The 54,621-nt window shown below is 68.5% G+C and carries 56 protein-coding genes and 1 tRNA gene (2 of these 57 cut by a window edge); 22 read left to right on the top strand and 35 right to left on the bottom strand.

Annotated features, from left to right (window positions below; all coding sequences use genetic code 11):
• The 5 genes from PQ455_RS16435 to PQ455_RS16455 all read right to left on the bottom strand — a co-directional run.
• A protein-coding gene (locus PQ455_RS16435) for a heparinase II/III family protein (RefSeq protein WP_273687227.1) crosses the window boundary here: on the bottom strand, positions 1-1,061 show its 5' portion. It extends 649 nt beyond the left edge of the window; the window shows 1,061 of its 1,710 coding nt (coding positions 1-1,061); its start codon is at positions 1,059-1,061; the stop codon falls past the left edge of the window.
• Complete coding sequence (gene rpe, locus PQ455_RS16440; RefSeq protein WP_273687229.1) at positions 1,061-1,735, bottom strand: ribulose-phosphate 3-epimerase; 675 nt, start codon at positions 1,733-1,735, stop codon at positions 1,061-1,063. Before rpe ends, PQ455_RS16435 begins: the two co-directional genes overlap by 1 nt.
• Before the next feature lie 43 nt (positions 1,736-1,778).
• Positions 1,779-2,411, bottom strand: coding sequence for a queuosine precursor transporter (locus PQ455_RS16445; protein ID WP_273687230.1), 633 nt, complete (start codon positions 2,409-2,411; stop codon positions 1,779-1,781).
• Between the two features lie 153 nt (positions 2,412-2,564).
• Positions 2,565-3,041: a hypothetical protein gene (locus tag PQ455_RS16450; RefSeq protein WP_273691408.1), complete on the bottom strand. Its 477-nt coding sequence runs from the start codon at positions 3,039-3,041 to the stop codon at positions 2,565-2,567.
• 210 nt (positions 3,042-3,251) lie between these two features.
• A complete protein-coding gene (locus PQ455_RS16455) occupies positions 3,252-3,569 on the bottom strand; it encodes a 2Fe-2S iron-sulfur cluster-binding protein (RefSeq protein WP_273687231.1) in 318 nt (105 codons plus the stop codon).
• An 82-nt stretch (positions 3,570-3,651) separates the two neighbouring features.
• Between PQ455_RS16455 and PQ455_RS16460 the strand changes: the two genes are divergently transcribed.
• Entirely contained in the window at positions 3,652-4,278 is a 627-nt protein-coding gene (locus PQ455_RS16460) for a DNA-3-methyladenine glycosylase family protein (RefSeq protein ID WP_273687233.1), read from the top strand.
• Between the two features lie 10 nt (positions 4,279-4,288).
• On the opposite strand, the gene PQ455_RS16465 is transcribed toward PQ455_RS16460, so the two are convergent.
• From PQ455_RS16465 to PQ455_RS16475, 3 genes are read right to left on the bottom strand one after another with little or no spacing between them, the layout of a single operon-like run.
• Positions 4,289-4,861 (bottom strand): OmpA family protein, encoded by a 573-nt coding sequence (locus PQ455_RS16465; protein ID WP_273687234.1) that lies wholly within the window; start codon positions 4,859-4,861, stop codon positions 4,289-4,291.
• Positions 4,858-5,406, bottom strand: a complete 549-nt coding sequence (locus tag PQ455_RS16470; protein WP_273687235.1) for a hypothetical protein — start codon at positions 5,404-5,406, stop codon at positions 4,858-4,860. The genes PQ455_RS16465 and PQ455_RS16470 overlap by 4 nt, the downstream gene beginning before the upstream one ends.
• 55 nt (positions 5,407-5,461) lie before the next feature.
• On the bottom strand, positions 5,462-6,124 hold the full coding sequence (locus PQ455_RS16475; protein WP_273687237.1) for a YggS family pyridoxal phosphate-dependent enzyme: 663 nt from the start codon (positions 6,122-6,124) through the stop codon (positions 5,462-5,464).
• A gap of 24 nt (positions 6,125-6,148) precedes the next feature.
• On the opposite strand from PQ455_RS16475, the gene PQ455_RS16480 reads away from it, so the two are divergent.
• Positions 6,149-6,685: a thiamine phosphate synthase gene (locus tag PQ455_RS16480; RefSeq protein WP_273687239.1), complete on the top strand. Its 537-nt coding sequence runs from the start codon at positions 6,149-6,151 to the stop codon at positions 6,683-6,685.
• Positions 6,686-6,744: 59 nt separating this feature from the next.
• Here PQ455_RS16480 and PQ455_RS16485 read toward each other — a convergent pair whose 3' ends face one another.
• From PQ455_RS16485 to adh, 4 genes are all read right to left on the bottom strand, one after another.
• Complete coding sequence (locus PQ455_RS16485; RefSeq protein ID WP_273687240.1) at positions 6,745-9,009, bottom strand: hybrid sensor histidine kinase/response regulator; 2,265 nt, start codon at positions 9,007-9,009, stop codon at positions 6,745-6,747.
• The gene (locus tag PQ455_RS16490) at positions 9,009-10,181 is read right to left on the bottom strand and encodes an FIST N-terminal domain-containing protein (protein WP_273687242.1); all 1,173 of its coding nucleotides are present in this window, start codon (positions 10,179-10,181) and stop codon (positions 9,009-9,011) included. Before PQ455_RS16490 ends, PQ455_RS16485 begins: the two co-directional genes overlap by 1 nt.
• Before the next feature lie 32 nt (positions 10,182-10,213).
• Entirely contained in the window at positions 10,214-10,651 is a 438-nt protein-coding gene (locus tag PQ455_RS16495; protein WP_273687244.1) for a DUF779 domain-containing protein, read from the bottom strand.
• Between the two features lie 331 nt (positions 10,652-10,982).
• The gene (gene adh, locus PQ455_RS16500) at positions 10,983-12,503 is read right to left on the bottom strand and encodes an aldehyde dehydrogenase (protein ID WP_273687246.1); all 1,521 of its coding nucleotides are present in this window, start codon (positions 12,501-12,503) and stop codon (positions 10,983-10,985) included.
• Positions 12,504-12,691: 188 nt separating this feature from the next.
• Here adh and PQ455_RS16505 point away from each other — a divergent pair, with 188 nt between their 5' ends.
• Positions 12,692-13,129 (top strand): pseudoazurin, encoded by a 438-nt coding sequence (locus tag PQ455_RS16505; protein WP_273687248.1) that lies wholly within the window; start codon positions 12,692-12,694, stop codon positions 13,127-13,129.
• A gap of 77 nt (positions 13,130-13,206) precedes the next feature.
• Positions 13,207-13,500, top strand: coding sequence for an EthD family reductase (locus tag PQ455_RS16510; protein WP_273687250.1), 294 nt, complete (start codon positions 13,207-13,209; stop codon positions 13,498-13,500).
• A gap of 6 nt (positions 13,501-13,506) precedes the next feature.
• On the opposite strand, the gene PQ455_RS16515 is transcribed toward PQ455_RS16510, so the two are convergent.
• Positions 13,507-14,343, bottom strand: a complete 837-nt coding sequence (locus PQ455_RS16515) for a hypothetical protein (protein ID WP_273687251.1) — start codon at positions 14,341-14,343, stop codon at positions 13,507-13,509.
• Between the two features lie 49 nt (positions 14,344-14,392).
• Positions 14,393-15,466 (bottom strand): anhydro-N-acetylmuramic acid kinase, encoded by a 1,074-nt coding sequence (locus PQ455_RS16520; RefSeq protein ID WP_273691409.1) that lies wholly within the window; start codon positions 15,464-15,466, stop codon positions 14,393-14,395.
• Between the two features lie 103 nt (positions 15,467-15,569).
• Here PQ455_RS16520 and tyrS point away from each other — a divergent pair, with 103 nt between their 5' ends.
• On the top strand, positions 15,570-16,802 hold the full coding sequence (gene tyrS / locus PQ455_RS16525) for a tyrosine--tRNA ligase (protein ID WP_273687252.1): 1,233 nt from the start codon (positions 15,570-15,572) through the stop codon (positions 16,800-16,802).
• Positions 16,803-16,831: 29 nt separating this feature from the next.
• Here tyrS and PQ455_RS16530 read toward each other — a convergent pair whose 3' ends face one another.
• From PQ455_RS16530 to pedF, 4 genes are all read right to left on the bottom strand, one after another.
• Entirely contained in the window at positions 16,832-17,491 is a 660-nt protein-coding gene (locus tag PQ455_RS16530; protein ID WP_273691410.1) for a response regulator, read from the bottom strand.
• A gap of 125 nt (positions 17,492-17,616) precedes the next feature.
• Entirely contained in the window at positions 17,617-19,365 is a 1,749-nt protein-coding gene (locus PQ455_RS16535) for a methanol/ethanol family PQQ-dependent dehydrogenase (protein WP_273687254.1), read from the bottom strand.
• Positions 19,366-19,487: 122 nt separating this feature from the next.
• Positions 19,488-20,333: a substrate-binding periplasmic protein gene (locus tag PQ455_RS16540; RefSeq protein ID WP_273687256.1), complete on the bottom strand. Its 846-nt coding sequence runs from the start codon at positions 20,331-20,333 to the stop codon at positions 19,488-19,490.
• 8 nt (positions 20,334-20,341) lie between these two features.
• Positions 20,342-20,773 carry a cytochrome c-550 PedF gene (gene pedF / locus PQ455_RS16545; RefSeq protein WP_273687258.1) on the bottom strand — a complete coding sequence of 144 codons (432 nt, stop codon included), beginning with the start codon at positions 20,771-20,773 and terminating at the stop codon, positions 20,342-20,344.
• 147 nt (positions 20,774-20,920) lie between these two features.
• Here pedF and PQ455_RS16550 point away from each other — a divergent pair, with 147 nt between their 5' ends.
• From PQ455_RS16550 to acs, 3 genes are all read left to right on the top strand, one after another.
• Positions 20,921-21,880 (top strand): PQQ-dependent catabolism-associated beta-propeller protein, encoded by a 960-nt coding sequence (locus PQ455_RS16550; RefSeq protein ID WP_273691411.1) that lies wholly within the window; start codon positions 20,921-20,923, stop codon positions 21,878-21,880.
• 92 nt (positions 21,881-21,972) lie between these two features.
• Positions 21,973-23,373, top strand: coding sequence for a porin family protein (locus PQ455_RS16555; protein WP_273687260.1), 1,401 nt, complete (start codon positions 21,973-21,975; stop codon positions 23,371-23,373).
• Between the two features lie 74 nt (positions 23,374-23,447).
• The gene (acs, locus tag PQ455_RS16560) at positions 23,448-25,391 is read left to right on the top strand and encodes an acetate--CoA ligase (RefSeq protein ID WP_273687262.1); all 1,944 of its coding nucleotides are present in this window, start codon (positions 23,448-23,450) and stop codon (positions 25,389-25,391) included.
• Between the two features lie 94 nt (positions 25,392-25,485).
• Here acs and PQ455_RS16565 read toward each other — a convergent pair whose 3' ends face one another.
• Together PQ455_RS16565 and PQ455_RS16570 are read right to left on the bottom strand one after the other, a co-directional pair.
• Positions 25,486-26,442: a quinoprotein relay system zinc metallohydrolase 1 gene (locus tag PQ455_RS16565; RefSeq protein ID WP_273687264.1), complete on the bottom strand. Its 957-nt coding sequence runs from the start codon at positions 26,440-26,442 to the stop codon at positions 25,486-25,488.
• Positions 26,439-27,263, bottom strand: coding sequence for a quinoprotein dehydrogenase-associated SoxYZ-like carrier (locus PQ455_RS16570; protein ID WP_273687265.1), 825 nt, complete (start codon positions 27,261-27,263; stop codon positions 26,439-26,441). Before PQ455_RS16570 ends, PQ455_RS16565 begins: the two co-directional genes overlap by 4 nt.
• 64 nt (positions 27,264-27,327) lie before the next feature.
• On the opposite strand from PQ455_RS16570, the gene PQ455_RS16575 reads away from it, so the two are divergent.
• Positions 27,328-27,852 (top strand): rhodanese-like domain-containing protein, encoded by a 525-nt coding sequence (locus tag PQ455_RS16575; protein ID WP_273687266.1) that lies wholly within the window; start codon positions 27,328-27,330, stop codon positions 27,850-27,852.
• A 92-nt stretch (positions 27,853-27,944) separates the two neighbouring features.
• Here the strand turns inward: PQ455_RS16575 and ctrA are convergent, their stop codons facing one another.
• Positions 27,945-28,640, bottom strand: a complete 696-nt coding sequence (gene ctrA, locus PQ455_RS16580; RefSeq protein WP_273687267.1) for a response regulator transcription factor CtrA — start codon at positions 28,638-28,640, stop codon at positions 27,945-27,947.
• A 179-nt stretch (positions 28,641-28,819) separates the two neighbouring features.
• Between ctrA and PQ455_RS16585 the strand changes: the two genes are divergently transcribed.
• From PQ455_RS16585 to PQ455_RS16595, 3 genes are all read left to right on the top strand, one after another.
• Positions 28,820-29,479, top strand: coding sequence for an RluA family pseudouridine synthase (locus PQ455_RS16585; RefSeq protein ID WP_273687269.1), 660 nt, complete (start codon positions 28,820-28,822; stop codon positions 29,477-29,479).
• Positions 29,466-29,879, top strand: a complete 414-nt coding sequence (arfB, locus tag PQ455_RS16590) for an alternative ribosome rescue aminoacyl-tRNA hydrolase ArfB (RefSeq protein ID WP_273687270.1) — start codon at positions 29,466-29,468, stop codon at positions 29,877-29,879. The genes PQ455_RS16585 and arfB overlap by 14 nt, the downstream gene beginning before the upstream one ends.
• 94 nt (positions 29,880-29,973) lie before the next feature.
• Positions 29,974-30,459, top strand: coding sequence for a GAF domain-containing protein (locus PQ455_RS16595; RefSeq protein ID WP_273687272.1), 486 nt, complete (start codon positions 29,974-29,976; stop codon positions 30,457-30,459).
• A gap of 43 nt (positions 30,460-30,502) precedes the next feature.
• On the opposite strand, the gene PQ455_RS16600 is transcribed toward PQ455_RS16595, so the two are convergent.
• From PQ455_RS16600 to hemC, 3 genes are read right to left on the bottom strand one after another with little or no spacing between them, the layout of a single operon-like run.
• Entirely contained in the window at positions 30,503-31,330 is an 828-nt protein-coding gene (locus PQ455_RS16600; RefSeq protein ID WP_273687274.1) for a hypothetical protein, read from the bottom strand.
• A 17-nt stretch (positions 31,331-31,347) separates the two neighbouring features.
• Positions 31,348-32,016, bottom strand: a complete 669-nt coding sequence (locus PQ455_RS16605; RefSeq protein ID WP_273687276.1) for a uroporphyrinogen-III synthase — start codon at positions 32,014-32,016, stop codon at positions 31,348-31,350.
• Entirely contained in the window at positions 32,013-32,933 is a 921-nt protein-coding gene (gene hemC, locus PQ455_RS16610; RefSeq protein WP_273687278.1) for a hydroxymethylbilane synthase, read from the bottom strand. The genes PQ455_RS16605 and hemC overlap by 4 nt, the downstream gene beginning before the upstream one ends.
• Before the next feature lie 44 nt (positions 32,934-32,977).
• On the opposite strand from hemC, the gene tsaD reads away from it, so the two are divergent.
• From tsaD to PQ455_RS16630, 4 genes are all read left to right on the top strand, one after another.
• Positions 32,978-34,012, top strand: a complete 1,035-nt coding sequence (gene tsaD / locus PQ455_RS16615) for a tRNA (adenosine(37)-N6)-threonylcarbamoyltransferase complex transferase subunit TsaD (protein ID WP_273687280.1) — start codon at positions 32,978-32,980, stop codon at positions 34,010-34,012.
• 124 nt (positions 34,013-34,136) lie between these two features.
• Entirely contained in the window at positions 34,137-35,114 is a 978-nt protein-coding gene (locus tag PQ455_RS16620) for an NAD(P)H-dependent glycerol-3-phosphate dehydrogenase (protein ID WP_273687282.1), read from the top strand.
• A gap of 1 nt (position 35,115) precedes the next feature.
• Positions 35,116-35,280, top strand: a complete 165-nt coding sequence (locus PQ455_RS16625) for a hypothetical protein (protein ID WP_273687284.1) — start codon at positions 35,116-35,118, stop codon at positions 35,278-35,280.
• Positions 35,244-35,702 (top strand): hypothetical protein, encoded by a 459-nt coding sequence (locus PQ455_RS16630; protein WP_273687286.1) that lies wholly within the window; start codon positions 35,244-35,246, stop codon positions 35,700-35,702. The genes PQ455_RS16625 and PQ455_RS16630 overlap by 37 nt, the downstream gene beginning before the upstream one ends.
• On the opposite strand, the gene PQ455_RS16635 is transcribed toward PQ455_RS16630, so the two are convergent.
• Complete coding sequence (locus PQ455_RS16635; protein ID WP_273687287.1) at positions 35,694-36,926, bottom strand: SAM-dependent methyltransferase; 1,233 nt, start codon at positions 36,924-36,926, stop codon at positions 35,694-35,696. The two genes, PQ455_RS16630 and PQ455_RS16635, sit on opposite strands and share 9 nt — an antisense overlap.
• Positions 36,927-37,001: 75 nt before the next feature.
• Positions 37,002-37,256 carry a hypothetical protein gene (locus tag PQ455_RS16640; protein WP_273687288.1) on the bottom strand — a complete coding sequence of 85 codons (255 nt, stop codon included), beginning with the start codon at positions 37,254-37,256 and terminating at the stop codon, positions 37,002-37,004.
• 97 nt (positions 37,257-37,353) lie between these two features.
• Here PQ455_RS16640 and PQ455_RS16645 point away from each other — a divergent pair, with 97 nt between their 5' ends.
• On the top strand, positions 37,354-38,517 hold the full coding sequence (locus PQ455_RS16645) for a glycoside hydrolase family 5 protein (RefSeq protein ID WP_273687290.1): 1,164 nt from the start codon (positions 37,354-37,356) through the stop codon (positions 38,515-38,517).
• A gap of 1 nt (position 38,518) precedes the next feature.
• A complete protein-coding gene (locus PQ455_RS16650) occupies positions 38,519-39,988 on the top strand; it encodes an oligosaccharide flippase family protein (RefSeq protein ID WP_273687291.1) in 1,470 nt (489 codons plus the stop codon).
• Between the two features lie 5 nt (positions 39,989-39,993).
• Here the strand turns inward: PQ455_RS16650 and PQ455_RS16655 are convergent, their stop codons facing one another.
• From PQ455_RS16655 to PQ455_RS16680, 6 genes are all read right to left on the bottom strand, one after another.
• Positions 39,994-40,668 carry a phytanoyl-CoA dioxygenase family protein gene (locus tag PQ455_RS16655; RefSeq protein WP_273687292.1) on the bottom strand — a complete coding sequence of 225 codons (675 nt, stop codon included), beginning with the start codon at positions 40,666-40,668 and terminating at the stop codon, positions 39,994-39,996.
• 30 nt (positions 40,669-40,698) lie between these two features.
• Positions 40,699-41,607 carry a cyclic di-GMP-binding domain-containing protein, MshE-related gene (locus PQ455_RS16660; protein WP_273687293.1) on the bottom strand — a complete coding sequence of 303 codons (909 nt, stop codon included), beginning with the start codon at positions 41,605-41,607 and terminating at the stop codon, positions 40,699-40,701.
• Positions 41,604-42,968, bottom strand: coding sequence for a GNVR domain-containing protein (locus tag PQ455_RS16665; RefSeq protein WP_273687295.1), 1,365 nt, complete (start codon positions 42,966-42,968; stop codon positions 41,604-41,606). The genes PQ455_RS16660 and PQ455_RS16665 overlap by 4 nt, the downstream gene beginning before the upstream one ends.
• On the bottom strand, positions 42,968-44,815 hold the full coding sequence (locus PQ455_RS16670) for an ATP-binding protein (protein WP_273687297.1): 1,848 nt from the start codon (positions 44,813-44,815) through the stop codon (positions 42,968-42,970). Before PQ455_RS16670 ends, PQ455_RS16665 begins: the two co-directional genes overlap by 1 nt.
• 88 nt (positions 44,816-44,903) lie before the next feature.
• Complete coding sequence (locus PQ455_RS16675) at positions 44,904-46,268, bottom strand: polysaccharide biosynthesis protein GumE (RefSeq protein ID WP_273687299.1); 1,365 nt, start codon at positions 46,266-46,268, stop codon at positions 44,904-44,906.
• The gene (locus PQ455_RS16680; RefSeq protein WP_273687300.1) at positions 46,265-47,269 is read right to left on the bottom strand and encodes a glycosyltransferase family 2 protein; all 1,005 of its coding nucleotides are present in this window, start codon (positions 47,267-47,269) and stop codon (positions 46,265-46,267) included. Before PQ455_RS16680 ends, PQ455_RS16675 begins: the two co-directional genes overlap by 4 nt.
• A gap of 475 nt (positions 47,270-47,744) precedes the next feature.
• Between PQ455_RS16680 and PQ455_RS16685 the strand changes: the two genes are divergently transcribed.
• Positions 47,745-48,509 (top strand): WecB/TagA/CpsF family glycosyltransferase, encoded by a 765-nt coding sequence (locus tag PQ455_RS16685; protein ID WP_273687302.1) that lies wholly within the window; start codon positions 47,745-47,747, stop codon positions 48,507-48,509.
• A gap of 79 nt (positions 48,510-48,588) precedes the next feature.
• Here the strand turns inward: PQ455_RS16685 and ubiA are convergent, their stop codons facing one another.
• Complete coding sequence (gene ubiA / locus PQ455_RS16690; protein WP_273687304.1) at positions 48,589-49,488, bottom strand: 4-hydroxybenzoate octaprenyltransferase; 900 nt, start codon at positions 49,486-49,488, stop codon at positions 48,589-48,591.
• 164 nt (positions 49,489-49,652) lie between these two features.
• Between ubiA and PQ455_RS16695 the strand changes: the two genes are divergently transcribed.
• Together PQ455_RS16695 and PQ455_RS16700 are read left to right on the top strand one after the other, a co-directional pair.
• Positions 49,653-50,393, top strand: coding sequence for a 16S rRNA (uracil(1498)-N(3))-methyltransferase (locus tag PQ455_RS16695; protein WP_273687306.1), 741 nt, complete (start codon positions 49,653-49,655; stop codon positions 50,391-50,393).
• Between the two features lie 57 nt (positions 50,394-50,450).
• Complete coding sequence (locus PQ455_RS16700; RefSeq protein ID WP_273687307.1) at positions 50,451-51,827, top strand: glutamate--cysteine ligase; 1,377 nt, start codon at positions 50,451-50,453, stop codon at positions 51,825-51,827.
• A gap of 133 nt (positions 51,828-51,960) precedes the next feature.
• Here the strand turns inward: PQ455_RS16700 and PQ455_RS16705 are convergent.
• Positions 51,961-52,034: transfer RNA gene (locus PQ455_RS16705), tRNA-Gly, on the bottom strand.
• Between the two features lie 503 nt (positions 52,035-52,537).
• On the opposite strand from PQ455_RS16705, the gene PQ455_RS16710 reads away from it, so the two are divergent.
• Complete coding sequence (locus tag PQ455_RS16710; protein WP_273687308.1) at positions 52,538-53,647, top strand: acyltransferase family protein; 1,110 nt, start codon at positions 52,538-52,540, stop codon at positions 53,645-53,647.
• A 5-nt stretch (positions 53,648-53,652) separates the two neighbouring features.
• Here the strand turns inward: PQ455_RS16710 and PQ455_RS16715 are convergent, their stop codons facing one another.
• Positions 53,653-54,621: the 3' portion of a glycosyltransferase family 10 fucosyltransferase gene (locus tag PQ455_RS16715; RefSeq protein ID WP_273687309.1), read on the bottom strand. 42 nt of this gene lie beyond the right edge of the window; only the last 969 of its 1,011 coding nucleotides appear in the window; the start codon falls outside the window, past its right edge; it ends in the stop codon at positions 53,653-53,655.

The raw sequence follows: 54,621 nt of genomic DNA on the forward strand, positions 1-54,621 counted from the left end.
CGCGCGATCGGCGGCGGGGCGGCGTCGATCACCAGCCGGGTCTGGCCCTGATGGACATGCTGATAGCCCCAGTCGCGCGCGTGGCGCAGCGGCCGGGTGCGGATGCGGCTGGCGGCGACGGCGGCGACGACGCGGCCCGGCGTCATCGGCGTGCCGCCCTGCCAGCTCGACAGGCCATCGTCGCCGAGCGTGACCGACAGGAGCGCCGGCACGGCGGTGGCGAGCGCGTTGGCCAGCGGCTCGGGCAGCGGCCGGGCGACCGCCTCATACACCGCGCCCAGCTGCGCCAGCACCTCGACCAGTTCGAGCTGCGAGGCGGGCGAGCGGTTGGCGAGGCCGCCGTCGTCGTACATCGACACCGCCATCGCGCGGGCGAGGCCGGCCTCGCCCTGCTGGAGGCGCTTCTCGCCACCGGGGATCAGCAGCCCGGCGGTGACCACGCCCGCCCAGGCGGCGATGCGCGGCACGCCCTGCGGCGCCTTGTCCGCGCAGCGGTCGATATGGCGGGCACCGCGCGCCAGCGTGTTGAGCACGGCGGAGCGATAGGTCTCGTCCTCCGACGACAGGATCAAGGGCGCGTGCGCCGTCCAGGCGAGGATGCGCCGGCCCCATACGTCGGGCCGCCAGGCGGTATCGCTGACATGCTTGCCATGCTTGTCGAGCCAGCCGCGCATCGCCGCCTCGGCGGCGGGGGCGACCTCGCTATAATGGCCGACGGCGGCCAGATCGCGCAGCCAGGCGAAGCTCTGGAGATGCGCCGTCATCGGCTTGGACAGCTGCGTATCGTCGAACAAAGCCGACAGCGGCGCCACCAGCCCGTCGAGCGGCACCTGCCCGTTCAGGATCGAGCGGCCGATGCGGTCGTCGCCCCGGATCGGATCCTCGGGCACGGCGGTGAGCTTCAGGGGGAAACGGCCGCGCAGGCGGAGCGCGTGGAGCGGCGTGCGCCAGGTCAGCTTGTGGAGCCCGCCCGAGAAACGCTCGGAGAGCGACATGCCGCCGCCCAGCCCTTCCAGCCGGATCGGCCCGCCGGCCAGGCCATCCCCCTTGCGCCGCCGCATCAATCGCCTCGCAGCGCCGCGATATTGGCGGCGTAGGCGGATGGGCCACCGCGGAAGGTGGCGGTGCCGGCGACCAGCACGTCGGCGCCGGCGTCGATCGCCTGTCGCGCGGTGGTCGTGTCGATCCCGCCGTCCACCTCCAGCGCGATGGGCTTGCCGGTCTTGTCGATCGCCTTGCGGATCGCCTCGATCTTGCGCAGCTGGCTCGTGATGAAGCTCTGCCCGCCGAAGCCGGGGTTGACGCTCATCACCAGGACGAGGTCGATATCCTCCAGCACGTAATCCAGCATCTTGGCCGGGGTCGCGGGGTTCAAGGAAACGCCCGCCTTCTTGCCCAGCCCCTTGATCCGCTGGACGGTGCGGTGGAGGTGGGGGCCGGCCTCGGGATGGACCGTCAGGATATCGGCGCCCGCCTCGGCGAAGGCGTCCAGATAAGCGTCGATCGGCGAGATCATCAGATGCACGTCGAAAGGCTTGGTCGTGTGCGGGCGCAACGCCTTCACCACCATCGGGCCGATCGTGATGTTGGGCACGAAATGGCCGTCCATCACGTCGACATGGATCCAGTCACACCCCGCCGCGTCGATCGCGCGCACCTCCTCACCCAGATTGGCGAAATCGGCGGACAGGATCGAGGGGGCGATGCGGACGGGCATGATCGGGCGCTCTACCATGCACGGCCCGTGGGGCAAGCGGCGTTAACCCTTTGGCGGCCAATCAGCCCCGCGCGTCGAGCCGGCGACCCAGCCACACGAAGGCCGTGACGAGGAAGGGCACCAGCACGATCGACAGCACCACCTTGGCCAGCATCTGCCCCAGCATCAACTCCATGATCGGCCGCTCGCCGTAGAAGGAGATGCTGATGAACAGCAAGGTATCGATGATCTGGCTGGCGACGCTGGCGATCATCGCCCGCAACCACACCAGCTTGCCGCGCCCGCTGGCCAGCTTCGAGAATATCAGCACGTTGAGCGTCTGCGACGTGCCGTAGGAGATCAGGCCCGCCAGCATCATTCGCCCGCTCTGCCCGGTGACGATCGGGAAGGCTTCCTTCAGCGGCGGATACATGTTCGGGTCGGCCGGCAGCGCCAGCACGAGCTGGATCAGCGCCATCGACACGAGGAGCGGAATGAAGCCGACCCGCACGATCCAGTCGGCGGTCGACCGGCCCCACAATTCGGCGATGGCGCTGCCGATCACCACGAGCAGCAGGAAGCCGAAGATGCCGGCCTCCACCGCCAGCGGCCCCAGCGCGACCTGCTTGGCGCCCAGCACGCCCGAGATGCAGACCAGCCCGCCATAGAGCAGCGAGAAGACGAGAAGCGCGCGGGACTGGGGTGCCTTATCCATCGCCCGACCCTAATGGCTGTCCGAAATCTGTCATCCGATTTCTGGCGGCCGCATTGCCTGTGGGATGGGCATCCCCATCATGTGTGAAAATTCATCCCTCTTGCCGATCAGCCCTCGAATCAGGGCGGCAGCCGAGCGATCGACGGTATTGCGCTACCGCAACCGCGCGCAGGCGAGCGCCGCCGCGTCGATCGCCGTCGCCGCGCCGCGCAACTCATAGGTGTCGGCAAACCGATGGCCGGTGGTGTCGTGGCTCACCACCCTCAGCGCCTCGCCCGATCGCATCGCCGCGATGATCGCAGCGTCACCGCGCGGGTCGGCGGCCCAGGCGTCGGCGGCCCCCGCCACCAGCGGGAATCGGCGCTCGCCGATCGCGGCGGTCACCTCGGCATAGCCGGCGCGCTGGCGGCTGAGGCGGATGTGGAGCTGGCCGCGAATCTTGCGGCGCGGCCAGGTCGAGACCGAGGCAAACGGCCGCCAGCCTTCCACCTTCGCCCGGCGCGGTTCGGCGATGGCGTAGCAGCGCGGCGCAGCGGCATCGCTGAACGCGCCCCATCCGCCATAGACGCCCAGCGCGTCGCGCGCGGCGGCGGGGCCGGCGGCGAGCGCGGTGAGGATGAGAAAGGGCATGAGCAGCCGGCGCACGATCCGCCCGGCATGGCCCGCGCGGGGCGGCCGCGCAACTCCCTGAAGTCGCCACATTTCGTTCATCGGCCCGTCAGGCTTGCGGGGCCATGGAGCGCCCGGCCCCTGTCGGGCCCATGGCGGTGTATGGCCATGCGTAGCGTCGCGTAATGATGTGCGGCCGGCCGATCACGGCCGGCCGCCTTCCTTCCCCGATCAATCCTCGGGGGCGATCGTCACCTTCAGGCCGTCCAGCGCCTCACCGAAGATCAGCTGGCAGGACAGGCGCGAAAATTCGGTGCGATGGTCCGAGCTGTCGAGCAGATCGTCCTCGTCGGCGCTCATCGCCGGCAGCTTGTCGGCGAAATCGGGATCGACCGTGACGTGACAGGTCGCGCAGGAACAGCAGCCGCCGCACAACGCCAGCAGTTCGTCGACGCCGCCATCACGGATCACTTCCATCACCGACAGGCCGTTCTCGCCATCGAGTTCCTTCTCCTCGCCTTCGCGAGTGACGACGATCAGCTTCGGCATTAGGTAACCCCTCCAAATTCCATCCGGTTGGCGCATCGTATGTCGCGGCCCGGTTGGCGAGACAAGGGCGGAGGATGCGGCCATGGGCCTGAGTGCGGCGCAGTTGCGCGAAAGCCTCGATGCGCTGGCGGCGGCCGAGCCGGTGTTCGCCGCCGCGATCGGCCGGATCGGCTACCCCGAGCCGCGCATCCGCGAACGCGGGTTCGAGACGTTGCTGCGCACCATCGTCGGCCAGCAGGTGAGCGTGCATGCCGCCAGCGCGGTCTATCGCCGGATGGAGGAGGCGCTGGGCGCGCCGATCGCCCCCGCCGCGATCCTCGCCGCCAGCGACGAGGGGCTGCGCGCCTGCGGTCTCTCGCGCCAGAAGGCCGGCTATGCCCGCAGCCTCGCCGCGCTGGTGGCGTCGGGCGAGCTGGATCTGATGGCGCTGCCCGAGGATGACGAGGCGGCGATCGCCGAGCTGGTCAGGATCAAGGGCATCGGCCGCTGGTCGGCGGAAATCTATCTGCTGTTCGCCGAGGGCCGCGCCGACATCTGGCCGGCGGGCGATCTGGCGGTGCAGATCGAGGTCGGCCGCCTGCTCGGCCTGCCCGAACGGCCCAGCGAGAAAGCGGTGCGCGCGCTGGCCGAGGCGTGGCGGCCGCATCGCGGGGCGGCGGCGATCTTCACCTGGCACCATTATAACAGCGACATGGGGATGCCGGTCTAAGCCTGAGGGCTCAGCGCGGGATGATGATCTCCACCCGGCGGTTCTTCGCCCGGCCGGCCGGATCGTCGCTGCCGTCCGCTTTGGTGTTGGGCGCCAGGGGGGCGCTCTTGCCCTTGCCGGAGACGAGGAACTGGCGCTGGCGGACGCCGACCTGGCCCTTCATCCATTGCGCCACCGCCTGCGCCCGCCGTTCGGAGAGGGGCTGGTTGTAGCTGTCGCTGCCCTTGCCGTCGGTATGGCCGATGATCGTGACCGGGCCGGGCGCGCCGCGCCGGATCGCATCGGCCGCCTTGCCGAGATTTTCCGCCGCATCCGGGCCCAATTCCGCACTGTCGAAGGCGAACAAGGTATCGGTCGGCAGATCGACGATCGTCGCGGTGTCGGTGATGCGCACGTTCAGCCCGCTGACGTCGGCGGTGAGCGGGCTGACGGCGGCGGTGAGGCCCGCGCCGGAGGGCGGGGCGGGCGGTGGGGCGGCGGGCGTGGCCGCCGGCTCGACCGGGGCTTGCGGGGCCGGCTGGGGCGCCGGGTCCGAACAGCCGGCCAGCGCCGCCAGCGCGGCTGTCGCGGCGAGGCGCCTCACCGGGTCACGGGCACGCCATCGAACGGCGCGGCCTCGGGCAGGTTGAGCGACACCGTCTTGCTGGTGGCGGGCGGCGCGGGGAATTTGAACCACACGATCGTCGGCGTGTCGGTGATGCGGATGGTGAGGCCGTCGCCACCCGTGGCGAGCGGGGCGGCCAGCCATTTGCCGCCATTGTCCTTCAACACGCTGATGCGCTGGGCGGTCGCGTCATCGACCAGGCTCACTTCGTCCAGTTTCATATATTGCGTGTGGAGACCGGACGCGCCCTGATAGGTGAGCTGCACGGTCATCACGTCGCCGGTGACCGCCACCTTGTTGAGCGTGACGGTCGAGCCGTCGGGGCCGGGCTGGGTCTGGATCGCGGCCTGCGCGATGGCGGGCGCGGGCGCCGGGGCGGGCGTCACTTCCTCGCGGGTGACGGTGCCGGTGGGCGCGTCGGCGCTGTTGGCGGGCACCGCATCCTGCGGGGCGGGATTGCAGGCGGCGAGCAGGCCCAGCGCGGCCACGGCCACCAACGGCCTCAGCGATTGCACGTTCGACATCCGTATCTCCCGTCCTCGTTTCGGGGACATACGCCTGCCGCGCCCGTGCGTTCCGTCAGGCGCGCGCGCCGAACAGAGCGGTGCCGATCCGCACATGCGTCGCGCCGATGGTGATGGCGGTCGGGAAATCGGCCGACATGCCCATGCTGAGGCCGGGCAGATCGTGCCGCGCGGCGAGCTTGGCGAGCAGCGCGAAATATGGCGCGGGCTCGATATCGGCGGGCGGCACCGCCATCAGGCCGATCACGGGGAGGCCGGCGGCGCGTGCCGCTTCGATCAGCGAAGGCAGATCGGCGAGGGCGCAGCCGCCCTTCTGGGGCTCCTCGCCGATATTCACCTGCAGGAAGCAATCGGGGCGGCGGCCGCCCTTGGCCATGGCCTTGCCCAGCGCCTCGACCAGCGAAGGGCGATCGACCGAATGGATCACGTCGAACAGCGCCACCGCCTCCTCGGCCTTGTTCGACTGGAGCTGACCGACGCAATGGAGGCGGATGTCGGGATGCGCCGCGACCAGAGCGGGCCATTTGCCCTCGGCCTCCTGCACGCGATTCTCGCCGAAATCGCGCTGGCCGGCGGCGATCAGCGGGGCGATCTCCTCTGCGGTACGCGTCTTGGAAATGGCGATCAGGGTGACGGCGGCGGGATCGCGGCCGGCGATCTTCGCGGCCGCGGCGATCTGGGCGCGGGTCTCGTCGAGCGGGGGATAGGGTGTCGGCATGGCGCGCTGCTATAGGCGAGGCCGATGCCCCGCCGCCACCCCGCGCTGCCCGCCTGCTGGCTGATGACCGACGAACGGCAAGGCGAGGCTTTGTGGGTGGCGCTCCGGCGGCTGCCGAAGGGGAGCGGGGTGGTGTTTCGCCATTACTCCCTGCCCCCGGCCGAGCGGCGGGCGTTGTTCGATCGGGTCAGGCGGATCGCGCGGGCGCGGCGGCTGGTGCTGGTGCTGGCCGGCCCGCCCCGGCTGGCGCGGGGCTGGCGGGCGGATGGGGCGCATGGCCGGTCGCCGCATCGGTCGCCGGGGTTGTTACGGACCGCGCCGGTGCATGATCGGCGGGAGCTGGTGGTGGCTGGCGGGGCCGATCTCCTGTTCGTGTCGCCGGTGTTCGCCACCCGATCGCACCTCGGCGCGCGGGGACTGGGGCGGATCGGATTTCACGCGCTGGCACGGCGGACTCGCCAGCCGGTCGCGGCCCTTGGCGGGATGACGGCGAGGCGCGCCCGGTCGCTCGGTGGCGTCCGCTGGGCCGCGATCGATGCCTGGTCGTCATCGCGAGCGTAGCGTGGCGATCCAGGCTCCGCCGCTGGATTGCTTCGCTTCGATCGCAATGACGAAGAAGCTCAGCCCGCCGCGCTGCTGAGGAGCGCGCGCAATTGCGCGGGTTTGACCGGCTTGGTCAGCACGAAGAAGCCCGCCCGCTCCAGTTCCTCGCGCAATTCGGGGGTGCGGTCGGCGGTGATGATGACGGCGGGGATGTCCTGCCCCAGATCCGCGCGAATCTCGCGCACCACGGCGTCGCCGGTCGCGCCCTCGTCGAGGTGATAGTCGGCCAGCAGCAGCCGGGGGGCGCAGCCGGCGGCGAGCCGCTCGCGCGCTTCCTCCAGCCCGGTCGCGGTGCCGACCTTGCAGTTCCAGCCGGTCAGCATCGCCGTCATGCCGCTCAGGATGCTGTGTTCGTTGTCGACGATCAGGATCGGCAGGCCGTCGAGCTGGCCGCCGCTGTTGGCGGCGGGCAGGCGCGGCGTGCTGGCGGCGGGACGGCCGAGGGGCACGGTGATGCTGAAGGTCGATCCCTCCCCCACCGCCGATTCCAGCCCGATCCGGTGCCCCAGCATCGTGGCGGCGCGCTGGACGATGGCGAGGCCGAGCCCCATGCCGCGCTCGCGCTTGGAGGCGGGGGCCAGGCGGCGGAACTCCTCGAAGATGGTGGCGTGATGCTCGGGCGGGATGCCGGGGCCTGTGTCGCGCACCTCGATCCGCAACTGGTCGCCCACCTCGACGCAGCGGACGGAGACCTCGCCCTCCTCGGTATAGCGCAGCGCATTTGAGATGAAATTCTGGAGGATGCGGCGGACGACCCTTTGGTCGGATCGGATCCATCGATCACTCTCGCGCAATTTGAGGCGGATGCCGCTTTCGCGCGCCATGGGGCCGAATTCGGCGCGCATCGAGGCGAGCAGGCCATCGAGCGGGAAATCGCCGATCTCGGGGGTGACCGCCCCGGCGTCGAGCTTGGAGATTTCGAGCAAAGCCTCCAGCAGATCCTCGACCGAATCGAGCGCCGATCCGGTCTGCCGCACCAGCGCGCGCGTCGCCTGCGCCAGCCGCCGGTCGCCCAAGGCCGACACGAACAGCCGCGCGGCGTTGAGCGGCTGGAGCAGATCGTGGCTGGCGGCCGCCAGGAAGCGCGTCTTGGAGAGATTGGCCTGTTCGGCCGCCGTCATCGCGCCGCGCATCGCATCCTCGGCGGCCAGGCGCTCGGCCACCTCCTGCTGGAGCCGCGTGTTGACCGCCGCGATATCGGCGGTGCGCATCTCGACCCGCCGCTCCAGCGTCTCGTTGGATTCGCGAAGGGACCGCGCGGCGGCGAGGCGTTCGGTGATATCCTCGAAGCTCATCACCATGCCGCCACCCGGCATGGCCGATCGCCGCACCTCGATCACCCTGCCATCGGCATGGCGGCATTTGGCGACGACCGGCTTCATCCCCTCGGGCAGCCACGCCAGACTGCGCCGCGCCGGGGCATCGACCACCTCGACCGCTTTGGCGAGCCCGGCATGATCGACGATCCCGGCGATGCCGTCGATCGGCAGCCCGATGGTGGGCAGCAGCGCGTCGTTCCACGCGATCAGGCGGCGATCCCTGTCGTAGACGCACACCCCCAGCCAGATGGCGTCGAGCGTCGCCTGAAGCACCGCGCTCTTTTCGGCGAGCGAGCGGGCCTGCGCGCGGGCGTCCTCGGCCTTGGCCTCGGTGATGTCTGTATAGACGCCGACGATGCCGCCGTCGGACGTGCGCAATTCGTTGATCTGCACCCAGCGGCCGTCGGCCAGCGCATGGACGTGGCCTCCCTCGGCGACCAGATGCTGCGCCAGCCGCTCGGATACCCAGCGATCGGGGGCGACGAGCTGGCCCAGCATCGATCCCTCGTCGCGCACCATCGCGGCGATCTCGTCGAAGCGCATCCCCGGCACGATGCGGTCGGCGATGTGCGGCCACAGGCCCAGATAGGTCTGGTTGAACAGGATCAGCCGGTCCTCGGCATCGAAGAGGGCGAAACCCTCGTTGATGCTCTCGATCGCGTCGCGCAGCCGGCGTTCGGCCGCATCGGCGCTGTCGCGCGCGTGGACCAGCGCGGCATTGCTCTGCGCCAGCTCGGTCAGCGCCTGTTCAAGATCGCCGGTGCGGTCGCGCACCTTGGCTTCCAGCGTGATCGCCGTCTCGAACAGCGAGAAGGCATTGCCCTGAAGATCGGTCGATCGCTCGACCCGGTCCATCAGCGCGGCATTGATGCGGCGCAATTTCTCATTCTCGCGCGTCAGTTCGGCGAGGCGGGCGGCATCGGCCGAAATCGGGGCCGGAGGCGAGGGCGCCCGTGCCGCCATCAGCGCCCGATCGCCAGCCCGGAGAAGGTCTGGTTCACATGCAGCGCGTGGAATTGTTCGCCATAGGTGGTGAAGCCGACCACCTTGCGATCGGTCAGCAGGCGCGAGACGGGCTGGATCAGCTGGCGTTGCTCCAGATCGATCGTGTTGAGCACGCAGAAGAAGCCCAGCACCCGATCGATCCCACCGACATCGCCGTCGAGCGTGTCGAACAATGTGTCGAGCCCCCTCATCATGTCGTTGCTCTCGCCCAGGGTCAGCACGATCCCCTCGTCGATCGCGCAATAGAAAGTGAGGCTGCCGTCGGGATTGGCCGACTGGATCGAGCGGACATAATATTCGCCCCCGGCGCGCACCATCGGCGGATGGCGAGCGAATACGCCGGGGCCGAGATCGCTTTCCTGCACGCCCGCCAGCCGGGCATATTCGGCGGCGGCCGGCTCGGCGTTGATCTCGGTGACGATCCGCTCCACCGAATCCGCGCCGGTGATGACCATCTTCACCGCCCCCGGCTGATAGGGCTGGTGGCGGAAGACGCGTAAGGGGCGGCGCGACGAGAGGATCGCCACCACCGCCGCGTCGCGATGGAAGCGCCCGCCCTCCAGCACGAACGTCTCCTTGAAGGCGAGGCCGTCGCCCGAGGAGCCGCCGATCAGCGGGATTTCGCCCAGCGCATCCTGCACCGTGACGGTCAGCATCTCCTCGCGATGGGAGAGGCCATCGACGAGGAAGATCGCCGCGCGCGATATCGGCCCGTCGAGCCGGCGCGCTCCCTCGGCGGCCTCGGCGACCAGTTCGCGCACGCGCTGTTGGGCGTGCGCCGTGTCGAAATCGTCGAGCCGGTCGAAGCGGGTGGCCGACAGGGTGAAGTCCTCCGCCGGAAAGCCGATCGCCACGATCTCGCCGTCGCTCAGCCCCTCGGGGCCGATTTCGGACGAGGAGGTGCAGCCGACGATCGTGATGTCCTCGCAGCGCAGGGCGATCGCCTTGGCCAGCGCGTTGAGGTCGTAGCGGCTGGAGCAGAAGAGCAGGATGCCGGCCAGGGTGGGCGCATCGAGCGCGCCGAAGATTTCGCGAATCGCCTGTTCGGGATCGGTCAGCGCGCTGCTGGCGACGCGGATCGGCGATTTTGTGCGGGATGCGGGTGCAGCATCGGGTGCGAAGGTTGCCATGGCCGAAATCATGTCACGCCCCCGCCCGCCCGTCACCTGCGATCGGTGGCGAGGGGTTCGAGCGGGGCCGCGTCACCGCGCGGCGGCGGGCCGGCGGCTTCGAGCGCGTCGGCCTCGGCATCGTCGAACACCCGGCTGCGGATGATGAAGCGCAGCCCCTCCGGCCCCTCGATCGAAAAGCCCGCGCCGCGTCCGGGGACGACGTCGATCGTCACCTGGGTGTGGCGCCAATAATCGAACTGAGCGGCGCCGATCCACACCGCCACGCCGCCGGGGATGGTCTCCTGGGCGATCCGGCCCAGCAGCACATCCTGCCCACCCACCCGGAATTCGCCCGCCGGGTAGCACATCGGCGCGGAGCCGTCGCAGCAGCCGCCCGACTGGTGGAACATCAGCGGGCCATGGATGCCGGCGAGCCGCGCGATCAGCGCGTCGGCGGCGGGAGTGGAGAGGATGCGTGCGGGGATCATCCGATTATCCTTAAGACCGGCCATCACACTCACTCCGTTCGTCCTGAGCGAAGTCGAAGGACGTGGAGAGCCACCGCTTGGGGCACGTCCTTCGACTACGCTCAGGACGAACGGTGCTGGTGGTGGTTCGGTCCCGAAAAAAGGCGGCGGCGGGCTGGCAGTAGCCCGCCGCCTGACCACCCGCAAAGAGGAGGGTTCGCGGGTGGTATTCTTGAGCGGTTCGGCAGCGCCGAATCGGGCGGCACCGGCCCACTCCCCCACCCGACCACCCAGCGGCAGTATCTTGTGGGTGGTCGGGTGGGGGAGTGGGCCGGTGCCGCGCCTCATCCGATCAGAAAAAACCCAGCGCCTTCGGGCTGTAGCTCACCAGCAGATTCTTGGTCTGCTGATAATGATCGAGCATCATCTTGTGATTCTCGCGGCCGATGCCCGACTGCTTGTAGCCACCGAACGCCGCATGGGCGGGGTAGAGATGGTAGCAGTTGGTCCACACGCGGCCCGCCTGGATGCCACGGCCCATGCGATAGGCGCGTGTCCCGTCGCGGGTCCACACGCCGGCGCCCAGGCCGTAGAGCGTGTCGTTGGCGATCGCGAGCGCGTCGGCCTCGTCCTTGAAGGTCGTCACCGCAACGACCGGGCCGAAGATTTCCTCCTGGAAGACGCGCATCTTGTTGTGCCCCTCCAGGATCGTCGGGGTGACGTAATAACCGTCGGAGAATTCGCCGTCATGCTGGGCGCGTTCGCCGCCGGTCAGCACCTTGGCGCCCTCGGCCTTGCCGATGTCGATGTAGGACAGGATTTTTTCGAGCTGGTCGTTCGACGCCTGCGCGCCGATCATCGTGTTGGGATCGAGCGGGCTGCCCATCTTGATCGCCTGCACGCGCTTGATCGCGCGCTCGATGAAGGCTTCGTAGATCGATTCCTGGATCAAAGCGCGGCTGGGGCAGGTGCAGACCTCGCCCTGGTTCAGCGCGAACATCGCGAAGCCCTCGAGCGCCTTGTCGAAATAGTCGTCGTCGGCATCCATGATGTCGGCGAAGAAGATGTTCGGGCTCTTGCCGCCCAGCTCCAGCGTCACCGGGATCAGGTTCTCGGTGGCATATTGCATGATGAGGCGGCCGGTGGTCGTCTCGCCGGTGAAGGCGATCTTGGAGATGCGCTTGTTCTGCGCCAGCGGCTTGCCGGCCTCCACGCCGAAGCCGTTGACGACGTTCAGCACGCCCGGCGGCAGCAGATCGCCGATCACGTCCATCAGCACCATGATCGACATAGGCGTCTGCTCGGCGGGCTTCAGCACCACGCAATTGCCGGCGCCGAGCGCCGGGGCGAGCTTCCACACCGCCATCAGGATCGGGAAGTTCCACGGGATGATCTGGCCGACGACGCCCAGCGGCTCGTGGAAATGATAGGCGATCGTGTCGTGGTCGATCTCGGAGATGCTGCCTTCCTGCGCGCGGACGCAGCCGGCGAAATAGCGGAAGTGATCGATCGCGAGCGGAATGTCGGCGTTGGTCGTCTCGCGGATCGGCTTGCCGTTGTCGATCGTCTCGACCAGCGCGAGCAGGTCCAGCTTCTCCTCCATTCGGTCGGCGATCTTGTTGAGGATGTTGGCGCGCTCGGCCTGGCTGGTGCGGCCCCAGGCGTCCTTCGCCTTGTGCGCGGCGTCCAGCGCCAGTTCGATGTCCTCGGCGGTGCCGCGCGCGACCGAACACACGGTCTTGCCGGTCACGGGCGAGGGATTGTCGAAATATTGCCCCTTCACCGGGGCGACCCACTCGCCGCCGATATAATTGTCGTAGCGCGAGCGGATGGCCACCTGGCCCTTCAGTTCGTCGATCGCCTGCTGAAGCATTGTCTCTCTCCTCGGGTCTTTGCGATCCGCGACAGGACTCGAGGGGCCCCCGCGCGAAATCTCGAGGGACAGTCTGGCAGAAGCGATCCGGCAGGCCATTGGACCAAAGGGTAATTGCCGCCCGGCTGGTCCGCGCGGACACCGGCGCCCGGAGGGCGGCAATCGCCGCCGTGATGAGGGATGCCCGAATGAAGATGAAGCTGATCGCGCTGGCGCTGGCCGGCGCCCTCGCCGCCACCCCGGCGCTGGCCAAGGATTATACCGTCCAGATGAAGAATCAGGGCGCGGCCGGCATGATGGTGTTCGAGCCCGCCTTCGTGAAGGCGATGCCCGGCGACACGATCCATTTCGTGCCGACCGACACCAGCCACAATGCCGAGACGATCGCGGGGATGCTGCCCGACGGCGTCGAGCACACGATCGGCGGAATGAACAAGGAAATGACGCTCAAGGTCGACAAGCCCGGCCTCTACGGCATCAAGTGCAAACCGCATTACACCATGGGCATGGTGGCGCTGGTGCAGGTGGGCAAGGGCCCTTCCGCCAACCTCGCCACGGCCAAGGCCGCCAAGCTGCCGGGCCTCGCCGCCAAGCGCATGGCGCCGCTGCTGGCGCAGGCGAAGTAACGGTCAGCCAGTCTGATCGGTGGCGCCGGGCTGCCACGGTTCAGCCTTGCTGAACCGTGGCCAAAAGGAGAGAAAATATGGCATCGTTGGTGGTCGCATATCCCAACAAGGAGGGCGGCCATTTCGATGCCGCTTATTATCTCGAGACCCACTTCCCCCTGTGCGACCGGTTCTGGGGCCCGCTCGGCCTGATCCGGTCCGAGGCGTTTCCGGCACTCGACGCGGACCAGCCCTATGCCATGGTGGCGGTGCTGCATTTCCGAGATGCCGCCGCGATCCAGGCGGCGCTGGGCGCGGGGGCCGAGGTGTTCGGCGACGTGGCGAACTTCACCAACCTGACCCCGCTGCCCTTCCTGTCGGACGCGGGGTGAGGGATCCTACGGCCGCCCCTCGCCCTTCCCATCCTTCGCCATGGATTTGGCGATGATGCGCTTCTGATCGCTCCACTTGCGGTTGGCCTTGCCGTGGTAGAGGCCCCTGAGGAAGCTCGCGTCCATCGCTGTCAGGCGGCGCGGCAGCGCGGTCGCGGCGGGATCGAACAAAGCGAGGATGCTGTCGCTCTCGGCCGCGTTCATCGGCCGGGTGCGGGCGAAGGCGCGCATCGCGGCATAATCGGACAGCTGAGTCAGCGTCTTGCCGACGGCCGCCGCCTGATCGATCACCACGATCGCGCCGTCGATCAGCTGGGTCGTCGGCAACAGGATGATCGAGGCGGATTGCACGAACAGGGTACCGCCCTGCACGCCCATCCCGTCCTCGTTGGCGATATGGGTGGTACTCCAGGTGCGGACGGGGGCCTCGTCGTTGAGGAGGTGCCTCAGATTGTCGGCATCGAGGGTCGTGAACAGGTCGGGCGTGGTGTTGTGCAGCGTGTTGACGAAGGTCTTGCTGTTCTCGACCAGGAACACGACGACATTGGCGCGGCATTTGGCCTTGTCGACCGGGATGCGCGCGTCGGTGGCGATGGCGCGCATCCGGGCGGTCATGCGATCGGCATAATCCTGCGGCATGCCGATCACCTGCGGGCAGATCGGGTTGCGGAAGCGGGCATATTGGCCCTCGATCGGCGGCATCGCCTTGGTGATGAACTGGCGCGCTTCCTTGCTCTCGACCGCCTTGCGGCCCTTCACGACGATATCGTCGCCGGGCGGCGGGGTCTGCGCCAGAGCGGGGGCGGCCAGCGCCATCAGCGCGGCGGTCATCAGCAGACGCACGAAAACTCTCTCCATCAATCGGTTCGGCAGCGACATGACCCGGCCAGAATTAACCGGGGCTGTGCGCCACGCCCCCGCATAACGGGCGGGGGGCGCCGGTGGTGCCGGGGAAGCTGATCGGCAGGCCCATCAGGCTGCGGACGGCCATGTAGGCGAAGCCCTGCGCCTCGATCGCGTCGCCGTCCCAGCCCAGCACCTCCATCGGCTCGGGCACGATGCCGGTCGCCTCGCCGATCATCCGCATCAGCGTCCCATTGTGGCGCCCGCCGCCCGCCACGATCATCCGCTTCGCCGCCGCCGGCATCAGCCGCAGCGCCAGCGCCACCGCTTCGGCGGAAAAGGCCGTGAGCGTGGCGGCGCCGTCGGCGCTGGCGAGGCCGCGCGCGGGCGAGAGGGTGAAATCGGCGCGGTCGAGCGATTTGGGGGCGGGCTGGTCGAACCAGGGATTGTCGAGCATCGCCGTCAGCACCGTCCGGTCGATCATGCCGGTGGCCGCCAGCGCACCGCCCTCGTCGTAGCGCGCGCCGGTTTCGGCCGCGACCCAATCGTCGACCAGGGCATTGGCGGGGCCGGTGTCGCAGGCGATGATCGCGTCACCCTCGCCGATCCAAGTGACATTGCCGACGCCGCCGAGATTGAGGATCGCGACCGGCCGGGGCAGCGCCGCCGTCAGCGCGGCATGATAGACCGGCAGCAGGGGCGCGCCCTGCCCGCCCGCCGCGACATCGGCCGAGCGCAGGTCGGCGACCACCCGGATGCCGGTCGCTTGCGCCAGCGCCGCGCCGTCGCCGATCTGCCACGTCCAGCCGCGATCCGGGCGGTGGGCGATGGTATGGCCGTGGAAGCCGATCACGTCGGCGCCCCGCCCCGCCAGCAACCGGGCGACGATGGCCGCATGGCGATCGGTCAGCTCGGCCGTCACCGCGTCGATCAGCGGATCGGCGCCGGGCGCGGCCATCGCCATCGCGACATCGCAGGCGGCGGCGAGGCGGTCGCGGAAATTCTGCGGATAGGGTTCGGACACGAAATCGATCGCGCGGATCGCCGCCTGCCCGTCGGTCTCGATCAGCGCCGCGTCGATCCCGTCGCGCGACGTGCCGGACATCAGCCCCACCGCCAGCATCGTCTCCGCCACACGATCCTCCCACAGCACGCGCCGTCCCTACGCGAACGGCGGCCCGACCGCCTACCCCAGAGGCTACCCTTATGCTACCGGCGCCCCCGTCATGACCGAATATCGCTCCGATCTGCTCCGCCTGCTCTCCAGTAGAGGCTATATCCACCAGCTGACCGATCCCGAAGGGCTCGACCGGCTGGCGACGGACCATATCGTGCCGGGTTATATCGGCTTCGATCCGACCGCGCCGTCGCTCCACGTCGGCAGCCTCGTGCAGATCATGATGCTGCGGCGGATGCAGCAGGCCGGCCACAAGCCGATCGTCCTGATGGGCGGCGGCACCGGCAAGATCGGCGACCCGTCCTTCAAGGACGAGGCGCGCAAGATGCTGACCCTGGATACGCTGAAGGACAATATCGCCGGCATCCGCACCGTGTTCGAGCGGTTCCTGACGTTCGGCGACGGGCCGACCGACGCCATCATGCTCGACAATGCCGACTGGCTCGACAAGCTGGAGTACATCCCCTTCCTGCGCGACATCGGCAAGCATTTCTCGGTCAACCGGATGCTCAGCTTCGATTCGGTGAAGCTCAGGATGGATCGCGAGCAGTCGCTCAGCTTCCTCGAATTCAACTACATGATCCTCCAGGCCTATGATTTCCTGGAGTTGTCGCGCCGCGCGCGTTGCCGCCTGCAGATGGGCGGATCGGACCAGTGGGGCAATATCGTCAACGGCGTCGAGCTGGCGCGCCGTGCCGACGGCGCCGAAGTCTATGGCCTGACGACCCCGCTCATCACGACCGCCGACGGCGGCAAGATGGGCAAGACGATGGCCGGCGCGGTGTGGCTGAACGAGGCGCAGCTGCCGACCTACGATTATTGGCAATTCTGGCGGAACACGCATGACGCCGATGTCGGCCGCTTCCTGCGCCTGTTCACCGATCTGCCGCTTGCCGAAATCGCGCGGCTGGAGGCGCTGGAGGGCGCCGAGATCAACGACGCCAAGGTGATCCTCGCCAACCTCGCCACCGCCATGTGTCGCGGCGAACAGGCGGCGGCGGATGCGGCCGAGACGGCGCGCCGCACCTTCGAGGAGGGTGGCGCCGCCGAGGGCCTGCCGCAGCTGAAGGTGGATGGCGGCCGCATCCCGATCGTCGTCGCGCTGACGGTGATGGGCTTCGCGGCCTCCAACGGCGAGGCGCGTCGCAAGATCGCCGAGGGCGCGGTGCGGCTGAACGATATCGCGATCAAGGATGCCGCTTACGAGATCGTGCTCGATCAGGACGGGCCGGTGAAGCTCAGCCTCGGCAAGAAGAAGCACGGGCTGCTGACGGCGGGATGAAGAAAGGGGGCGGGTGGTACCGCCTCCCCTCAATGATGCGGCGGGACGACCGGGTTCGCCGTGAAATGCACGCGATTGGCCAGGATCACCGCCTGGGTGCGGCTGAACACATTGAGCTTGCTCAGGATCGCCGAGACGTGGGCCTTCACCGTCGTCATCGACACGTCGAGATCATAAGCGATCTGCTTGTTGAGCTTGCCGACGACGACCAGCCCCAGCACGACCCTTTGCTGCGGGGTCAGGCTGTCGATGCGGCGGCGGATGTCGGCCTCTTCCTTGTCCTCGTCGTACAGCGCCTCGGCGAAGGGCGGCACGTAGATGTCGCCCGCCAGGATCAGCTTGAGCGCATCGACGATGGCGCCCCGGCGCAGCGATTTCGGCAGGAAGCCCGCCGCCCCCGCCGCCAGCGCGCCGCGCACCAGCCCGCGCTCCTCGGCGGCCGACACGATCACCACCGGCACCGAGGGAAAACGCTCGCGCATGGCGGCCAGCCCGCCGAAGCCCGTCGTGCCCGGCATGTTGAGATCCAGAAGGACCAGATCGAAATCGCCCTCGCGCTCGACGATCTCGATCGCCTCGGCCAGCGACGACGCCTCGAATTGTTCGCAGCGATCGAACGCGACCGAAATCACGGTGCGCAGCCCGTCGCGCACCAAAGGATGATCGTCGGCGATCAGCACCCGTTCCACGTCACCCAACCCCCTCGTCCGCCCGAATTCTAAAGTCCGGTCCAGCACCGCCGAACCGCACCCTAGCGCGCCGCCGTCCAGGGGGGAACGGGGGACGATATGCGTCGCCCCCCGTGCCGCCACGCTCACGACTTCGGCAGCTTGAACACCCAGAGCGCGCCGCCCTGGTTGATATGCTGCACCGCCTTGGCGACCTCGCCGCCCCACAGCGGCACCGCGCCACCCCAGCCCGACATCACCGCGACGAACTGCTCGCCATCCTGCTCCCAGGTGACGGGCGAGCCGACCACGCCCGATCCGGTCTGGAACTTCCACAATTCCTTGCCGGTCTTGGCATCGAACGCCTTCAGATAGCCTTCGGGCGTGCCGGTGAAGACGAGGTTGCCGGCGGTGGAGAGAACGCCGCCCCACAGCGGGGCTTTGTTCTTATATTCCCACATGATCTTGCCGGTGGCCGGATCGATCGCGCGCAGCGCGCCGATATAATCGTCGTACAGCGGCTTGATGGTGAAGCCGGCGCCCAGATAGGCCGCGCCCTTCTTGTAGGCGATCGGCTCGTTCCAGATGTCCATGCCCCATTCGTTGGCGGGCACGTAGAAATAGCCGGTCTGCTGGCTGTAGGCCATCGGCATCCAGTTCTTGGCGCCCAGGAAGGCCGGGGCCGAGAAGACGGTCGTGCCCTTTTCCGCGCTTGGCGCGCCGGGGCGGTTGGCGTCGATGAACTTCGGCTTGCCGGCCTTGTCGTAGCCGCTCGCCCAGGTGATCTTCGACACGAAGGGGTTGGCCGAGACGAACTTGCCGTTGGTGCGATCCAGCACGAAGAAATAGCCGTTGCGGTTCGCCTGCGCGCCCAGCTTCATCATCTTGCCGCCGACCTTCGCGTCGAAGGGGATGAATTCGTTGACGCCGTCGAAATCCCAGCCGTCGTGCGGGGTATATTGATAGTGCCATTTGATCTCGCCCGTGTCGGGATCGATCGCGAGGGTGGACGAAGTGTAGAGATTGTCGCCGGGGCGCAGGTGGCTGTTCCACGGCGCGGGGTTGCCGGTGCCGAAGAAGAGCAGATTGGTATCGGGATCGTAGGTGCCGCCCAGCCACGGCGCGCCGCCGCCGGTCTTGTACTGGTCGCCCTGCCATGAAGCGTTGGTCTTGCCCGTGACGGTTGAATCCTTGCCGTTCAGCTGGCCCATGTTGCCTTCGATCGTGGGCCGCGACCAGACGAGGTCGCCGGTGTTCACGTCGCGCGCCTCGACCCGGCCGATGATGCCGAATTCGCCGCCCGAGTTACCGTAGATGATCTTGTCCTTCACGATCATCGGGGCTGCGGTCATCGAATAGCCGGCCTCGAAATCGGCGGCCTTCTTGTTCCACACGACCTTGCCGGTCAGGCGGTTGAGCGCGATCAGATGCGCGTCGAGCGTGGCGAAGATGATCTTGTCGCCATAGATGGCGGCGCCGCGGTTCACCACGTCGCAGCAGGGCATGATGCCGTCGGGCAGGCGGGCGTTATATTCCCACTTTTCCTCGCCGGTCTTGGCGTCGAAGGCGTAGAGGCGGCTGTAGGAGCCGGTGACGTAGATCGTGCCGTCATAGACGATCGGCTGCGATTCCTGGCCGCGCATCTTCTCGCCGCCCAGCGACGCGGCGAAGGCCGGCACCAGCTTGCCGACGTTGGAGGCGTCGATCCTGGTCAGCGGGCTGAAACGCTGCGCGCGCGGGCCCATGCCATAGGTCAATACGTCGCCCGGCGTGGCCTCGTCGGCGATCAGGTCGGCCTGCGTCGGCCCGGCCTTCTGGCCGGCGGCGGTGCCCGGCCCGGCGGTGGCGAGCGTGATCGCCACCAGGCTGACGGTAAGCCCGGAAAGTGCCTTCATGTGAATCCCCTCTCACATCATTCGCCGGGACATGCGGATCGCGGCGTGGATCGGAACGGTGGGCCTTGCCTCCGGGGGCGACAATTGGACCTTGGGAGGATTGGTGGTGTGGTGACGCGCGCTCAGCGCAGCAAAGGTGCACGCGGGACGACGTGGTAGCGGGCGAAAATGGCGTCCAGTTCGCCGCTCTTCTGCATGTCGGCCAGCAGGGTCTCGATCTCGTCGCCCAGGTCGCGGCTGTCGTCCTTTACGGCGACGGCGACGTTCCAGCCGGGGCTGGAAATGGCGGGCAACGGCCCCTTGCGCAGCACCGCCTTGCCGGGCGCCTCGCCGAGGCCATTCTCGACCTGCGCGCGCGTCGCGACCGCCATGGCGGCCTTGCCGGCGGAGACCGCCGCCACCGCCTCGGCGCCGGTCGGCACATGCGTCACGTCGCCGCGCAGCACGCCGCCGAAGCTGCCCGACAGATAGAAATCCGGCACGCTGTCCAGCTCGGCGTAGATCGTCTTGCCCTTGAACTGGGGCGGCGGCGCCTCGCAATCGGCCTGATCCGGATCGCACACCATCGCGAAGGCCTCGCGATAATAAGGCGCGACGATCGCCACCCGATCGTTGCGCAGCGCCAAAGTGCGATCGGCGGGCACGTGCATCATCACGTCGGCGGGCGCCTGCCCGATCAGGGTGCCGCGCCACACCATGTTGCGCAGATCGCCATCGACATCCTCGTCGGCGAGGAAATCGACCATATCGGTCTTCACGCCCAGTTTCGCCGCCAATGCGTTGGCGATATCGACGTCGATGCCGACGAGCCTGCCGTCCTTGCGGTACGCCCAGGGCGCGAAATCCTTGTAGACCGCGACCCGCAGGAAGCCGGTCTTTTTCACCTTGTCGAGCGGCGCGGCGGCGGCGGGCGCGGCGCCCGCCAGCAGCAGCGCCGCCATCACGCCGCCCGAAATGCTGCGCAGCATGAAGCCGATCACTCCTGGTGGACGGTATCGAGATACGAGCGGATCGCCCAGCCCGTCTCCTGCCCGAGCACCGGGCCGAACGGCGGCATGAACACCTTGCCGTCGCGCGCCGAGCCATGCTGGTATCGGCCGATGAACCATTCGTCGCCCGCCTCGCCGGCGTCGAGATAGCGCAGGTCGGGGGCGATGCCGCCGGAGATCACCTCCAGCCCATGGCAGCGCGCGCAATTCTGGCCATAGGCCGACATGCCGATCTTGATCGCGACCGGATCGCCCCGATAGGGATTGACCGTGAGCCAGGTGTCGCCGAGCGGCTTGAGGCCCGTCGTGTCCACCTTCTGCGGCGTCACCGATCCATGGCCGAGCACGCGGGTCGAGACCGACCCGATCGTCAGGGTGATGGCGGCCGCCAGTGCGAACCGGGCGATCTTGCTGGTCATGCCTTGTCCTGCTCCCAAAACACGGGGGACGCTGGAAAATGCGTCCTTTGTCAGCCGGTATGTCGGCGGAGCGCGGGCGCGAGGCCATTGAACTTTGGTACAGCGGGGACTGGCCGGGCAGGCGCGTTACAAGGCCTCATGAAAAAGATGATGAGGATGCCCGTCGCCGCGCTCGCCCTGCTGCTCGCTGGAGCCGCATCGGCCGAGACGCTCTATGTCTCCAACGAGAAAGGGGCGACCGTCACCCTGATCGACGGCGCCACCGCCAAGCCGATCGGCAGCTGGCCGGTCGGCAAGCGGCCGCGCGGCATCGCGCTGTCGGCGGACGGCAAGACTTTGTTCGTCTGCGCCAGCGACGACAACACCGTCCAGATGATCGACACCGCGACCGGCAGGATCCTGGCCGATCTGCCCTCCGGCGACGACCCCGAGCAATTCGCTCTGTCGCGCGACGGCAAGCAACTGTTCGCCGCCAACGAGCGGCAGAATATCGTCACCGCCATCGATATCGCCAAGCGCACCGTGACCTTCCAGACGCCGACCGGCGAGGAGCCCGAGGGCATGGCGACCAGCCCCGACGGCCGCTGGGTGGTAGCCACGTCGGAGAGCGAAAATAGCGTCCACTGGATCGATATCGCGAGCGGGCAGGAGAAGGCCGTCACCACTGTCGGCCTGCGCCCGCGCCACGCCGAATTCACCCCCGACGGCAAGGCCCTGTGGGTCAGTTCCGAGATCGAGGGGATCATCCAGATCATCGATCCCGCAACGCAGAAGATCGTCAAGCGCATCCCGCTCGCGATCGAGGGTGTGCCCTCCGAAAGCATATTGCCCGATGGCATCCGCTTCACGCCCGACGGCAGGCAGGCCGTCGTGGCGCTCGGCCGCGCCAACCATGTCGCGATCGTCGATGTCGCGAGCGCCACGCCGATCCGCTACATTCCGGTCGGCCGCCGCGTCTGGCATGTCGGCATCAGCCCCGATGGCACGCGCGCCTATTCCGCCAACGGCCTCAGCGACACACTCTCGATCATCGACCTGAAAAGCATGGCCGTCACCGCGACGGTGCCGGCCGGCCGGGCGCCATGGGGCATAGCGGTCGGCCGCTGAGCCTGACCCCAAAGTCCAATTTCGCGAAAACCCGAACGGCCGCAGCCTTCCCCCCACGGGGCGCACGACGCCCCGAACAGAGGGAGAGAATCATGAGGGGTAAGCACAAGCGGCTGTTCGCCGCCACGGCGGGGCTGTGCCTGTTGGCCAACGCCGCACCGGCGTTCGCGGACACGACCGACGACCTGCTGCTGCGGCTGAAGGAGAAGGGCATTCTGACCGAGCAGGAATATCAGGCGCTGCTTACCCGCCGCCAGCAGGAGGCATCCGCCGTCGTCACGACCGGCACGGCCCCGGCGCCGCAGCAGGCCGCCGCCCAGGCGCTCGACGACAAACGCTCCGTGCGCATGACGGAAAGCGGCGTCGGCTTCGAGATGGGCGGCGTGCAGCTGAAATTCTCCGGCTCGGTCAACGGCTTCTATGTCCATGACAATGGCGACAGCCCGACCGCCAACCATGTCGTCGCCGGCGGCCTCGCCACGGTCGGCCCCAAGAGCTCCTCGGTGCGCAACGGCCTTTTGCCGGGCTTCCTCAAAGTGGACGTGACCACCAACCAGGGCGGCTGGGACGTCGGTGCGCATTTCGGCATGTATCCCGGCATCGACAGCGTGACGGGCGCGGGCGGCGCCAATTCGGGCGGCGCGCCGCAGGCGCTGGCCACCGCCGGCATCGATTTCCGCCAGACCTACCTCACCTTCGGCAAGCCGAATTTCGGCGAGGTGAAGATCGGCCGCGACATCGGCCTGTTCGCGTCAGAGGCGATCCTGAACGACATCACCCTGCTCAGCGTCGGCACGGCGGCGGGCAATGCCGCGCCGTCGAACACGTCGCTCGGCCGCATCGGCCTCGGCTATATCTACACCGATTTCCAGCCGCAGATGACCTATACCACGCCCAAGTTCGGCGGCCTCCAGGCCTCGATCGGCCTGTTCCAGCCGCTCGTCACGATCGGCAATAACGAGGTCAACAAGAATCCCGGCTTCCAGGGCAAGGTCACCTACGACTTCACCGCCGGCAAGGTGGGCGGCCATCTCTGGCTGTCGGGTATCACGCAGAAGCATGACGGCGTGGGCGCCTTCCCCAGCTACACCGGCCGCGCGGTGGACGGCGGCGCGAAGCTGACCTTCGGCCCGGCCTCGCTGCTCGGCTATTATTACACCGGCAAGGGCATCGGCACGACGGGCCTGTTCATCCTGTCCACCGCCGCCAACGGCCGCAGCCGCAAGAGCGACGGCTTCTACACGCAGGGCACGCTCACCTTCGGTAAGCTCACCGCCGGCGTCAGCTATGGCGAGAGCCGGCTCGATCTGGCGCCCGGCGAGGTCAACCCGATCCTGGTGGACGTCAACAGCAGCTGGGTCGGCCAGCTTCGCTACGGCCTGACCCCGTGGGTCACGCTGGTCAGCGAATATGTCCGCACCAAATCCGAAGCGCACGGGATCAACGAGGCGAAGTCCAACGCGCTGGCGGCGGGCGCCATCCTGTTCTTCTGAACGGGGCGGGAGAAGACGGGGGGCGGCGCCGGCGTTCGGCGCCGCCCTCGGCATGTAACGGGAAAGGGATCGCGATGGGGGAAAACATGATCGTGCCGGTGCCGGAAAGCTGGGCGGGCCAGGGGGCGGTGGACGCCGCGACCTATGCGGCGGATCATGCCCGTTCGATCGCCGACAGCGACGGCTTCTGGCGCGACCAGATCGGCCGGCTCGATTGGGTGAAGACCCCCACCCGCATGGACGAGAGCGATTTTTCGGAAAGCAATTTCCAGATCCGCTGGTTCGCCGATGGCCGGATCAACGTCTCGGCGAACTGCCTCGACCGCCATCTGGCCGAACGGGGCGACGCGACCGCGATTATCTGGGAGCCGGATGATCCCACCGCCGCGCCCCGCCACATCAGCTATCGCGCGCTGCACGCGGAGGTCTGCCGCTTCGCCAACGTGCTGAAGGCGGCGGGCGCGCATCGCGGATCGCGGGTGACGCTCTATCTGCCGATGATCCCGGAGGCGGCGGTGGCGATGCTGGCCTGCGCGCGGATCGGCGCGATCCATTCGATCGTGTTCGGCGGCTTCTCGCCCGACGCGCTCGCTGGCCGCATCCAGGATTGCGATTCGACCATCGTCGTCACCGCCGACGAGGGCCGGCGCGGCGGGAAGCGCGTGCCGCTCAAGGCCAATGTCGATGCGGCACTACCCCATTGTCCGTCGATCGAGACCGTCATCGTCGTGCCCGCCACCGGCGCCGACGTTCCCATGCGGGCCGGCCGCGACCTGCGCTACGACGCGGCGATCGCGGCCGCCTCGCCCGATTGCCCGCCCGAGGCGATGGACAGCGAGGATCCCCTGTTCCTGCTCTATACGTCGGGCTCGACCGGCAAGCCCAAGGGCGTCGTCCATTCCTCCGGCGGCTATCTGCTGTGGGCGGCGATGACCCACCAGCTCTGCTTCGATTACCGCCCCGGCGAGGTATTCTGGTGCGCGGCCGACGTGGGCTGGGTCACCGGGCACAGCTATATCGTCTACGGCCCGCTGGCGAACGGCGCGACGACCCTGATGTACGAGGGCGTGCCCAACTGGCCGAGCGCGGCGCGCATCTGGCAGGTGGTCGAGCGCCACAGGGTCGCCACCCTCTTCACCGCGCCGACCGTGCTGCGATCGCTGATGAAGGAGGGCGACGATCTCGTCCTTTCGACCGATCGATCGAGTCTGCGCCTGCTCGGTTCTGTCGGCGAGCCGATCAACCCCGAGGCGTGGCGCTGGTATCATGCCGTGCCCGGCGAGGGCCGCTGCCCGATCATCGACATGTGGTGGCAGACCGAGACGGGCGCCGGCATGATCGCCCCGCTGCCGGGCGCGACCCCGCTCAAGCCCGGCTCGGCCACCTTCCCGCTGCCCGGCGTCGAACCGCGCCTGCTCGACGGCGAGGGCGCGGTGCTGGAGGGGGCGGCCGACGGCAATCTCGTCATCGCCCGCTCCTGGCCCGGCCAGATGCGGACGGTGTGGAACGATCACGACCGCTTCTTCCAGACCTATTTCACCACCTTCCCCGGCTATTACACCACCGGCGACGGGGCGCGGCGCGACGCCGACGGCTATTGGTGGATCACCGGCCGGGTCGATGACGTCATCAACGTCTCGGGCCACCGCATGGGCACCGCCGAGGTCGAAAGCGCGCTCGTGCTGCACCCCAAGGTCGCCGAGGCGGCAGTGGTGGGGATGCCGCACGAACTGAAGGGGCAGGGCATCTACGCCTATGTCACCCTCAACGCCGGCGACGAGGCCGACGAGGCGTTGCGCCGCGAACTGGTGCAATGGGTCCGCCGCGAAATCGGCCCGATCGCCACGCCCGACGCGGTGCAATTCGCCCCCGGCCTGCCCAAGACCCGGTCGGGCAAGATCATGCGCCGCATCCTGCGCAAGATCGCGGAAGGCGAGATCGGCGCGCTGGGGGATATTTCCACGCTCGCCGATCCGGCGGTGGTGGACGATCTGGTGGCGAACCGGGTGATGGCCTGACCCTCAAACACCGTGCTCCTGCGCACGCAGGAGCCCAGGGCGGCAAGCGATGCGCTTCGTAACCCTGGGCTCCTGCCTGCGCAGGAGCACCGGCCTAATTTTTCTCATCCACCCGCGGCAGCAATTTCGCCTCCAGCCCCGGATAGAGATGCGACGCCGACCGCCGCACCTCGTACCTCGCCGCCGCGATCCCCGAAAATCGCGCCGGAATATCCATCTCCCCCGCCTCGACCATGTCGAGCCCGGAGGCCACCGCCTGTGTCATCGCCCCCTCCAGCCAGTCGATCCAGTCGCGCGTCTGGTCGATCGCGGTGGCGGGCGTCGGGTCGAACGGGCCATGCCCCGGCACCACGGATTTATGCGGCAAAGCCTTCAGCGCATCGAGCGCGCCGCGCCATTTCGCGAGATCGGCGTGTGGCGTGGAGGGCGCGCGATCGTGGAACACCAGATCGCCCGCGATCAGTATTCCCGTGCGTTCGTCGAGGATCGCGAGGTCCGATCCGCTATGCCCGGCGAGCGAAATGCTGCGCAGTATTCGCCCCCCGAAATCCTCCATGCCATCACCGATGCGGCGGCCGGGGCGGGGCAATTCGGTGCCGCGCATCCAGTCCCCGAGCAGGCGATACATCCCATCCGAAAAGCCCGCGCCCTCGACCCCCATCTCGTCGATCGTGCCGCCCGTGGCGGCGACGATTCCCGGATCGAACGCCGCGATCCCGAAACTGTGATCGGGGTGAAGATGCGTCGCATAGACCCGCACCACAGGCCCCTTGCCGAGCGCCTCGGCCACCGCCTTCAATTGCGTGCCGTAGCGCAGCGACGGGCCGGCATCGACCAGCACTGTACCCTTCGGCGTTGTGATGATCGTGATGTTGGCGATCGCCCCGCCATTGGCCGCCTCGATCGGCGCATCGGCGCCGCGCACGATCCAGATGCCGTCGCCGATCGGCTCGGGCGTGATCGTATAGCTATGCGTCGGGGCCGGCGCCGCGCCGATCAGCGGCAGCGCGCCCAGCCCGGCCAGCACCGCCCGTCGATCGACCCGCCTCATCGCGCGGGGATCGGCGTCATCTTGGCGACCGGCACTCTCGCGCGATAATCGATCCCATTGGTGTCGCGCCCCGCCACCGTCACCACATCGCCCGGCGCGGCCTTGGCCACGATCGTCAGCGAGGGGTCTTCGGAGACGGCGGCCTGCATGTCGATCTGGCCGTACAGTCTGCCGCCCGGCCCGGTCAGCGACACCGTCTCGATATAATAAGTCGCGATATTGGCGACATAGCCTGTGTCCATCGGGTGACGGAAATTCAGTCGCACCCGCGCGCCGCCGCCCGCCACCGGCCACGCCTGCCCGCGCATTTCGCCCAGATGCTGCGCCCAATCACCCTTCACCCGGCTGACCGGCGGCGCGGAGCAACCCCCGCCCGCCGCGTCGATCCAATTGCCGCCGACCAGCCAGCTGCCATCGGCCAGCTGCACCGCGCCGCGCACCGGCGTGCGCTGGTCGAGCTTGATGCGGGTGGCGATCACCGGCTCGGCGGCGGCGATATGATAATCGATCGCCATCGGGATCGGGTTGAGATCGGCGAGGATCAGGATTCGCTTCACATGGGGAATGCCGCGCGCGTCGATCATCACCGGAAAGGCCCGCTGGTCCTCGGCGATCGGCGGGAAGATCACCTTCACGCGGGGATCGAATCGCACCGGCCCGCCATCGAAGAAAGTCTTGGCGAGGCTGGCCCAATTGGGCGACCTGAGCGGATCGGCCGGCAGCACGCCCGCCGCCGGGGCTGCAACAGGCAAAGCGGCCCCAACCGCCGACAATGCCAGCATCATCCCCGCCGCCCACAGCGCCGGCTTGGCCTTGTTCATCGGCTCTTCTCCCAAAGTGCAGGATAGGGCGGGCGGGGCCTGCGCTATATTGGACCTTGGACCGATGCTGCTGGCCTTCCTCCTCCTCGCGCTCCAGGCGCCCGCCGATCCGGCGCTGTTCGATGCCGCGACCGGCTATCGCACCGCGCGCTACCGCGCCGTCGTGCCCGCCCCGCCCGAGGGTGTGACGCGAATCGGCGTGGACGAGGTACGCGCGCTCCACGCCAAGGGCGCGCCGCTGATCGACGTGACGCCGGCCGAAGGCGCGATCCGCGATCCCGCGAGCGGCCACTGGCGCCTCGCCATGCCGCACGACAGCCTGCCCGGCGCCCACTGGTTTCCCGAAGCGGGGCGCGGCGTGCCGGCGGCGGGAATCGAATCTTGGTTTGTGATGGGTGTCGCCCGCGTCACCCACGGGTCGAAGGCGCGACCGCTGGTCGTCTTCTGCCTCGCCGATTGCTGGATGAGCTGGAACGCCGCGCTCCGCCTCCACCGCGCCGGCTATGTCGACGTGCGCTGGTTCGCGGACGGGATCGATGGCTGGAAGGAGGCGGGGTTGCCGGTGAAACGGGTGGTGCCGGCGCGGTGAGCTTTATCGTCACCCCGGCGCAAGCTGGGGTCTTTCGAAGCCGGGCGCCAAGCCCGAAAAGACCCCAGCTTTCGCTGGGGTGACGATCCGCCTTACGCCGCGATCGTCGCCTCATCGGGCTCGCGCAGCACATAGCCGCGGCCCCACACCGTCTCGATATAATTGTCGCCGCCGCAGGCCAGGCTCAGCTTCTTGCGCAGCTTGCAGATGAAGACGTCGATGATCTTCAGTTCGGGCTCGTCCATGCCGCCATACAAATGGTTGAGGAACATTTCCTTGGTGAGCGTGGTGCCCTTGCGGAGCGAAAGCAGCTCCAGCATCGCATATTCCTTGCCGGTCAGGTGCACGCGGGCACCATCCACCTCGACGGTCTTGGCGTCGAGATTGACCGAGAGCTTGCCGGTCTTGATGACCGACTGCGAATGGCCCTTCGAGCGGCGGACGATCGCGTGGATGCGGGCGACCAGTTCGTCGCGGTGGAACGGCTTGGTGACATAATCGTCGGCGCCGAAGCCCAGCGCGCGGACCTTGGAGTCCATCTCGCCGATGCCGGACAGGATCATCACCGGGGTCTGCACGCGGGCGACGCGCAGCTTCTTCAGCACGTCGTAACCGTGCATGTCGGGCAGGTTGAGGTCGAGCAGGATGAGATCGTAATCGTACAGCTTGCCCAGATCGAGGCCCTCTTCGCCCAGATCGGTCGTGTAGACGTTGAATCCTTCCGACGAGAGCATCAGGTCGATGCTCTTCGCGATGGTGGCTTCGTCTTCGATCAACAGCACGCGCATCGCCTGACATCCCTTCAAGCCAAAAGCGGTCGCCCCCGCCTGGGTCCAATCCTTAATGCGATGATACTGCCCACAAAAGGTTAAGTTGCCGTTAAGGCCGTTTGTTAGGGCCAAAACGGATCGGCCGGCCGCTCGTCGCGGCCATTGCCCGGCCCGCCGCCGCATGACATGGGCGGGGGATGATCGCAGACCGCATCCTCACCATCGACGCGGAAGCGATGGTCATCGACAAGCCCGCCGGGCTCCCCGTCACCCCCGTGCGCGACGGCACGCTGAGCCTGGAGAATCACCTCCAATCCTTGACGTTCGGTTTCCAGCGCTGGCCGATTCCGGTCCATCGGCTGGATCGCGACACGTCCGGCTGCCTGCTGCTGGCGCGCACGCCCAAGGCGGCGAAACGCTATGGCGCCGCGTTCGAGGCGGGGACGGTGAAGAAAGCCTATCTGGCGGTGCTGGATGGCGTACCGAAGGACAGCGAGGGCGTGATCGATCTGGCCTTGGCGAAAGTCAGCACCCGCGAATCGGGCTGGCGGATCGTGCCGGACACGAAGAAGGGCAAGGCCGCCATCACCCGCTGGCGGATGCTGGGGCAGGCCAAGGGCCGCGCGCTGATCCTGTTCGAGCCCGATACCGGCCGCACCCACCAGCTGCGCGTCCATGCCGCGAGCGGGATCGGCGTGCCGATCGTGGGCGATCCGATCTATGGCGACGGGCGGCTGGCGATGATGCTCCACGCCTGGCGCCTGCATGTGCCGCGTGAGGGCAAGGCCGCGATCGAGGCGGAGGCGCCTATCCCCGACACGTTCCGCTCGGCGGGTTTCGGCGATGTCGCGGGCTGAAATCCCGCCGCTGCCCGAATCGGCGCTGGAGGAAAAATTCCTCGCCGCTACCGGCCCCGGCGGCCAGAACGTCAACAAGGTGGCGACCGCCTGCCAGCTGCGGCTCGACGTGTTCGCGCTGGGGCTGCACCCGGCGGTCTATGTCCGGCTGAAGGCGCTGGCGGGCAGCCGCATGACCGCCGACGGCGCGATCGTGGTGACGGCCCGGCGCTTCCGCACGCGCGAGGCCAATCGCGAGGACGCGCGCACCCGGCTGGCGGAAATGGTGGCCGCCGCGCATGTCGCGCCCGAGCGGCGGGTGAAGACCAAGCCCAGCAAGGCGGCACGCGCCCGGCGGGTGGAGGCGAAATCGATCCGCGGCGAGGTGAAGAAGGGCCGGGGCAAGGTGCGGCTGGATTGATAACGTCCTGCCCGTCACCCCGGACCTGTTCCGGTGACGGCTTGTTAAAGGCGCCCGCGCCGACCATCTCCCCTGTCGCAGCCCAGGATTTACCATGTACGCTTTCGAGATCGCCGCCACCGACAAGCCCGCCCTCTACGCCGAACTCGGCCAGGCGCTGGACGCGCTGACCGCCGGCGAGCCGGACGGCATCGCCAACATGGCCAATGCCGCCGCCTTGCTGTGGGAATGGCTGCCCGATCTCAACTGGTCGGGCTTCTACCGCGTCGTCGCGGGCGAGCTGGTGCTGGGGCCGTTCCAGGGCAAGGCCGCCTGCATCCGCATCCCCTTCGGCAAGGGCGTGTGCGGCGCGGCGGCGGCGAGCGGGGAGACTCAGTTGGTGGAGGACGTCCACGCCTTCCCCGGCCATATCGCCTGTGACGCGGCGTCGGCGGCCGAACTGGTCGTGCCGATACGCGGGGCGGATGGATCGGTCATCGCGGTGCTCGATCTGGACAGCCCGACCAGGGGGCGGTTCGATGCCGAGGATGCGGCGGGCTGCGAGGCGCTGATGGCGGTACTGGGGCCGCGCCTGGGGTAATCCACCTCGTCGCCCCGGCTTGCGCCGGGGCGACGAGCGTGTTTCAGGCGCCGCCCACCGGCAGCTCGACATGCGGCTTGAGCAGCGCGGCCGTCTCGATCCGGTCGAGCGCGTTACGGGCGGCGACGTAGCGGCGGGCGCGGGCCATCCAGTCGGCGGCGATGGCGCGGCCGGGCAGGCGGGCGATTTCGGCCATGGCCTTGTCGACCTGGCCGCCCTCCAGCTGGCGCGCGGCGCGCTGGAGGCGGTCGGCCGGGATCGTCGAGGGGGTTTCGGCCGATCGGATGACGATCAGGCTGCCCAGCGACTGCTTGAAATTGTCCCACCAGCCCGCGTCCGACGTGGCGGTGGCGAGGCGGGGGCGCAGCGCGTCGAGTTCGGTCTGCAATTCGTCGAGGCGGACGGGCGCGTGGCTGGCGGCGATCACGGCCGCCACCGCCTGCGGATCGACCCCGCCGAACCGCTCGCGCAGCAGCCCCTCCAGATAGCCCAGCGCCATGCCGCGATCGAGCGCGCGGCGCGCGGCGAAGGCGACGAGCAGGCTCTCCGCGCGATCGGCGTTGCCGGTGGCGGCGGTGGTGCGCTGATCTACCCGCTCGACCTGATCCTCGATCCCGGCGACCCGCTCCTCCAGGGTCGCCAGATCGGGCGCGGCGACGGGGGCCGGGGCGGGCAGCGCCGCGACGGGCACGGGCTGCGCGGTCTCGGCCGGCGCGATCTTGAGGAGGGCGGCCACCTTTGGCGACTGCTTCACCGCATAGCCCGCCAGCGCCATGCCGCCCACGAAGGCGAGCAGGATGGTCAGCACGATGATGAGGCCCCGGGCGCTGCGGCGCGGGGGCTCGGCCGGGGGATCGAAGGCGGCGTCCATAGGCTGTTCCGGGATCGTTATGCGCCCTCTTCGCACAGCCGCGCCGCCGCCGCCAGCAGCGCGTCGTCGGTGGGTGCCGCCGCGACGGCGACGCTGTGCCAGCCGGGGCCGGCCGCCTCGGCCACCGCCGGGCTGAGCGCCGCGATACGCCCGCGCCAGCCGGAGAGGGCGGCGAGGGTGCGCGCGGCGCGGGGGGAGTGGAGCAGCGCCACCGCATCGCGGGCGAGCGCGTCGGCGGCGACATCGGGCAAAGTGTCTACGACGTCTGCGGCGTAAACGGCGATGCGGGTCACCGTTGTGGCGGGGTGGATCACGGCGCGATGCTCGCGGCCGGTGAGATGGAGGATGGCGCCCCGCCCATCGGCAACGGCGCGGTCGAGCAGAGCGGCCGCATCGGACTCGCCCGCATGGACCTGCGTGAAGCCCACCGCGCGGGCCGCGTCGCCGGTCGCGGCGCCGACCGCATAAACCGGCAGCGCGCGGAAGGCCGAAAGGTCGCCCCCGTGCCGCAGCGCCTGCGCGCTCGTCAGCATCAGCGCGTCGAAGGCGGCGGGGCCGGGCGGCGTCCACGCCAGCGGGCGGACGGTGAACAGCGGCGCGACGATCGCCTCCAGCCCCATCGCTTGCGCCCGTTCGGCGGTGCGGCCGGCGCCGGGCTCGGGCCGCAGCACCAGCAGCGGTTTCATGCCGAAAAGAGCGCCCGGATCGCCGGCCCCGCCCGATCGAGCAGGTCGCGGCCGAAAACGCGCAGATCGGCGGGGGTACGGATCAGTACCTCGCCCTCAACCGATTCGGTGCCGTCGCCGCTGTAGAGGATCGCGCGCAGCCGCTGGCCCTCGCCCTCGGCCACGGCCAGCGCCGCCACCGGCGATCGGCAGTCGCCGTTGAGCACCATCAGCAGGCCACGCTCGGTATGGACCGAAGCGCTGGTCGGCGCGTGATCGATCGCGGCCAGCCAGTCGCGCACCTGCGAATCTTCGGCCCGCGCCTCGATGCCGACCGCGCCCTGCGCCGGGGCGGGCAGCATCTCCTCGATCGAGACCGCCGCGCCGATATCGAAGCGGCCCAGCCGGTCGAGCCCCGCCGCCGCCAGCAGGGTGCCCTCGGCCTCGCCATCGGCCATCCGCTTGAGGCGGGTATCGACATTGCCCCGGAACAGCACGATCCGCGCGTCGGGCCGCAGCTTCAGGATCTGGGCCGATCGGCGCGGCGAGGAGGTGCCGATGCGCGCGCCGGGCGGCAAAGCGGCGATGCTGTCCGCGCCGATCAGCCGATCGCGCACGTCGGCGCGCGGCAGCATCGCGGCCAGCACGATCTCGGCCGGGCGGAAGGTTTCGACATCCTTCATCGAATGGACCGAGAAATCGATTTCCCGCTCCATCAGCGCGCGATCGAGTTCCTTGGTCCACAGCGCCTTGCCGCCGACTTCGGCCAGCGCGCGATCCTGGATGCGATCGCCCGAGGTGCGGATCGGCACGATGCGGATCGCGCGCGGCTCCCATCCATGGGCGGCGCGCAGGGCATCGGCGACCATCCCGGCCTGGGTGAGGGCGAGCGGCGAACCGCGTGTGCCGAGGCGGAGGGGGCGGGAAGGCATCGTCATGGCGGCGGTGGCATAATCGCCGGGGGCGTGGCAGGGAAGCGGCGATGAGCCTGATCCTCGGCCTGGAATCGAGCTGCGACGAAACCGCGGCGGCATTGGTGACCTCCGATGGCGCCATCCTCGCGCACCGGCTGGCCGGGCAGGAGGCGGCGCACCGCCCCTATGGCGGTGTCGTGCCCGAGATCGCGGCGCGCGCCCATGTCGAGGCGCTGGGGCCACTGATCGAGGCGGCGCTGGCCGATGCGGGCAAGACGCTCGCCGATGTCGACGCGATCGCCGCCACCGCCGGGCCGGGGCTGATCGGCGGCGTGATGGTGGGGCTGGTGACGGGCAAGGCGCTGGCGCTGGGCGCGGGCAAGCCGCTGGTGGCGGTCAATCATCTGGAGGGCCATGCGCTGTCGCCGCGCCTCGCCGACCCGACGCTCCGCTTTCCCTATCTGCTGCTGCTGGTGTCGGGCGGCCATTGCCAGCTGCTGCTGGTGAAAGGCGTCGGCGATTATGCGCGCCTCGCTACCACGATCGACGACGCGGCGGGCGAGGCGTTCGACAAGACGGCCAAGATGCTGGGGCTGGGCTTCCCCGGCGGCCCGGCGGTGGAGCGCGCGGCGGCGCTGGGCGATCCCAGGGCGGTGCCGCTGCCGCGCCCGCTGGTCGGGTCGGCCGAACCGCATTTCTCCTTCGCGGGGCTGAAAGCGGCGGTGCTGCGCGCCCGCGATTCCGGCCAATATTCGGTGGAGGACATCGCGGCTTCCTTTTCGCAGGCGGTGGTCGATTGCCTGATCGATCGCACCCGGCGCGCATTGAAAAAGGTCGATGGCGCAACCGCTCTGGTGGTCGCCGGCGGGGTTGCCGCGAACAACAATGTTCGTGAGACTTTGCAGGCACTTGCCGCGCAGCATGACCTGCCGTTCGTCGCGCCGCCGCTGTGGCTTTGCACCGATAATGCTGCGATGATCGCCTGGGCGGGGGCGGAGCGGTTCGCCGCCGGGCTGACCGATCCGCTCGACGTGGCCGCCCGCCCCCGCTGGCCGCTCGATCCGAACGCGGAGGCGGCGCGCGGCGCGGGCGTGAAGGCATGAATGTGTCTTGGTTCGTCACCCCGGCGCAGGCCGGGGTCTCGGCAGGCTTGGGGCGACGGTCGTGGCAGCCTCCCGAGACCCCGGCCTGCGCCGGGGCGACGCCTGTTTATGGGACGATAGCGGCATGAAGATCGGTGTCATCGGCGGCGGGGCGTGGGGCACGGCGCTGGCGCAGGTCGCGGCGGCGGGCGGGGATCGCGTGCGGCTGTGGGCGCGCGAGCCCGAAGTGGTCGATGCGATCAACGCCACACAGCGCAACCCCTTGTTCCTGCCCGATGTCGCGCTCTCGCCCGAAATCCGCGCGACGACCGAGATCGGCGCGCTCGGCGAGTGCGACGCCATCCTGGTGGTCACGCCGGCGCAGCATCTGCGCGGCATCTGCGCGCAACTGCCGCGCCACGATACGCCCCTGATCCTGTGCGCCAAGGGGATCGAGGCGGGCACGCGCAAGCTGATGTCCGAAACCGCGCGCGACACCTGCCCGCACGCGCCGATCGCCGTCCTCTCCGGCCCGACCTTCGCGCATGAGGTGGCCGCCGGGCTTCCCACCGCGATCACCCTCGCCTGCGAGGACGAGGCGCTGGGCCAGTCGCTCGCCCGCCGCCTCGCCCGCCCGTCCTTCCGGCCCTATGCCTCGACCGACGTGATCGGGGCGGAGATCGGCGGGGCGGTGAAGAACGTGCTGGCCATCGCCTGCGGCGTCGTCGAGGGGGCGGGGCTCGGCCAGAACGCGCGCGCCTCGCTCATCTCGCGCGGCTTTGCCGAAATGACGCGCTTCGGCCTGGCGCGCGGCGCGCGGGCGGAGACGCTCGCCGGCCTGTCGGGCTTGGGCGATCTCGTGCTGACCTGCTCCTCGACCTCCTCGCGCAATTTCTCGCTCGGCAAGGGGCTGGGGCAGGGCCGGGCGGCGGCCGATCTGATGGCCGATCGCCGCACCGTGGCCGAAGGCGCCTTCACCGCGCCCGTCCTGATCGAGGCGGCGCGCGAGGCCGGCGTGGATATGCCGATCGCCGAGGCGGTCGATGCCCTGCTCGCCGGCCGCGCCGACGTGCGCGCCGTGATCGAGGGGATGCTCGGCCGGCCGCTGAAGCGCGAGCATTGAGGTGGAGACCGGCCGGCGGGGCGTGATGGCGATGCTGGGCGTGGCGATGCTGTGGCCCGCGATGGCCAAGGCCGAAGCGCCACCGGCGGGTTTCGCGATCGACTGGCAGGGCGGGCCGCAGACCCCCAGGTGGTCGCCTCGCTCGCCGCGCAGATCGCGCTGGTGAAGGCGCTGCCGATCGACCCCGCCGTCGCCGCCTTCTTCGCCGCCCAGCCGATCACCGTCGATCTCGAACCCGCCAGCGCGACCCGCGCCGGCCCGCGCGGCATCTTCTTCGAGCGGCGCGCGGTGCCGGCGGACAATCCGGTGCTGCTGCACGAACTGCTCCACCGCTATCACCTGCTGCAACTGCCCGACGGCTTCGCCAATGCCGAGGTGAAGCGGTTCTACGAGGAAGCGAAGGCGTCCGGCCGCTATCCGGCCGAGGCCTATATGCTCAAGAACCCGATCGAATTTTTCGCGATGATGGCGAGCGTGGTGCTGCACGGCCGGGCGGCGCGGCCGCCGTTCGTGCGGGCGAACGTCGCGGCGAAATCGCCCGAGATGTACCGGTGGATCGTGGCGCGGTTCGGGCTCAGATCAGCGTGAATAGCGCGCTTCGGCCTCGGCCATATAGTCGCGCGTGATCGGCAGCGCCTCGCGCCGCTTGATATATTGCACCTGATAATTGCAGACGTTGCCGTGAACGAAGGCCGAGCGCGCGCCGGCCAGATAATAGGTCCACATCCGATAGAAACGCTCGTCGTACAGCGCGACGATCTGGTCCCTCGCGGCCACCGCGCGATCATACCATTCGTCGATCGTATAGGCGTAGTGCAGCCGCAGGATCTCCACGTCGGACACGATCAGCCGCGATGTCTCGCTGGCGGTCATCATCTGCGACAGCGCCGGATTATAGCCGCCGGGGAAAATATATTTCAGCGTGAAGGGGTCGGTCGGCGTCGGCTCACCGAGCTGGCCGATGGTGTGGAGCAGCATCACGCCCTCCGGCGCGAGCAGCTTGTAGCAGGTGTCGTAAAAGGTCTGGTACATCGCCGGGCCGACATGCTCGAACATGCCGACGGAGACGATCCGGTCGAACGGCCCCTGCACGTCGCGATAGTCGATCAGCTCGAACCTCACATGATCCGACACGCCCGCCGCCTCCGCGCGCTCGCGGGCGAGCTTGAGCTGTTCTTCAGAGAGCGTGATGCCGAGGACGTCGACGCCGGCCTTTTCGTGCAGGTAGAGCGCCATCCCGCCCCAGCCGCAGCCGATATCCAGCACCCGCTGGCCGGGGCGCAGATCGAGCTTGGCGGCGATATGCGCCTTCTTGTCGGCCTGCGCCTGTTCCAGCGAGGCATCGGGCTCGCGGTAGTAAGCACAGCTATATTGGCGGTCGCGATCGAGGAAGAGATCGTAGAGCCGGTTGCCGATATCATAATGGTGGGCGACGTTCTGGCGCGACTTGCGCGCGTCGTTGACCCGGTTGGCGGCCCACAGCAGCGCATTCTTCACCCGCCCGCCGATCCCGGCGGTCAGGTTGCGGGCGATCACCTCGTCCTCATGTCGGCCGTTGGCGCGCACCAGATCGATCAGGTCGCGAATGTCGCCCTGCTCGACGAGCATCCGCCCGTCCATGAAACCCTCGGCCGCCCCCATCATCGGGTTGGCGGCGATGATCGCGGGGATGCGCCGGTCGGTGAAGCGGACGGTGACGGGCTTCAGCTGCGGATCGGGATTGCCGACCGTGCGGCGCGTGCCATCGGCGAAGACCAGGGTCAACTCACCCCGCTTGACCAATTTGCCCAGGAACCGATCGACCAGCGACATGCAGGCTTTCCCCTTTCGGGGACCGCTTCGACCAGAAATGTGGCGGAAACAAGTGGCGCGCCGCAACCGAAACGATCAATCCCGCTGGTGCTTGCGGCGCTTGCGCTCTTCGCGTGCGCGGCGCTCGTCCTCCTTGCGCATCTTGCGGCCGTAATTGCGGTCGGCCTCGGACTGGCTGGTCGTCAATTTGTCGGCGGTATAGCCCGCCGCGCGCACCGGCAGGGTCGCCACGCCCACCGCCGTGCTGGCCACCGCGCCGACCACGCAGCCCGAAAGCCCCGCCGCCATCGCCGGCAGCAGCGCCGTCATCATCAAAGCCTTGATCCGCATATCGAAAATCCCGCCCCCAAACGCAGGCCCCGATTAGCAGGGCAATACTTTCCCGGCGATTACTCTTTCACAAGCATTTCGCGTCATTCTACGATGCATGTACCATGATCCGCATTTCCCGATGATCGAGCGCCGCCGCCCGGCCGCCGCGCCCTTCGTGCCCCCGCCCGCCCCGCGTCGCAGACGCGCGCGCTGGGCGGCGCTCGGCCTCGCGCTGGCGCTCGCCGCCGGGGGTGCCGGCGCGTGGCAGGCCTTCTCCAAGGACAAGGTGGCCGTGCCGCATGGCGCGCCCGTCTATTGGGGCGTGAATCTGGCCGGCGGCGAGTTCGCGCCCGACGACGACAATGCGGAGTACGGCAAGAATTACATTTACCCGGACGCCAAGATCGCGGCGCCCTTCGTGGCGGCGGGGATGAACGTCGTCCGCCTGCCGCTGCGCTGGGAGCGGATCCAGCCCTGGCCGCAGGCGATGCTGTCGCCGATCGAGAGCAAGCGGCTCGACGAGACGCTGGACGGCTTGAGCGACGTCCCCCTCGTCATCCTCGACATCCATAATTTCGGCGCCTTCCACAAGGAGCCGCTGCGCGCCGACGCCAAATCGGCCGATATGCTCGCCGATCTGTGGCGCCGGCTGGCGCTGCGCTACAAGGATCGGCCCAACATCGCCTTCGGCCTGATGAACGAGCCGGTCGACATGGACGCGCGCGAATGGCGCCAGCTGGCCGACAGCACCGTGGCGGCGATCCGCGGCACCGGCGCGCGCAATTTGATCCTCGTGCCCGGCGTGTCGTGGACCGGCGCGCACAGCTGGATGCAGGGCGGTGCCGGCTCCAATGCGGAGGCGATGAAGGGCTTCCGCGATCCGGGCGGCAATTTCGCGATCGAGATGCACCAATATCTCGATGGCGATTCGGGCGGCCACGGCGCCGATTGCGTCGATCGCCGCGTCGCGATCGACCGGATGCGCGACGCGACCGACTGGCTGCGCGAAAATCACTATCGCGGCTTCCTCGGCGAATTCGCCACCGGCAGTTCGGCGCAATGCCTCGACAGCCTCGATGGGCTGATGGGCTTCCTCAACACCAACGGCGACGTATGGATGGGCTGGACCTGGTGGGCCGCCGGCCCCTGGTGGGGCGACGCCTGGAACAACATCCAGCCCGACGACAAGACCGGTGATCGCCCGCAGATGGCGGTGCTGCGCCGCTACATCGGCGGCAGGCCCGACACCGCAGCCCCCGCCCCCGAATCGGCCCGCTGAGATGAGCGGCCAGCCCGGCGGCGTCGTCTCCGCCCTCTTCTGGACGGCGATCCGCACATGGGGGGAGCGGATCACCTCGCTCCTCCTGTTCATCGTCCTCTCGCGCCTGCTGCCGCCGGCCGAACTAGGCCTCGCCGCTTATGTGCTGGCGCTGATCGCCATCGTCCAGATGGTGGCGGACGGCAGTTTTGCCGAATGGCTGCTGCGCCTGCCCGAGCGCGATCCGCGCGCCGAAAGCACGATCTTCTGGCTGCAACTGGCGCTGGCCGGCGTGATGAGCCTCGGCCTGCTGCTGGTCGATCTGGCGGGCGGCTTCGCCTTTCTGGGCGCGGAGGGCACGCAGATCATCGCCGTGCTGGCGATCGTCATTCCGCTGGGCGCGATGGAGCGCGTGCCGACCGCGATCCTGCGCCGGCAACATGCGTTCCGCGCGCTGGCGCACCGGTCGATGATCTCCACCATCTGCGGCGGCGGGCTCGGCCTCGCGCTCGCCTTCGCGGGCTTCGGCGTGTGGGCGCTCATCATCAAGTCGCTCGTCGAGCCGCTGATGAAGCTGATCGCCACGCTCATCGCCGCGCGCTGGCGCCCCGGCTTCCACGTCGATCGCGCGGTGATCGCCAAGGCGGTGCCGTTCGGCCTGATGGCGCTGGCAACGTGGATCCTGACGGCGCTGGCCTCACGCGTCGATGCCTTCGTCGTGGCGCCGGTACTGGGCGTCGCCGCGCTCGGCTTCTACGCGGTCGCCGCGCGCATCCAGCAGGTGATGTCGGAAATGCTCATCAACGTCGTGTGGGAGGCGGCCTACGCCCATCTCGCCGCCGTGCACGACGATATCCGCGCCTTCACCGACGTGCTGGTGCGCTACCTCACGCTCAGCACGATCGGCATCAGCGGCGTGGTGGCGGCGGTGGCGGGGGCCGCGCCCGCTCTGGTGCCGATCATCTTCGGCGAGACCTGGGCCTCCTCGGGCGATCTGCTGCGCATCCTCGCGGTGCTGCCGTGGCTGGGCGCGCTGGCGGCCTTCGTGACCTGTATCCTCCAGGCACAGGCGGCGCTGCGCCGGTCGATCCTGTTCTCGGCGATCAATCTCGGCTGCATCGCGGCGGGCGCGTCGCTGGGCGCGCTGGTCGACGTGCGCGGCGTGGCGATCGGCATTTGCGCCGGCAGCTTCGTCGGGCTGCTCGCGGGGCTTGTGGCGTGCCGCCGCTATGTTGCGCTGACGGCGGGCGATCTGGGGCGCATCCTGTTTCCGGGCATGGTCGTCTCGGCGCTGTGCTTCACCACCCTGGCGCTGGCCGCGAACGTCAGCGAAGGCTGGCCCGCCCCGCTGCGCCTGATCCTCTTCGCGCTGTGCGGCGGCATCGCCTTGCCGACCGGCGCGGCGCTGACCGCGCCGGGTCGCGCTTTGATCGGGGAGGGACTGAATTTTGCGACGAGCCGGATTGCTCGGCGGAAACTTGCGTTAGGCTGATCCTGTCAGACGCCGAGCCAAGCCAGTCCACCGGGAAGTGGATCGGCCGAGAAGTCGATCTGAAGAACCCGGCGGCGCAGGGGCCGGGCCGATGCCGACGACGCATGGAGGATCGGCGTTGCGTATAGCCATATGTCGCCGGCATGAGCGAGGCACATATATTGGCCGAGGCGCCGCACCGTCGCTTCGACCTTGTCTTCGGCGATCCGCCCTTCCCGATGAGAGCCGGGCGCAATGAGCAGCGGCGCGTTGCCCGATGGAACGTCATCCAGATGGACGCGAACGGTCACCATGCGCTGCAACAGTGCGAACGGCGGCGACACGTGGACAAGACCCTGCTTCACTGTCCAGGGCCCAAACCCATCGACATCGATGCGCTGGCGGACGACGATCGTGCGGTCCTGATGCCAGGCGAGCGACCAATTCCTGCTTGGCGTCTTATCGAATGGTACCGCCCGAACCGCCTGTGCTTCCGAGCCGATCGCCCGGGCCGCCACGGTCGCGATCGGACCATCCGGCATGAGCAATGCGGCAAGCGCCGGCACACCATGGAGGCGGCTGCCGGGCACGCCCCGAGACAGCGCCGTGGCGATGGCGTCCAACTCCGGCAGAAAGTCGATAGCTCCCGCTTCAATGTAGCGGGCACCATCGCTCTCGAGCGATAGTGATCTACCGGCCATTGGCTTTGTCAAACCGGGCTCGAGCAGGCCTTACTTCGTCAGGATCGAGCCCAGCACCAGCGTCCCACGCGACTTCAGCCAGGCCGACACGCTCCGCACCGCCGTTAGCGACGAGCGATGCTTCTTCATCGTCAGCAGCACCGCGTCGACGCCCTCGCACGCCGCGATCGCCGGTTCGTCGCCCGCGCTCGCGTCGGTCACGATCATGTCGAAACTGTCGTGGAGCGGGCGGAGCTTCTGGAAGAGGCGGCCGCGATCGAACAATTCGGTGGCGTTCGGCACGTCGGGGCCGGTCGCCAGTACCGAAAGGTTGGCGATCGGGCTGCCCTGGATCGCGCCGCGCTCGTCCCCCTCGGTCGAGAGCAGCCCGCTGACGCCGACCCGGTTGGGCAGGTGGAACAGGCGGTTGTGGACCGGCGTGGCAAGGTTGGTATCGACCAGCAGGGTGCGATAGCCCGCCTGCGCGAAGGCAACGGCGAGATTGGCGGTGAGGAGCGTGGTCTCCACCTCCGTACCGATGCCCAGCAGCGCGACGCTGCGCACCGAGCGGCCGTCGGCGCGGCGCGCGGCCGTCACCGCGCCGCGCAGCTCGCGCACCGTTCTGGAGAGCGGATCGTTCGGATCGAACGCGGCCACGACCAGCGGCTCGACGCTGGTGTCGCCGGGGCGCAGGACGTGGAAATTCTGCTGCCGCTCGACCGCGTGGCGGATCGTATCGGGGCTGACCACGCCGAGCCGCGTCGCGACATCGCCGAACAGGCCGCCGGAGCGCTGCTGTTCGGCCATCACGCGGGCATAGCCCTCGGGGCTGATCGCGCCCATTTCGAGCAGGATCAGGCCGATCGGGCGGCGCTGGGTTTCGATCGGGGCGGCACCGCTGGGCACATCGCCCGATTGCACCGCGTGGAGGATGCGCCCGTCGCGCGACCGGATCCTCATGCCGCGCGCCTCAGCATTGGCATGATCGAACTATCGCGGAAATCCACGGCCTCCACCATCGTCGCCCCTGTCGCATCGCGAATACCGTCGGCGCTGCGCGTCCGCGGCCGCATCCATTCCAGCCAGCCGGCCAGCGCCACCGCCACGATCAGGCCGAACACGAAGCCGAGCAGCAGGCGCAGCCTGACGTTCGGGCTGGTCGGCACCAGCGGCACCGGCGCGCGATCGAGCTGGCGCACGTTGGTGCGCGGCAGCTCGGCCTGGAGGCGCATGGCGCTCAGCCGCTGGGTGACATTGTCATAGGCGGTGCGGGCGCTTTCCACGTCGCGCTGAAGCACCAGCATCTGGTTGCGCGCGGTCGCCTGCTGCACCATCCGGCCGCGCTGCGCGTCGACCAGGCCCTGCAATTCGGCACGGCGGCGATCGGCGGCGGTGCGCTCGACGTTGAGCGAGGCCTGCGCCTGCCGCGTCTCCTCGCCCAGACGCGCCCGCAGCGCGGCCAGTTCGGATTCGGCGGCAACATATTGCGGGTGGCGCGGGCCCAGGGTGGTCGCCATGTCGGCGATCTTGGCGGTCTGGCCCGAAACGGCGGCGCGCAGCTGCTGGATCACCTGCGTCTGCTGCACATCGGTCGAGAAGGCGGCCTGCGTGCCGGCGCGCGAGCGGACGTCGGCCGAATTGGCTTCGGCCTGCGCCAGCTGCGCCGACAGTTCGGACAGGCGGCTGCTGTCTCCCGCCATCGTGCCCTCGTCGGTGAAGCCATGCGCCTGCTGGAAGGCGCCAAGCGCGGTCTGCGCCTGCTCCAGCTTGTCGCGCACGTCGCGGGTCCGCTCCTCGAACCATTTGGTATAGGTCTTGGCCGGATCGACGCGGAGCGCCAGCTGCGCGCCCGAATAGGCGGTGGCGAAGGCGTTGGCGATGCGGGCCGCCATCACCGGATCGGGCGATTCATAATTGATCGCCAGCGTGTTGCTCGATCGGCCGGGCTCGACCGTGAGGTTCTTGAGTAGCGCCGCGACCATCCACGACATGCGATCGGTGTTGGCCGGCTGGCGGCCGAAGAGCGTCTCGGCCTGCGTGTCGAGCCGCTCGGTCTCGATCACCATGCGGGCGACGCCGTCGCTCTTGATGATGTCGGCCTGGGTGTTGATCATCTGCGCCATGTCGAACGGGCGGCCGGTGTTGGCCAGCGCGTCGGTCGGGTCGGTCGCCTGATCGTCGAACAGCAGGGTGGCGATGCCGGTATATTGCTTGGTCGACACCGCCGTCCACAGGGCGACGAGGCCCAGCACCAGCAGCAGGACCGCCAGCTGCTGCTTCCAGCGCGCCTGAAGCGCGGCGATGAGATCGGACAGGACCATTATTCGCTTCCCTCGGACCAGGTGCCCGATGGCCCCGCCCAACGATCGGGCGTGGAGGGCCGCGGCGCGGGCTGCGCCGGTGTCGAATAGGCCTGCTGCAACCAGCCGGGCGCGGCCGGCTGCGACGGCGCGGAGGCCGGCTGATAGGGCGCGGGCGGCACCGGGGCCTGGCCGGCGGGCGGCGGCGCATAGGCCGGCGGCGGCGCGTTCCACACCGGCGGCACCGTCGGGCGCGGCGGCACGTAATGCGGCGTCGCCTGCTGCGGCGCCGGGGCCGGGGCGGGCGGTGGCGGGGGCGGCGCGTAATAAGGGGCGGGCGCGGGCTCGGCGGCCCATTCCTGCGCCTGGCGGCCGTAGGACGGCGGGGTCACTGGCGCCGGCGGCGCCTGATAGGCCGGCTGCGGCGGCGGGGCCGGCTGATAGCTGGGCGCCGGCTGCGGCGCATAGGCGGGCGCGGCCGGGGGCTGCGGCTGCCATTGCGGCTGGGGCGGCGGCGCGGCCTGCATCCGGGGACGGGCATCCTCGGCATTGGCCAGCTCGATCGTCGCCAGCAGGAATTGCGGCGCGAGACTGTCGCGGAAGATCTTGCGGCTGATATCACGCACATCGGACACCAAGGCGCCTTCCAGCGCGCCTTCCAGATGCACGTTGGTATCCCGCTCGTCCGGGATCGAGGCGCGGGTGAAGCCGTCGCCGATCGCCGCGACACGGGCGATATCGGCCAGCCGCGCGCGCATCGCCGGCGCGGTCGCCGCGAGACGCTCGAACAGGGCGCTGTCGCTTTCGTTGAGGCGCGCCCATTGCTCGGTCGCGCTGGCGAGGCCGCCGAGCGCCGCCGCGCCATCGACCAGCGTCGTGCCGCGCCGCAGCGCCTCCAGCCCCGCCTGATAGGCGAACAGCCGGGCGTGATAGGGCGAGCCGCACGAGGTGCGCACGACGATGTCGCGGCCCTGCGCGTCGAACTGGATGCCGGCCCGCGCCGCGCCCTGATCGACCAGCAGGCCGACATCCTCGCGGGCGATGCGGCCGATCGCGATCGCCGTCAGGTGGCGGCGCAGCGAGGGATGGCATTCGATGATATCGGAGACCGAGCGGGCGATGCCGACGATCAGCAGCTGCACCGGGATATGCGCGTCCGACAGCAGTTTCATGAAGGTCGCGACTTCGCCCTGCACGTTCGAATCGGTGACCCGATCGAATTCGTCGAGGATGAAGATCACCTGCGTATGCGCGATCCGGCTGAGGATCTCGACCATGTCACGCGGGCGGCTGGCGGCGCTCAGCGTCGCCACCTCGCGCTCGAACGACGCGACGTCCTCCACCGACAGGCTCGTGCCGGGGATGAAGCGGACGTAATGGCGCATCAGCTCGCCGAAGCTGACGCCCGGTTCGCACGCCATGTAGATCACGACGGCGTTGCGATTGTCGGCATAGTCGCCGAACACGCGCACCAGCGATGTCTTGCCCGATCCGCGCGCGCCATGAACGATGGCATGCTTCTTCTGGGTCAGCACCGCATCGAACAGAGCGGCCAGCTTGTCGTCGCGGCCGCACAGGTCGCGGCGGCGCTCGACCGGGTGGGAGGGATTGAACGCCTGGGTCAGCGCCTCGCGCCGCTGGTCCAGATAATCCGCGTCGGGCACCGCCGGCGCGATCGGCTGCGGCGCCGCGAAGGGGATGCCGGCCTGCTGCATCGCGCCGGGAAGCCCCCGCGCCATGTCGTACGACGCCGGGCGCGGCGCCTCGACCGGCCCGCCATAGGTCGGCAAATCGGAAAGACGATCGCCCTCAGGCCGGCCACCATCGAGCCAGCGTGAAAGACTTTTGAGCCCGAAGCCCCTGCTCAAGATGCGCGCTCCCCCGCAAAAATGCGCTTTCCATCGCTACCCTTACGCGAGTCGCGGCACAACAGGCTTGTATCGATAAGCGTGATCGTCATTCCCACGTCGTCCTCGGCCGGGGCGGCAGCGGCGGTGGCAGATGGGCGAGCGAGCCGGTGCCCGTCGCCTCCGCCCCGGCCATCCGCGCCCGCGCATAGAGCAGGCCGTAGCCGGCCCACAGGAAGCCGACCACCTTGATCGACAGGATCGAGTAGCTGATCGACAGACACAGCGTGATGAAAATCGCCGATCCGAAGATATAGGTGCGGCCCTTCCAATTCTCGCCGATGCTGGTCAGCGAGACGGTGAACCACAGGATCAGCGTCAGGATGAACGACTGGCTCTGGATGAGATAGCTGAAGCCCGCGTCCCATGTCAGCGTGTCGAGCGGCAGCAGCCCCAGCGCCTCGTCCCACTTGGTCTGGTAAAAGAGATCGAGGCTGCCGCGCAGACGGCCCGCGAACGTGTCGCCGCGTTCCTTGAGGTAGCCGAAGAAATCGATCGTGGCGGCCATCGCGCCGAAGCCGAAGGGGACGAACAGGCTCATCCAGCCCGGCAGCAGCCGCAGGAACGGCAGGCTGAGCGGCAGCACGACGTCCGTCACGGTGGCGAGGCGGCCGTCGCAGACGCACAGGCACGCGATATTGCCGACGATCAGCACCACCCGCTGCCAGACGCGCATGTCCTTCCAGAAGGAGATGATGAAGACGGTCACGAAGATCGTCCAATTGCCCAGCGTCACCGGCTCCAGGAACAGGGAGGAGCCGCGGTGATAATCGGTCCAGCTCAGCAGCAGGCGGCCGTCCTGCCGCACCGAGCTGACGTAGAGATCGGTGCCCGACCAGAATTCCTGCGCCGAATAGCCCCGGCTGTTGATGTAATAGAGGCGCGGATTGAACAGCTCGGCATAGGCATCGGGATAGAGCAATTCCCAGATGCCGAACGCCGCCATCAGCACCTGCAACACCACCAGCAGGCCGATCACCGCGCGCAGGTTGAGCCGGGTGCCGAGGCAGATGAAGGCCGGGATCGTCAGCACGTCGCCCAGAAACTTCGGGTTCAGTTCGCCGCGCGCCATCGAGAGCAGCAGATTGCCGAGGAACAGCACCGCCGCCAGCGCCAGCCAGCGCAGCGGCAGATCGCCGCGCCGCGCCACGCCGAAGGCGAAGGCGCCGCCGACGAGGCCGGCCTGAATGCCCGCCACCACGCCGTTGCCGATCGCAAGGCCCTTGGCGTTGACCAAAGCGAGGATCGCGTTGAATAGCACGGTCAGCCCGAGCAGGATGATCATGCCCGCCTGGATCGGATCGAAGGCGAGATCCGAGACGCGCGCCGCCGCCGCCGGCGCCGCCGGGGCGCGGGGCGCCTCCGGCAGAGCGACGTTCCACCCGGCGGGTGCGGTGCGCGACGAGACGATCATGTGGCCGCGCCGTGGCGATAGCCGGCCAGACCGAGCAGCGGCTTGAAGCGCAGCACCCGGCGGCTGAGGTTCACATACAGCTTCGGCGGCAGCGCCACCTGCAACAGCACGGTGGCGGCCATGCGCGGGCGATAGGCGCCGTGCAGCACCGACTGGAGATACATCGCCAGCCCGCGCACATAATTGCGCCGCGCGACGATCTTGGCGAGGTGCCAGCCGCGATAGCCGAAGAAGGCGCGCTCGCCGACGAGCGGGCGTTGCCCGTCGAGCCAGGCCGACGTCTGCGCCTCGGTCTTGGAATAAGAGACGCGGTTGGCGTCCTCGACCGCGTCGTCATAGGTGACGGTGGGCTCGGCGATCATGTGGAAGCGCCCGCCGTTGCGATCGAGCGCGAGCATGAATTCCAGATCCTCGTCGATGCCGCGATCGTTGGGGAAGCGCGTCTTGGTCGCCAGCCCGCGCTCCACCGTCGTGGCCGAGGGCAGCAGCACGCCGCGATCGCACATGAGATATTCGGGCATCGGCTCGCCGGCGCGGGGGCCGCGCGGCGGCTTCAGGAAGGTCGCCCCGTCGAAACGGCGGATCATCACCTGCGAGAAGATCACCGAACGCGCCGGATCGGCCTCGATCGCGGCGCGGGTGCGGGCGAGATGCTCGGGCAGGAAGGCGTCGTCAGAATCGAGGAAGGCGATGAAGCGGCCGCGCGCCGCGTCGATCCCGGTGTTGCGCGCCGCCCCCGCGCCGGCATTGTCCTGGCGGATGCAGCGGATGCGCGCATCCCCCAGCGCCGCCAGCGGCGCCGCGGGATCGTCCTTCGATCCGTCATCGACCACGATCAGTTCAAAATCACCTTCGGTCTGCGCCAGCACCGACGTCGCGGCATCGGCGATCCGGTCCGCGCGATTGTAGCAGGGAATGACGACACTGAAGAAGGGCGCCGAGACACCCTTATTCGTCCCTTGCCCCTGATCGCCCGCGTCGTCCACGCGCCCGTCTCGCATCTGCCGAACTCCGTTCCCTAATGGGCCTGAGTCGTTTGACAAGCCCGATACTGCCCCCTGAAGAGTCAAGGTTAATTTTTTCTTCCCGGTGCGGCGAACCGGTCACGTCATTTGAAGGCATGATGGCGGCAGGAGGTTCGTCGATCGGGCGATACGGTTCGCCGCTTCCGTCGGACCAACCGTCTTTTTGGTCGCTCTTAAGGGGACCGCAAGAATTTGTGGTCATAACCACCCAAATCGACCCGAATCCCGCCGAACAGCGGCAGTTTTTTCGGTTCGCGGAGATTGGGGGTTTACGGTCGTGACTTATCAGCGTCATAGTGACCAGGGTTTCGACGAACGGGTGGCCGCGCCGCGAGGCAGCCGCCCAACGTGGAGAGACGTTCGTTATGATTTGCCGGGCGGCATAACCATCGGTACGGCCAGCACGCACGACGTCTGGCTGGCGTCCGATCGGTCGATCAGAGAGGTTGGCTTGCCGCGTCCCGTATTCGGACTCGATTTCTGGGACGAGAGCGTCGAGGAACTCGCGCATCGTATCGCCACGGAAGATGTTCCGGCGGGTGAGGGCGTGCGCATGGTCGCCACGGCCAACATCGACCATATCGTCCGCCTCCACGAGAATGTCGCCTTCCGCCAGAGCTATGACGACGCCTGGGCGGTCACGGCCGATGGCTGGCCGGTGGTGCTCTACGCCCGCCTGTTCGGCCGCTATCGCCAGGGCCGGGTGACCGGCGCGGACCTGTTCCCGCGCATCGTGACCCGCCTGTCGCCGACCCGTCACCGCATGTTCTGCCTCACCTCCAGCGAGCGGACGGCGGGCAAGCTGCTCGAACGGCTTGACCAGGAGGGCATTCCCCGCTCGGCGGTCGAGACCTGCGTTCCGCCCTACGGCTTCGAGAAGGACGAGGCGTACAGCCGCGCTTTGGCCGAGCGCATCCGCGATTTCGGCACGACCCACCTGTTCATGGGCGTCGGCGCGCCGAAATCCGAAATCTGGGTCGACACGCATCGCGACACCTTGGGCGACCTCTATGCCTGCTGCTTCGGCGCGGCGCTCAACTTCTACGCCGGCACCCGCCGCCGCGCGCCGATGGCGTTCCAGGCGATCGGCATGGAATGGTGCTGGCGCCTGCTGACCGAGCCCAAGCGGCTGGCCATGCGCTATCTGGAAGGCGGGCCGAAATACCTCGTCATCGCCATCCGCGACATGCTCAACGGCGGCGCGCGGCAGGTCTGACGCCATTCGTCATTACGAGCGAAGCGTGGCGATCCAGCGTCGCGGCTGGATTGCTTCGCTTCGCTCGCAATGACGGCCTTCACACCGAACCGACCACCGCGCAGGCCAGAAACACCAGTAGCCCCGCGAACCGGTTCGATCGGAACAGCGCCAGCGCCTGCCCTGGATCGGCCGGATCGAGCCGCAGCACCTGCCGCGCGAGATGCGCCGCCGCCGGGGCGAGGCCGGCCAGCGCCAGCGGATCCGGCCTGACACCCCATAGCGCCACGCCCCAGCCGATCACCGCGCCGGCATAGCAGACCGCCACCCCGCCGCGCACATGCGCGCCGAGCGCCCGCGCCGAGGAGCGTACCCCGGCCAGCGCGTCATCCTCGATGTCCTGCAACGCATAGATGGTATCGTAGCCGATCACCCACAGGATCGATCCGCCGTAGAGCCAGAACAGGGGCGTCGCGAAGCCGCCCGTCACCGCCGGCCAGCCGACCAGCGCCGCCCACGAAAACACGATCCCCAGCCACGCCTGCGGCCACCAGGTGATCCGCTTCATGAAGGGATAGGCCGCGACCGGGGCGAGGCTGGCCAGCGCGATGAATTGCGCCGGCGCGTTGAGCTGGAGCAGCACCACCAGCCCGACGAGACTCAAGGCCACCAGCCAGCCCCACGCCACCTTCAGCGGCACCCGCCCGCTCGCCACGGGCCTGAGCGCGGTGCGCGCCACCTTCCGGTCGAGATCGCGATCGACGATATCGTTGAACACGCAGCCCGCGCCGCGCATCGCGACGGCGCCCAGCGCGAACCACAACAGCAGCGGCCAGCGCGCCACCGCCCCGCCCGCCAGCGCGATCGCCCACGCGCCCGGCCAGAACAGCAGCCATGCCCCGATCGGCCGATCGAGCCGCGCGAGCTGCACCAGATCGGCCACCCGCGACGGCAGCGCCGCCACCATCCCCCGGCCCTCGCTGTCGGGAACGATATCCATGTGTTTCCCCGGTTCGTGCTCCTGCGAAAGCAGGAGCCCAGAGCCCCAGGCGCTGCGCCCGATCACCCTGGGCTCCTGCCTACACAGGAGCACATCATCTTCCCTCGGGCTCTATCGCCCCGCCCCGGCTCGCGAAAGCCCGCGCTTGGGTCTATGGAGCGGCCATGCCCGCCACCCCCGCCTGGCCGCCGGCCAGCACGCCCCGCCTGTTCGTCGAACGCCCGCTCGCCCCCGGCGAGAGCATCACGCTCGATGGCCCCCACGCCAATTATCTCGGCGCGGTGATGCGGGTGAAGGCGGGCGATCCGGTGAAATTGTTCGACGACGTCACCGGCGAATGGCTCGCCGAGGTCGCCGACGCCGGCAAACGCCGCATCACCCTGACGGTGATGCGCGAGCTGCGGCTGCGCGAGGCGGTGCCCGATCTGTGGCTGCTCGCCGCCCCGCTCAAGAAGGGGCGGATCGACTGGCTGGTGGAGAAAGCCTGCGAGCTGGGCGTGGCGCGGGTCCGCCCCGTCATCACCCGGCGCACCATCGTCGACAAACCCAATCTCGATCGGCTGCGCGCGCACATGATCGAGGCGGCCGAGCAATGCGGCCGCACCGCGCTCCCCGCGCTCGACGAGCCGATCGCGCTGGAGGCGTTGCTGGCCGGCTGGCACGGTCATCGCCAACTATTGTTCGCCGACGAGCATGGCGGCGCGCCGCTGGCGTCGGTCGCCAGGCCCGGCCCCGCCGCGATCCTGATCGGCCCCGAAGGCGGCTTCACGCCCGAGGAAGCCGCGTCGATCCGCGCCCTGCCCGAAGCCACCGCCATCGGCCTCGGCCCCCGCATCCTGCGCGCCGACACCGCCGCCGCCGCCGCCGTGGCGCTATGGATGGGGGCGGTGGGCGACTGGCGCTGATTCTGTACCGCAGGGTACTGGCGCCCACCCCCGGCCGTCGCTATCTGCCGGGGCACGATGAGCACACGCACAGATGGCCACGGGGACGACCCCCTGATCGAAACCAGGGCCGATCTGATCGGTCTGTTCGCCGGGGGCGAGAAGCCCAAGGAACGGTGGCGCATCGGCACCGAGCATGAGAAATTCGTCTACCGCACCGACGGCAGCCACCGCGCGCCCTCCTACGACGAGCCGGGCGGCATCCGCGATCTGCTCGACGGGCTGACGGCCTATGGCTGGACGCCGATCGAGGAGAATGGTGTCGTCATCGCGCTGGCCGGGCCGGACGGCAACGTCAGCCTCGAGCCCGCCGGCCAGCTCGAACTCTCCGGCGCGCCGCTCGACAATCTGCACCAGACCTGCGCCGAAACCGGCCGCCATCTGGAGCAGGTGAAGGCCGTCGGCGACCGGCTCGGCCTCGGCTTCCTCGGGTTGGGCCTGTGGCCGGACAAGACCCGCGCCGAACTGCCGATCATGCCCAAGGGCCGCTACGCCATCATGCTGCGCCACATGCCAAGGGTCGGCACGATGGGGCTCGACATGATGCTGCGCACCTGCACCATCCAGACCAACCTCGATTATGCGAGCGAGGCGGACATGGTGAAGAAATTCCGGGTGAGCCTCGCGCTGCAACCACTCGCCACCGCGCTGTTCGCCAATTCGCCCTTTCTGGAGGGCAAGCCCAACGGCTTCCTCTCCTATCGCAGCCACATCTGGACGGACACCGATCCGCACCGCACCGGCATGCTGCCGTTCGTGTTCGAGGATGGCTTCGGCTACGAACGCTACGCCGATTACATGCTCCAGGTGCCGATGTATTTCGTCTATCGCGACGGGCAATATATCGACGCGGCGGGCCTGGATTTCCGGGATTTCCTCGCCGGCAACCTGTCGGTCCTGCCCGGCGAGACGCCGCGCCTGTCGGACTGGTCAGATCACCTCTCGACCGCCTTCCCCGAGGTGCGGCTGAAGAGCTTCCTCGAGATGCGCGGCGCCGACGGCGGCCCGTGGAGCAAGATCTGCGCGCTCCCGGCCTTCTGGGTCGGCCTGCTGTACGACCAGACCGCGCTCGACGCCGCGTGGGACGAGGTGAAGCATTGGACCATCGAGGATCATGAACGCATCCGCGGCGAAGTGCCCCGCCTCGGCCTCGCCGCGAAAGGCCCGCGCGGCCGCACCTTCCGGGAACTCGGCGCGCGCATCCTCGACATCGCCGCAGCCGGCCTGAAGGCGCGCGCCCGCCTCAACGGCACCGGCGACGACGAATCCGGCTTCCTCGGCCCGCTGCGGGAGATCGTCGCCAGCGGCAAGACGCCCGCCGAAGTCCTGCTCGACCGCTATCACGGCGCGTGGGGCGGCGATCTCGGCCGGATCTACGACGAGATGAGCTTCTAGGCCTCATCCCACCCAATCCGTTCGTCCTGAGCGAAGTCGAAGGACGTGCCCCAAGCGGCATCGTCCAGTCGCACGTCCTTCGACTACGCTCAGGACGAACGGCATAAGAAGCGGTGAATAACGGGTGGAAGGCTGGAGCGGGTAGCGGGGATCGAACCCGCATCACAAGCTTGGAAGGCTAGTGCTCTACCATTGAGCTATACCCGCGAAATCAGAGACTTGGGTCGTTTCTGACGGCATCGTTTTACAGGGCGCTTCCCAGCGCCGCACCGATGCTTTGGCTCACTGCCACCAGAGCGGCCACGTCGTCAATCGGTACGATCTCAAACATCTGGCAAGCCTCCCGCTCCCGTAGCCCTTCAGGCAAGCCAGGTCGGGGAACACGGCCGTCCCGCGAACCATGCGCCTTCCACGATCACGAATGGCGGTCGGCCGATCGCGGCGATCCGCCTGTCTCTCGTTGATGATCGAACCGGCGGACTATGTGTGCCGCCTACAATCGTGGTCGTGCCGACAGCAAGTGGAATATCGATGCTTTACGTAAACTTAATCAGTATTTTATGAATACTGATTAATATCAGTACCAGCATCGAACGAAATATATAAAATTGCTTACAAAACGCTTCAATGTTCTGCGCGCGTGCTGGCAATAATCTTCGACCCCTGCATTGCGTGGGTGTGTCGGGAAAACGTCTGTCGTCGGGTGCGCCGTGCAATCGAAGCTGCATTTCGTTGGTTTGGATGGATTGCGGGGTTTTGCCGCGCTGACAATCCTCATGCATCATCTGCTGGCCGTGACGCCCTATCGAAACTGGCCCGAACATGCCTATCTGGCCGTCGATTTTTTCTTCATGCTCTCCGGGTTCGTCATAGCCTTCGCCTATGACGACCGGTTGCAGGCGCGGATGAGCCTCGGCCGGTTCCTGGCCGTGCGCGCGGCACGGCTGTACCCGTTGATTCTGCTCGGTTCGGCGCTCGGCCTGGGCTGGCTGGTCGTCCGGTACCTCACGATAGGCGACATCAGCGCCCTTCAGTTGTCGGCCGTCATTCCGTTCGCGCTGCTCCTGTTGCCAGTACCTCGACCGGGTGTTGCGGCGTTTCCCGTGAACGGCCCTTTATGGTCGCTGTTCTTCGAGCTAATCGCCAACGTCATGTACGCGGCCGGCCTCTATCGGCTTGGCCGCCGCGGATTGCTTGCGGTTACGATTACAAGTTTTGCACTCTACGCTGCCGCTGCGTGGATCAATCAGACAGTCATCTTCGGCATCGCGTTCAGCGACACTTTCCCGTTCGCCGTGCCGAAGGCGCTGGCGCCTTTTCTGATCGGTGTGCTGATCTATCGCTATGGTCTATTCACGACGACAACCTCGAACCGGGCGGCGCTGACGAGCACGGTGCTGCTGCTCGTCGTACTATGGGCGCCAGTCCCGCGAACTGGGCCTATCGGCGTTCTTTACGATATCATGGTGGACGTCACGATTTTCCCGCTGATCGTGATGATCGGTTCCTGCGCGCCGAGCGGAACGGCGATGATCCGCGCCTGGGCCCTGGTTGGCGCACTCAGCTACCCGCTGTACGTCCTGCACCAGCCACTCTTGAACCTCCTTGACCATATGGCCTTTCCCGATAGCCCCGATCCGACAGCCATGGGTTTGTGGGCCGCCGGCGTGGCGGCAGCCACCCTCACACTGGCATGGATTGGCTTGCGCTATTACGATGAACCGGTTCGCGCCTGGATCGCCCGCAAATGGCTGGGGCGCGGCTCTCCGGCCCCGGCATTTAGGGCGCAGGCGCGCACAGAAGAAATGCCCGCCGTCTAACCGCCCTATCGCACCCGCTCGACCACGCGCCGCAGCTTGCGCCGCGCCTTGTAGCCGAAGGACATCGGCGGGTTGGGGGTCAGCGTCACCTTGCGCGATCCGGTCGCCGGGGTCTGCTCGACCAGATCGGCGGCGATCGAGAAGAGGTTGTAGCGGCCCAGCACGTCGTCCCGCGCCGCCGCCCGCGCGTCCATCGTCCGGTCGTAGGCCTGTTCCGCCAGCGCGCGTTCGATGGCGTCGATAGCGCGGGTCGGGTCGGCGATGTCGATCGTGGTCATCACGTCGTCGGCGAAATAGTCGCCGATGTTGGTGCAGCCCGAATAGAAGGGATAGGCATGGCCGAGATAGGCATCGGCCAGTTTCTCGGTCCAGTAATGCGGCAGGCGGCTGTTCTCCAGCACGAGGTGATATTTGTAGCCCGACAGGGCTTCCAACTTGTCGCCGATCGGTCGCACGCCGCGGCCGAACAATTCCACCTTGTCCTTCAGCCGCGTCGTCAGCGCCTCGATGAAGCGCAGGCGGGCGACATGGCCCGGCAGGAAGCCCGCCTTGGACGTGATGACCGAGATGGCATCCTTCTTGGGCGCGGGCTCCATCGCGACGAGATCGTCATAGCCGCGCAGCCGCCGCCGCCCGGCGCCGTCGATATCGCCGCCCACGCCGCGATCGATTCCCGCGTGCCACGGCAGGCCCTGCACGCCCAGGATGCGCCCCGGATGGCGGATCGCCGTCTGGCAGGTGAGCACCGTATCGAACTGGGCGAGGTAGCGGCCGTGATATTCGCGGGCGAGGGGCGGCTCCATCGTGATGAGCGACACCCGGCCCGATCGCACCGTCGCCGTCTCGGCCGCATCCAGCCCGTCGAGCACCACCCAGGCGTCGCATTCGGTGCAGGCGGGGTCGTTCACGCGAAATTCGATGCCGCGCCAGATGCCGCCGCCGCCCGGCGTCTGGCGCAGGATCGGCTCCCAGGG

This window comes from Sphingomonas naphthae, from assembly GCF_028607085.1.
Classification (GTDB): domain Bacteria; phylum Pseudomonadota; class Alphaproteobacteria; order Sphingomonadales; family Sphingomonadaceae; genus Sphingomonas_Q; species Sphingomonas_Q naphthae.

Coding starts and splice junctions, on each gene's coding strand:
- rpe (WP_273687229.1), bottom strand. CDS start 1,735: ATGGTAGAGCGCCCGATCATGCCCGTCCGCATCGCCCCCTCGATCCTG.
- PQ455_RS16445 (WP_273687230.1), bottom strand. CDS start 2,411: ATGGATAAGGCACCCCAGTCCCGCGCGCTTCTCGTCTTCTCGCTGCTC.
- PQ455_RS16450 (WP_273691408.1), bottom strand. CDS start 3,041: ATGCCCTTTCTCATCCTCACCGCGCTCGCCGCCGGCCCCGCCGCCGCG.
- PQ455_RS16455 (WP_273687231.1), bottom strand. CDS start 3,569: ATGCCGAAGCTGATCGTCGTCACTCGCGAAGGCGAGGAGAAGGAACTC.
- PQ455_RS16460 (WP_273687233.1), top strand. CDS start 3,652: ATGGGCCTGAGTGCGGCGCAGTTGCGCGAAAGCCTCGATGCGCTGGCG.
- PQ455_RS16470 (WP_273687235.1), bottom strand. CDS start 5,406: ATGTCGAACGTGCAATCGCTGAGGCCGTTGGTGGCCGTGGCCGCGCTG.
- PQ455_RS16475 (WP_273687237.1), bottom strand. CDS start 6,124: ATGCCGACACCCTATCCCCCGCTCGACGAGACCCGCGCCCAGATCGCC.
- PQ455_RS16480 (WP_273687239.1), top strand. CDS start 6,149: ATGCCCCGCCGCCACCCCGCGCTGCCCGCCTGCTGGCTGATGACCGAC.
- PQ455_RS16485 (WP_273687240.1), bottom strand. CDS start 9,009: ATGGCGGCACGGGCGCCCTCGCCTCCGGCCCCGATTTCGGCCGATGCC.
- PQ455_RS16490 (WP_273687242.1), bottom strand. CDS start 10,181: ATGGCAACCTTCGCACCCGATGCTGCACCCGCATCCCGCACAAAATCG.
- PQ455_RS16495 (WP_273687244.1), bottom strand. CDS start 10,651: ATGATCCCCGCACGCATCCTCTCCACTCCCGCCGCCGACGCGCTGATC.
- adh (WP_273687246.1), bottom strand. CDS start 12,503: ATGCTTCAGCAGGCGATCGACGAACTGAAGGGCCAGGTGGCCATCCGC.
- PQ455_RS16505 (WP_273687248.1), top strand. CDS start 12,692: ATGAAGATGAAGCTGATCGCGCTGGCGCTGGCCGGCGCCCTCGCCGCC.
- PQ455_RS16510 (WP_273687250.1), top strand. CDS start 13,207: ATGGCATCGTTGGTGGTCGCATATCCCAACAAGGAGGGCGGCCATTTC.
- PQ455_RS16520 (WP_273691409.1), bottom strand. CDS start 15,466: ATGCTGGCGGTGGGGCTGATGTCCGGCACGTCGCGCGACGGGATCGAC.
- tyrS (WP_273687252.1), top strand. CDS start 15,570: ATGACCGAATATCGCTCCGATCTGCTCCGCCTGCTCTCCAGTAGAGGC.
- PQ455_RS16535 (WP_273687254.1), bottom strand. CDS start 19,365: ATGAAGGCACTTTCCGGGCTTACCGTCAGCCTGGTGGCGATCACGCTC.
- PQ455_RS16540 (WP_273687256.1), bottom strand. CDS start 20,333: ATGCTGCGCAGCATTTCGGGCGGCGTGATGGCGGCGCTGCTGCTGGCG.
- pedF (WP_273687258.1), bottom strand. CDS start 20,773: ATGACCAGCAAGATCGCCCGGTTCGCACTGGCGGCCGCCATCACCCTG.
- PQ455_RS16550 (WP_273691411.1), top strand. CDS start 20,921: ATGATGAGGATGCCCGTCGCCGCGCTCGCCCTGCTGCTCGCTGGAGCC.
- PQ455_RS16555 (WP_273687260.1), top strand. CDS start 21,973: ATGAGGGGTAAGCACAAGCGGCTGTTCGCCGCCACGGCGGGGCTGTGC.
- acs (WP_273687262.1), top strand. CDS start 23,448: ATGGGGGAAAACATGATCGTGCCGGTGCCGGAAAGCTGGGCGGGCCAG.
- PQ455_RS16565 (WP_273687264.1), bottom strand. CDS start 26,442: ATGAGGCGGGTCGATCGACGGGCGGTGCTGGCCGGGCTGGGCGCGCTG.
- PQ455_RS16570 (WP_273687265.1), bottom strand. CDS start 27,263: ATGAACAAGGCCAAGCCGGCGCTGTGGGCGGCGGGGATGATGCTGGCA.
- PQ455_RS16575 (WP_273687266.1), top strand. CDS start 27,328: ATGCTGCTGGCCTTCCTCCTCCTCGCGCTCCAGGCGCCCGCCGATCCG.
- ctrA (WP_273687267.1), bottom strand. CDS start 28,640: ATGCGCGTGCTGTTGATCGAAGACGAAGCCACCATCGCGAAGAGCATC.
- PQ455_RS16585 (WP_273687269.1), top strand. CDS start 28,820: ATGATCGCAGACCGCATCCTCACCATCGACGCGGAAGCGATGGTCATC.
- arfB (WP_273687270.1), top strand. CDS start 29,466: ATGTCGCGGGCTGAAATCCCGCCGCTGCCCGAATCGGCGCTGGAGGAA.
- PQ455_RS16595 (WP_273687272.1), top strand. CDS start 29,974: ATGTACGCTTTCGAGATCGCCGCCACCGACAAGCCCGCCCTCTACGCC.
- PQ455_RS16600 (WP_273687274.1), bottom strand. CDS start 31,330: ATGGACGCCGCCTTCGATCCCCCGGCCGAGCCCCCGCGCCGCAGCGCC.
- PQ455_RS16605 (WP_273687276.1), bottom strand. CDS start 32,016: ATGAAACCGCTGCTGGTGCTGCGGCCCGAGCCCGGCGCCGGCCGCACC.
- hemC (WP_273687278.1), bottom strand. CDS start 32,933: ATGACGATGCCTTCCCGCCCCCTCCGCCTCGGCACACGCGGTTCGCCG.
- tsaD (WP_273687280.1), top strand. CDS start 32,978: ATGAGCCTGATCCTCGGCCTGGAATCGAGCTGCGACGAAACCGCGGCG.
- PQ455_RS16620 (WP_273687282.1), top strand. CDS start 34,137: ATGAAGATCGGTGTCATCGGCGGCGGGGCGTGGGGCACGGCGCTGGCG.
- PQ455_RS16635 (WP_273687287.1), bottom strand. CDS start 36,926: ATGTCGCTGGTCGATCGGTTCCTGGGCAAATTGGTCAAGCGGGGTGAG.
- PQ455_RS16640 (WP_273687288.1), bottom strand. CDS start 37,256: ATGCGGATCAAGGCTTTGATGATGACGGCGCTGCTGCCGGCGATGGCG.
- PQ455_RS16645 (WP_273687290.1), top strand. CDS start 37,354: ATGTACCATGATCCGCATTTCCCGATGATCGAGCGCCGCCGCCCGGCC.
- PQ455_RS16650 (WP_273687291.1), top strand. CDS start 38,519: ATGAGCGGCCAGCCCGGCGGCGTCGTCTCCGCCCTCTTCTGGACGGCG.
- PQ455_RS16655 (WP_273687292.1), bottom strand. CDS start 40,668: ATGGCCGGTAGATCACTATCGCTCGAGAGCGATGGTGCCCGCTACATT.
- PQ455_RS16660 (WP_273687293.1), bottom strand. CDS start 41,607: ATGAGGATCCGGTCGCGCGACGGGCGCATCCTCCACGCGGTGCAATCG.
- PQ455_RS16665 (WP_273687295.1), bottom strand. CDS start 42,968: ATGGTCCTGTCCGATCTCATCGCCGCGCTTCAGGCGCGCTGGAAGCAG.
- PQ455_RS16675 (WP_273687299.1), bottom strand. CDS start 46,268: ATGATCGTCTCGTCGCGCACCGCACCCGCCGGGTGGAACGTCGCTCTG.
- PQ455_RS16680 (WP_273687300.1), bottom strand. CDS start 47,269: ATGCGAGACGGGCGCGTGGACGACGCGGGCGATCAGGGGCAAGGGACG.
- ubiA (WP_273687304.1), bottom strand. CDS start 49,488: ATGGATATCGTTCCCGACAGCGAGGGCCGGGGGATGGTGGCGGCGCTG.
- PQ455_RS16695 (WP_273687306.1), top strand. CDS start 49,653: ATGCCCGCCACCCCCGCCTGGCCGCCGGCCAGCACGCCCCGCCTGTTC.
- PQ455_RS16700 (WP_273687307.1), top strand. CDS start 50,451: ATGAGCACACGCACAGATGGCCACGGGGACGACCCCCTGATCGAAACC.